General features: G+C 39.1%; 36 protein-coding genes and 3 pseudogenes (1 of these 39 only partly in view). 24 read left to right on the top strand and 15 right to left on the bottom strand.

All coding sequences use genetic code 11. The features are described from left to right. The first annotated feature begins 241 nt into the window (after positions 1 to 241). Complete coding sequence (locus EWZ81_RS08505) at positions 242 to 382, top strand: hypothetical protein (RefSeq protein ID WP_165549328.1); 141 nt, start codon at positions 242 to 244, stop codon at positions 380 to 382. A 42-nt stretch (positions 383 to 424) separates the two neighbouring features. Here EWZ81_RS08505 and EWZ81_RS06290 read toward each other — a convergent pair whose 3' ends face one another. After that, positions 425 to 1,705 (bottom strand): citrate synthase, encoded by a 1,281-nt coding sequence (locus tag EWZ81_RS06290; RefSeq protein WP_120849134.1) that lies wholly within the window; start codon positions 1,703 to 1,705, stop codon positions 425 to 427. 201 nt (positions 1,706 to 1,906) lie between these two features. On the opposite strand from EWZ81_RS06290, the gene icd reads away from it, so the two are divergent. Together icd and EWZ81_RS06280 are read left to right on the top strand one after the other, a co-directional pair. Continuing rightward, complete coding sequence (icd, locus tag EWZ81_RS06285) at positions 1,907 to 3,184, top strand: isocitrate dehydrogenase (NADP(+)) (RefSeq protein WP_165549384.1); 1,278 nt, start codon at positions 1,907 to 1,909, stop codon at positions 3,182 to 3,184. A 67-nt stretch (positions 3,185 to 3,251) separates the two neighbouring features. Beyond that, the gene (locus tag EWZ81_RS06280; RefSeq protein WP_165549383.1) at positions 3,252 to 3,779 is read left to right on the top strand and encodes a DUF1523 family protein; all 528 of its coding nucleotides are present in this window, start codon (positions 3,252 to 3,254) and stop codon (positions 3,777 to 3,779) included. Here the strand turns inward: EWZ81_RS06280 and bioD are convergent. After that, the gene (gene bioD, locus EWZ81_RS06275) at positions 3,756 to 4,412 is read right to left on the bottom strand and encodes a dethiobiotin synthase (protein ID WP_165549382.1); all 657 of its coding nucleotides are present in this window, start codon (positions 4,410 to 4,412) and stop codon (positions 3,756 to 3,758) included. The two genes, EWZ81_RS06280 and bioD, sit on opposite strands and share 24 nt — an antisense overlap. Before the next feature lie 3 nt (positions 4,413 to 4,415). After that, a complete protein-coding gene (locus EWZ81_RS06270; protein ID WP_165549381.1) occupies positions 4,416 to 6,224 on the bottom strand; it encodes a hypothetical protein in 1,809 nt (602 codons plus the stop codon). A gap of 109 nt (positions 6,225 to 6,333) precedes the next feature. Here EWZ81_RS06270 and EWZ81_RS06265 point away from each other — a divergent pair, with 109 nt between their 5' ends. The 14 genes from EWZ81_RS06265 to EWZ81_RS06200 all read left to right on the top strand — a co-directional run bounded on the left by EWZ81_RS06265 (position 6,334) and on the right by EWZ81_RS06200 (position 18,562). After that, positions 6,334 to 6,747 (top strand): universal stress protein, encoded by a 414-nt coding sequence (locus EWZ81_RS06265; RefSeq protein WP_001023008.1) that lies wholly within the window; start codon positions 6,334 to 6,336, stop codon positions 6,745 to 6,747. Between the two features lie 20 nt (positions 6,748 to 6,767). Further along, on the top strand, positions 6,768 to 7,043 hold the full coding sequence (locus tag EWZ81_RS06260; RefSeq protein ID WP_000784903.1) for an ATP-dependent Clp protease adaptor ClpS: 276 nt from the start codon (positions 6,768 to 6,770) through the stop codon (positions 7,041 to 7,043). Continuing rightward, the gene (locus EWZ81_RS06255; RefSeq protein ID WP_165549380.1) at positions 7,043 to 9,268 is read left to right on the top strand and encodes an AAA family ATPase; all 2,226 of its coding nucleotides are present in this window, start codon (positions 7,043 to 7,045) and stop codon (positions 9,266 to 9,268) included. The genes EWZ81_RS06260 and EWZ81_RS06255 overlap by 1 nt, the downstream gene beginning before the upstream one ends. After that, positions 9,258 to 9,611 carry an aspartate 1-decarboxylase gene (gene panD / locus EWZ81_RS06250; RefSeq protein WP_000142261.1) on the top strand — a complete coding sequence of 118 codons (354 nt, stop codon included), beginning with the start codon at positions 9,258 to 9,260 and terminating at the stop codon, positions 9,609 to 9,611. The genes EWZ81_RS06255 and panD overlap by 11 nt, the downstream gene beginning before the upstream one ends. A gap of 2 nt (positions 9,612 to 9,613) precedes the next feature. Next, positions 9,614 to 9,916, top strand: a complete 303-nt coding sequence (locus tag EWZ81_RS06245; protein WP_000347926.1) for a YbaB/EbfC family nucleoid-associated protein — start codon at positions 9,614 to 9,616, stop codon at positions 9,914 to 9,916. Beyond that, positions 9,916 to 10,920, top strand: coding sequence for a PDZ domain-containing protein (locus tag EWZ81_RS06240; RefSeq protein ID WP_165549379.1), 1,005 nt, complete (start codon positions 9,916 to 9,918; stop codon positions 10,918 to 10,920). The genes EWZ81_RS06245 and EWZ81_RS06240 overlap by 1 nt, the downstream gene beginning before the upstream one ends. Positions 10,921 to 10,927: 7 nt before the next feature. Beyond that, positions 10,928 to 11,983 carry a type IV secretion system protein gene (locus tag EWZ81_RS06235; protein WP_165549388.1) on the top strand — a complete coding sequence of 352 codons (1,056 nt, stop codon included), beginning with the start codon at positions 10,928 to 10,930 and terminating at the stop codon, positions 11,981 to 11,983. 15 nt (positions 11,984 to 11,998) lie between these two features. Further along, positions 11,999 to 12,112, top strand: coding sequence for a hypothetical protein (locus EWZ81_RS06230; protein ID WP_001217870.1), 114 nt, complete (start codon positions 11,999 to 12,001; stop codon positions 12,110 to 12,112). Further along, on the top strand, positions 12,109 to 12,852 hold the full coding sequence (locus tag EWZ81_RS06225; RefSeq protein WP_000660536.1) for a VirB8 family type IV secretion system protein: 744 nt from the start codon (positions 12,109 to 12,111) through the stop codon (positions 12,850 to 12,852). The genes EWZ81_RS06230 and EWZ81_RS06225 overlap by 4 nt, the downstream gene beginning before the upstream one ends. Further along, the gene (locus EWZ81_RS06220; RefSeq protein ID WP_165549378.1) at positions 12,852 to 13,844 is read left to right on the top strand and encodes a TrbG/VirB9 family P-type conjugative transfer protein; all 993 of its coding nucleotides are present in this window, start codon (positions 12,852 to 12,854) and stop codon (positions 13,842 to 13,844) included. Before EWZ81_RS06225 ends, EWZ81_RS06220 begins: the two co-directional genes overlap by 1 nt. After that, the gene (locus tag EWZ81_RS06215) at positions 13,837 to 14,967 is read left to right on the top strand and encodes a DNA type IV secretion system protein ComB10 (RefSeq protein ID WP_165549377.1); all 1,131 of its coding nucleotides are present in this window, start codon (positions 13,837 to 13,839) and stop codon (positions 14,965 to 14,967) included. The genes EWZ81_RS06220 and EWZ81_RS06215 overlap by 8 nt, the downstream gene beginning before the upstream one ends. A 70-nt stretch (positions 14,968 to 15,037) precedes the next feature. Continuing rightward, on the top strand, positions 15,038 to 16,450 hold the full coding sequence (locus tag EWZ81_RS06210) for a mannose-1-phosphate guanylyltransferase/mannose-6-phosphate isomerase (protein ID WP_165549376.1): 1,413 nt from the start codon (positions 15,038 to 15,040) through the stop codon (positions 16,448 to 16,450). Between the two features lie 41 nt (positions 16,451 to 16,491). Next, positions 16,492 to 17,637 (top strand): GDP-mannose 4,6-dehydratase, encoded by a 1,146-nt coding sequence (gene gmd / locus EWZ81_RS06205; RefSeq protein WP_165549375.1) that lies wholly within the window; start codon positions 16,492 to 16,494, stop codon positions 17,635 to 17,637. Beyond that, complete coding sequence (locus tag EWZ81_RS06200) at positions 17,630 to 18,562, top strand: GDP-L-fucose synthase family protein (protein ID WP_165549374.1); 933 nt, start codon at positions 17,630 to 17,632, stop codon at positions 18,560 to 18,562. Before gmd ends, EWZ81_RS06200 begins: the two co-directional genes overlap by 8 nt. A gap of 351 nt (positions 18,563 to 18,913) precedes the next feature. Here the strand turns inward: EWZ81_RS06200 and EWZ81_RS06195 are convergent, their stop codons facing one another. From EWZ81_RS06195 to EWZ81_RS06140, 12 genes and pseudogenes are all read right to left on the bottom strand, one after another. Continuing rightward, on the bottom strand, positions 18,914 to 19,255 hold the full coding sequence (locus EWZ81_RS06195; protein ID WP_341846698.1) for a hypothetical protein: 342 nt from the start codon (positions 19,253 to 19,255) through the stop codon (positions 18,914 to 18,916). Between the two features lie 123 nt (positions 19,256 to 19,378). Beyond that, the gene (gene hypE / locus EWZ81_RS06190) at positions 19,379 to 20,377 is read right to left on the bottom strand and encodes a hydrogenase expression/formation protein HypE (RefSeq protein WP_165549373.1); all 999 of its coding nucleotides are present in this window, start codon (positions 20,375 to 20,377) and stop codon (positions 19,379 to 19,381) included. Between the two features lie 2 nt (positions 20,378 to 20,379). Beyond that, positions 20,380 to 22,632, bottom strand: coding sequence for a carbamoyltransferase HypF (hypF, locus tag EWZ81_RS06185; RefSeq protein ID WP_165549387.1), 2,253 nt, complete (start codon positions 22,630 to 22,632; stop codon positions 20,380 to 20,382). Further along, positions 22,629 to 23,621 (bottom strand): agmatine deiminase family protein, encoded by a 993-nt coding sequence (locus EWZ81_RS06180; RefSeq protein ID WP_147741792.1) that lies wholly within the window; start codon positions 23,619 to 23,621, stop codon positions 22,629 to 22,631. Before EWZ81_RS06180 ends, hypF begins: the two co-directional genes overlap by 4 nt. A 51-nt stretch (positions 23,622 to 23,672) precedes the next feature. Then, positions 23,673 to 24,371, bottom strand: a complete 699-nt coding sequence (locus EWZ81_RS06175; RefSeq protein WP_165549372.1) for a DNA-methyltransferase — start codon at positions 24,369 to 24,371, stop codon at positions 23,673 to 23,675. Next, positions 24,349 to 25,434, bottom strand: a complete 1,086-nt coding sequence (locus EWZ81_RS06170) for a DNA cytosine methyltransferase (RefSeq protein WP_165549371.1) — start codon at positions 25,432 to 25,434, stop codon at positions 24,349 to 24,351. Before EWZ81_RS06170 ends, EWZ81_RS06175 begins: the two co-directional genes overlap by 23 nt. Continuing rightward, entirely contained in the window at positions 25,431 to 26,666 is a 1,236-nt protein-coding gene (locus EWZ81_RS06165; RefSeq protein WP_165549370.1) for an HNH endonuclease signature motif containing protein, read from the bottom strand. Before EWZ81_RS06165 ends, EWZ81_RS06170 begins: the two co-directional genes overlap by 4 nt. 368 nt (positions 26,667 to 27,034) lie before the next feature. Continuing rightward, positions 27,035 to 28,066, bottom strand: a complete 1,032-nt coding sequence (locus EWZ81_RS06160; RefSeq protein WP_001879721.1) for a site-specific DNA-methyltransferase — start codon at positions 28,064 to 28,066, stop codon at positions 27,035 to 27,037. 9 nt (positions 28,067 to 28,075) lie between these two features. Beyond that, positions 28,076 to 28,857 (bottom strand): annotated as a pseudogene (locus tag EWZ81_RS06155) (restriction endonuclease). A 134-nt stretch (positions 28,858 to 28,991) separates the two neighbouring features. Further along, positions 28,992 to 29,081: pseudogene (locus EWZ81_RS08690) on the bottom strand (DNA cytosine methyltransferase); the annotation flags it as partial. A 201-nt stretch (positions 29,082 to 29,282) separates the two neighbouring features. Then, entirely contained in the window at positions 29,283 to 30,773 is a 1,491-nt protein-coding gene (putP, locus tag EWZ81_RS06145) for a sodium/proline symporter PutP (protein ID WP_165549368.1), read from the bottom strand. Between the two features lie 26 nt (positions 30,774 to 30,799). Beyond that, a complete protein-coding gene (locus tag EWZ81_RS06140) occupies positions 30,800 to 34,357 on the bottom strand; it encodes a bifunctional proline dehydrogenase/L-glutamate gamma-semialdehyde dehydrogenase (protein WP_165549367.1) in 3,558 nt (1,185 codons plus the stop codon). 327 nt (positions 34,358 to 34,684) lie between these two features. On the opposite strand from EWZ81_RS06140, the gene EWZ81_RS06135 reads away from it, so the two are divergent. From EWZ81_RS06135 to EWZ81_RS06100, 7 genes and pseudogenes are all read left to right on the top strand, one after another. Further along, on the top strand, positions 34,685 to 34,894 hold the full coding sequence (locus EWZ81_RS06135) for a hypothetical protein (RefSeq protein WP_000848998.1): 210 nt from the start codon (positions 34,685 to 34,687) through the stop codon (positions 34,892 to 34,894). Between the two features lie 506 nt (positions 34,895 to 35,400). Continuing rightward, the gene (locus EWZ81_RS06130; RefSeq protein ID WP_341846697.1) at positions 35,401 to 35,688 is read left to right on the top strand and encodes a hypothetical protein; all 288 of its coding nucleotides are present in this window, start codon (positions 35,401 to 35,403) and stop codon (positions 35,686 to 35,688) included. 34 nt (positions 35,689 to 35,722) lie between these two features. Continuing rightward, positions 35,723 to 38,144: pseudogene (locus tag EWZ81_RS06120) on the top strand (hypothetical protein). Beyond that, positions 38,141 to 38,710 carry a hypothetical protein gene (locus EWZ81_RS06115; RefSeq protein WP_165549365.1) on the top strand — a complete coding sequence of 190 codons (570 nt, stop codon included), beginning with the start codon at positions 38,141 to 38,143 and terminating at the stop codon, positions 38,708 to 38,710. The pseudogene EWZ81_RS06120 and the gene EWZ81_RS06115 overlap by 4 nt, the downstream one beginning before the upstream one ends. A 15-nt stretch (positions 38,711 to 38,725) precedes the next feature. Then, positions 38,726 to 38,986, top strand: a complete 261-nt coding sequence (locus tag EWZ81_RS06110) for a type VII secretion protein (protein ID WP_165549364.1) — start codon at positions 38,726 to 38,728, stop codon at positions 38,984 to 38,986. A 10-nt stretch (positions 38,987 to 38,996) separates the two neighbouring features. Then, complete coding sequence (locus EWZ81_RS06105; RefSeq protein ID WP_165549363.1) at positions 38,997 to 40,352, top strand: HNH endonuclease; 1,356 nt, start codon at positions 38,997 to 38,999, stop codon at positions 40,350 to 40,352. Then, positions 40,322 to 40,598 carry the 5' portion of an SMI1/KNR4 family protein gene (locus EWZ81_RS06100; RefSeq protein WP_165549362.1) on the top strand. It continues 143 nt past the right edge of the window, so only the first 277 of its 420 coding nucleotides appear in the window; it begins with the start codon at positions 40,322 to 40,324; its stop codon lies off the right edge, out of view. Before EWZ81_RS06105 ends, EWZ81_RS06100 begins: the two co-directional genes overlap by 31 nt.

Genomic DNA, 40,598 nt, shown 5'->3' with positions numbered 1-40,598 from the left:
AAAAAAAAAAAAAAAAAAAAAAAAAGGTTTTTGTAGCGTTTCTAAACAAATATTAAACCAGTAAAGGTCATTTTAAAAGAAATGAGGTTGTTTGAATGGGGGTAACTATAAAAAAAAGGGGTTTTTTTAACTTTGATCGTTTGGTTTGGTTGTTTGAGATTTGTTGTAAAAAGGATTTTTTCTTTGGATTTATTTGTAAATTTTGTTGTAATAATGATTTTCTTAAGGAGATAAAAAGGTTTTGCAATCATTTTCCCCAAACACTCAAGGGTTCTTTAAAAAAGCGGGGCTATCCTTGAGTTTTGGGGCGTTTGCATGCGGTTATTTAAAAAGCTTGGTGCGAGTTTCTCACTCTTTTAAAAAGGATTTGAGCGTTTCTTAAAACTATCACCAACGCTCTGTTAGGGCAAAATTAGGACAAAGCCTAATCCCCTACATAGACTTGTCTTGGGCGCGTGATCCTGGCTTGCGGGCTTTTGACATGCTCTAATAATTGAGCGCACCAGCCCACGGTTCTGCCAATGACAAACACCGGCGTGAAGAAACGCACCGGGATTTTTAAAGCCCTTAAGATCGTGCCGGAGTAAAAATCCACATTAGGGTAGAGATTCCTTTCAATGAAATACTCGTCTTTTAGTGCGATTTCTTCCACTTTCGCGGCGATTTCGCTCAAGCGTTCATCCATTTTAACGCCTTTTTGGTGCAGTTCGTCTTTTAGACCTTTTAAGATTTTGGCGCGCGGATCGTAGCTTTTATACACCCTATGCCCAAAGCCCATGAGTTTGAAATTATCGTTTTTGTCTTTTACGCGCACGATGTATTTATCCACATTTTTCACATCGCCGATTTCTTCTAATTGTAAAAGGACTTTTTCATTCGCTCCGCCATGCAAATGCCCCCATAAAGCGCTAATGCCCGCGCTAATGGCGGCATAAGGATGCACGCCGGTGCTAGCGACATTCCTTACCGTGGTAGAAGAGGCGTTTTGCCCATGATCAGCGTGCAAAGTTAGGATTTTATCAAAGGCTTCCACTTCTAGGGGCGTGATTTCTACTTCGCCTTGAGTGGTGTGTTTTAAGCGGCTATAAGGGTAACCTCTCAGCATGAAAAGGATATTTTCCACATAAGAGCGTGCGATATCCGGATAAATAATGGGTGCTCCCACTTCGTTACGATAGCAAATAGCCGCAAGCGTGGGGATTTTAGCGACAATCCTTCTGGCCATAGTCTGGTAATCTTCTTCAGTGTGCATGTTTTGGTGCGTGGAATAAAGGGTGGATAAGATAGACACCCCGCTAGAGAGTTTCGCCATAGGGTGGGCGTTGCTAGGGAAAGCTGAAAACATGTTGAGTAAGCTCTCATGCACAAAGCTTCTGTGGCGTAGTTCCAATTCAAACTCTAGGCTTTCATCTTGATTTTTGGGTAATTCCCCTGTGAGTAATAGTCTACACACATCTACATATTTGTATTTGGCGACTAAATCTTCTATCCTATGCCCTCTGTAATACAATTCGCCTTTTTTGCCATTGATATAGCTGATCTTAGATTGGCACCCGGCGGTAGAAGAATACCCTGGATCGTAAGAAAAAAACCCGGTCGTTTCAAAAAGCTTGGAAAAATCCACCGCTTTAGGCCCACGAGTGCATTCAATCATCTCAAATTCGTAGCGTTCATTATTCTCATTATTGATTAAAGTAACAGACATTGTGATTTCCTTAAGTTTTGATAATATTCAACTCCTAATTATAAGCCAAAAAATTAAATGATTTCTTTTAAAAACATTTCGTTTTATTTCAAGTTATTCCTAACCGCTACTTTTAAACACGCATTCAAAAAAAGATTTTTAAGGGTTATATAGTATTTTTGCGCTAGTATAGTTACTCAAACTTTAGAAAAAGGATAGACAATGGCTTACAACCCTAAAATTTTACAAAAACCTAAAGAGGGCGAAGAAATTACGATTAAAGACAACAGATTGCATGTGCCAAATTACCCCATTATCCCTTTCATTGAGGGCGATGGCATTGGATCGGATATTACCCCAGCGATGATTAAAGTCGTGGATAGTGCGGTTCAAAAGGCTTATAAGGGCGAGAAAAAAATCGCATGGTATGAGGTGTTTGTGGGCGAAAAATGCTATCAAAAATTTAAAGATCACAAGGAATTAAGCCCCGAAGAGCAATGGCTCTTACCGGACACTATTGAAGCGATTAATCATTATAAAGTCTCTATTAAAGGGCCTTTGACCACGCCTATTGGTGAGGGGTTTAGATCTTTGAATGTAGCGTTACGCCAAAAAATGGATTTGTATGTGTGCTTGAGACCGGTTCGGTGGTATGGGAGTCCTAGCCCGGTTAAAGAACCACAAAAAGTGGATATGGTGATTTTTAGAGAAAATTCTGAAGACATTTATGCGGGCATTGAATGGCAAGAAGGTAGCGCGGAAGCGAAAAAACTCATCCATTTTTTACAAAATGAACTAAAGGTTAAAAAAATCCGCTTCCCTGAAAGCAGTGGCATAGGGGTAAAACCCATTAGTAAGGAAGGCACAGAGAGGCTGGTTAGGAAAGCGATTGAATACGCTATTGATAACGACAAGCCAAGCGTAACTTTTGTGCATAAAGGTAACATCATGAAATACACCGAAGGGGCGTTCATGAAATGGGGCTATGCGCTCGCTCAAAAAGAATTTAACGCTCAAGTCATTGATAAAGGCCCATGGTGTTCTTTGAAAAACCCTAAAACCGGTAAAGAAATCATCATTAAAGACATGATCGCTGACGCGTTTTTGCAACAAATCTTATTGCGCCCTAGCGAATACAGCGTCATTGCGACCATGAATTTGAATGGGGATTATATCTCTGATGCGTTAGCGGCGATGGTGGGGGGTATTGGTATCGCTCCTGGGGCTAACCTCAATGACACGGTGGGCATGTTTGAAGCTACCCATGGCACCGCTCCTAAATACGCCGGGCTGGATAAAGTCAATCCGGGGTCTATTATTTTGAGCGCGGAAATGATGTTAAGGCATATGGGCTGGGTGGAAGCGGCTGATTTGATCGTCTCTGCGATGGAAAAAGCGATTAAGAGCAAGAAAGTAACTTATGATTTCGCTCGTTTAATGGATGGGGCTAAAGAAGTCAAATGCTCTGAATTTGCTAGCGTGATGATTGAAAACATGTGAAAGAGCGTTTTTTAAGCTCTGGTGTTTGAATGCGATTGTTAGGCTAATACTATCATAAGGAATGAAATTGATAAAATTTGTGCGTAATGTGGTTTTATTCATTTTAACAGCGATCTTTTTAGCGCTCATGCTTATAGTGAGCTATTGCATGCCCCATTATAGCGCGGCTGTCATTAGCGGAGTGGAAGTCAAAAGAATGAATGAAAATGAAAACACGCCCAATAATAAGGAAGTAAAAACCCTTGCTAGAGATGTCTATTTTGTGCAAACTTACGACCCTAAGGATCAAAAAAGCGTAACCGTCTATCGTAACGAAGACACGCGCTTTGGCTTCCCTTTTTATTTTAAGTTTAATTCGGCTGATATTTCAGCTCTCGCTCAAAGTTTAGTCAACCAGCAAGTGGAAGTGCAATACTATGGTTGGCGGATCAATTTGTTTAACATGTTCCCTAATGTGATTTTTTTAAAGCCCTTAAAAGAGAGCACTGACATTTCAAAACCCATTTTTAGCTGGATTTTATACGCCTTGCTGTTAGGGGGCTTTTTTATTAGCGTGCGTTCTGTTTGCACTTTATTTAAGGGCAAAGCTCATTAATTCTTTCAGGCTTTGTTGGAAAATCACAATGGGGTTATTGGAGCGTGTATTAAAAAGCTCAATATAGGGCAAGCTGATGCTGTGAAAAGCGGTGTTGTTTTCCCTCAAATTGATAGCGATTTGATAGTCTAATTGGTGGGATTTCAATAAAAAGTCATTCAGCAAACAATCATTAATCAAGCCCAAATTGTCATGGCTGATCAAAAGCATTTTGGCTTTTAATTTTAGGGCCAAATCCAGCATGTTTTCTTCTAAAGTGATAGGCACGCATAGCCCCCCAGCCCCTTCAACGATGACTAAATCATAAGTTTTGGTGAAATTTTGGAGGCGTTGGGTTAAATTGTTCGTGTCAATGGGGGCGTTTGGATCTTCTTCTTGTTGGGCGATGAGGGGGGCTGAAGCTTTATGATAACGATAGAATGAAATGTCTTTTAAGGTTAAAGAGCGATCCAAAAGGCGGTTATCTTGCAAGAATAGATGCGCGTCGCTAAAGCGGTTGGTTGCATCATTGATGCCGGTTTCAATGGGCTTTAATAGAATCGTTCTAACGCCACAAGCGTTGCAATACTGGGCTAATAGCCTAGCGCATGTGGTTTTTCCGGCATTGGTGTTAGTCGCACTGATAAAGAGCATGGTTTAACCTTTAAATTTATAGTCGTTACCTCTAAAGTGATAAGCGCCATCAAAGATTTGAGAAGTCAATACATTTTTGATTTGTGGTAACTTCACATTTTTAAGTGCTTCTCTTGGGACTTCAATGACTAGTCTCTCAAACGCTTGGTCATTTAAAGGGTTATCAATATCAAAAATGAAACTTAAGATATTGTGGAGTGAGTTGTAGGTGATTTTATCAATTAACGCATAAGTTAGTCTAACGCCCTCTGCTTGCTCTATGGCGGTAACGATGCTTTTAGATAGTCTAGGGCTGATGCTATCAAGCTGTGTCGCTAAATCTGTCGGTGAGATGAAGCAATACCCTGCATCGGTGTCAATAGTGTTAGCAAGCACTTTAGCTAATAATGTCCTACTCACTTTTTTGCCTTGTCGCATAGCATTGACAAGGTTATTGACTTGAATGTTTCGCTTCATACCTTGTCGGTAGTCATCGCTTACCGCACATTTTCGTGCTTCTATGCGTTTAATCGCATTTTCCTGTCTTTTTATCATTTCGTCTAAAAAGAACTCTTTAGGGTGTCCATACCCACGAGTGATTTTCTGTAATGCCTTAATATTACCTCTAATGTCCTCGCCAACACTCTCTATACCCAATTTAGAGTAATCAAAAGGCATACAAGTCGCTTTTAATTCTGTCTTAACGATTTTATTAAGAGCGAGTTTATTAAGACCGATACCCTCTTTATACCTAGAGAGAAAAGTATAAACGCTGTCATTTATGCGTGTGAGAGCTTGTGGTAAGTCGCTAGGGACTGAAAATTTAATCCCTGTGAATTTAGCCCATACCTTACCAAAACTATTAGGGCTAGAGCTTATCAAATCTATCCTATAAGTCTTATTCTTATTAGCCATTAATTGTCCGCCATAGCAAATCGCTGCTTGTCTGAATTGTTTGCCCCATATCAATAAGTGGTTTTTCAAATCAAATGTGCTACTAGGTTCGTTTTGGAATACGAAAAAGCTAACCTCTTTGTCTGGTAAAATATTGTCTTTAGGGTTGTCTTTCCAATATCCTAACACTTCAATATAACCAATGAAATCTCTGTCAATATTCAATATGTCTTTTAGCTGTTGTGTCCTTGCCATATTTTCTTTTCTAGTGTAGCGATACCTCTCAACAAATTTATCACTAGACATAAGGTCTCTCATTGTGGCGTTTTTCTTAAAGAATTTGTCTGCATAAAAATTGCCTAATTTGTTATAGAGTGTCGCATAAATGTTCTCAATCATATCTTTGTAATTTTTAAATTTTGTGGTTTCTTTACCATTTTCAGGTTGTGGGTGAAAGAAATCTACAACTTTAATAGGGTCGTATGGGTCTAAATCCACAGATTGACTTAACCAATATTGAGCTATTATGTCCGCATTTTTAGGGTCTGCTCCGCTCTTATAAGCATAGATTAGAGCGTTTTGTTCTTTTTCGGTAAAGTCTTTATAAAAAGCGTCTTTAAAAGGTCTAAACGCCGAGATAGTCCCAAAAGGTAGTCCGCTCGCAATCTTTTTATAAATGCTGATAAGATTAGAACTCTCAATTGTAGAGCCTTTAATCGTTTTGTGGCTCATATCATATTTAAGTCGTGAGATTTCATCGCCAACAGCATCTAAAAACTTGCTTAAGGGCATTGCCTTACCAAGCACCCTAACGCTAGGTTTATTTTGTCTAGCTAATTTCTTGTCCGCTAACGCCTTATCAATAGATGCTGTCAAAGATAAAGAAGTGTTTCTTTGTGGCTCATCAACAAATTCTAAAAAGTCGTAATTCAATAGCATTTTGTGTCCTTTTCTTTAAGCGAGATTGTAGCGCTTTATCTTTGAGCTTTCAGCGGGTCATTAGGGTTTATTTGGTATAATACCAAAACTTCATTTAAGGTTGGTTCTTATGAATATTTTATTTGGGATTAGCGACACGCAAGAATGTTATAACGCTATTAAATTCGCTGTCAAATTAGCCCATTCGCTTAAAGAGGTCCGTTTCACTCTATTGCATGTGAGCATGGAAGTGTTTATTTATAGCGAAAGCGGGATGATGGATTATGGCCAGACAGAAGCCTTAGAAGAAGAAAAGGCTAAGGCTTTGTTAAAGCAATTTGAAGACGCTTTCAAAAAAGAAAATATAGAGTGCGAGAGCGTTTTAAAAAGCGGTGATTTGATTGATGTGGTTTTAGAAATGGCTAAGGATTATGATTTGTTATTGATCGGAGCGAGCGAATCTAATTTGTTGTATCGTTTGTTCATTTCGCACCAAAATAGCTTGGTTGAACAATCCAGTATCCCTGTTGTGATCGCCAAGTAGCATGGATAAGCGGCATGAACATGAAAATGTATAACATACCCACCCCCACCATGGCGCAAGTGATCATGGTTGATGACCCCATTACGACAGCGGAATTTGTCATCTCTGCTTTGAGGGATTTTTTTGACAAGTCTTTAGAAGAGGCCAAAGCCCTCACATCAAGCATCCATCGTGATGGCTGTGGGGTTTGTGGCGTCTATCCTTATGATATTGCCAGGCATAGGGCAGCATGGGTTAGGGATAAGGCCAGAGAGCTAGATCTCCCCTTAAAATTATTGGTAGAAGAGATAAAATAATGGCTAAATTCAATCAAGATCTCAATGAAGTTCTAAACCAAGCTTTAAATTTAGCCCTAGATCTTAACCACGCCCTTTGCACCACAGAGCATGTGCTACTAGTCATTTTAGAACATGAGAGCGGGGAAAAGATTATTGGCGCTTTAGAAAGAGATGACTATGATAAATTAAAACAAATCCTTAAAGACTATTTGTTGCAATATGTGCCTTTAAAGAGCGATCCAGCCAAAATGCCTGCTAGGAGTTTTGTGCTATTAAGAATGCTTAAAAGAATGTATGCGAGTTGTTTTGAGAGCGTGGGCGTGGAAGAATTGCTTATTTTAATGCTGGATCACCCCGATTGTTACGCTTCAAAACTCATGGATAGTTTTGGCATCGCTCGTTTGTATTCTAATCCTGCTTTATTGGATTTGGACAACCATGGTATTCCTAATGACATTAATGATAATGAAGAAGCGCCCAAAAACACTCCCCTAAAAAAATACGCTAAAAACTTAAGCGCTTTAGCCCAAGACAACGCTTTAGATCCAGTCATTGGCAGAGAAGAAGAGATTTTAAGAGTGATAGAAATTTTAGGGCGCAGGAAAAAGAATAACCCGCTTTTAATTGGCGAAGCGGGCGTAGGAAAAACCTCCATCGCTGAAGCTTTGGCTTTAAAAATCGCTCAAAAAGAAGTGCCGGAGTTTTTGCAAGAATATGAAGTTTATTCTTTGGATTTGGCTTTAATGGTGGCTGGGGCAAAATACAGAGGGGATTTTGAAAAACGCTTGAAAAAAACGCTCAAAGAAATCCAACAAAACGGCCGTATCATTTTATTCATTGATGAAATCCACACCCTTTTAGGCGCAGGGAGCAGTAACGCTGGGAGCTTGGATGCAGCGAATATATTAAAGCCGGTTTTAACGGATGGGGGTTTGAAATGTTTAGGAGCGACCACTTTTGAAGAATACCGCAGCGTGTTTGAAAAAGACAAGGCTTTTAATAGGCGTTTTTCAGTCATAAAAGTTGAAGAGCCTTCTAAAGAGGCGTGTTACTTGATTTTAAAAAAGATCGCTCCTCTTTATGAAGAACACCACCAGGTGCGTTATGATGAGAGCGTGTTTAAGGCATGCGTGGATTTAACGAGTGATTACATGCATGATAAATTCTTGCCGGATAAAGCGATTGAATTATTAGATGAGGTGGGATCGAGGAAAAAAATCAACCCCAAAAAGGGCAAAAAAATCGGTGTTGATGACGTGAAAGAAACGCTCGCTCTAAAGCTTAAAATCCCTAAAATGCGTTTGAGCAACGATAAAAAAGCTCTTTTAAGGAATTTAGAAAAATCGCTTAAAAATAAGATTTTTGCCCAAGCAGACGCGATCAGTCTTGTCAGCAATGCGATCAAAATCCAGCATTGCGGGCTTTCTGCAAAAAATAAGCCTGTGGGGAGCTTTTTATTCGTGGGGCCTAGTGGGGTGGGGAAAACAGAATTGGCTAAAGAATTGGCCTTGAATTTGAATTTGCATTTTGAACGCTTTGACATGAGCGAATACAAAGAAGCCCATAGCGTGGCAAAGCTCATTGGGAGTCCTAGCGGTTATGTGGGGTTTGAGCAAGGGGGGTTATTGGTGAATGCGATTAAAAAGCACCCGCATTGTTTGCTGCTTTTAGATGAGATAGAAAAGGCCCACCCTAATGTGTATGATTTGTTGTTGCAGGTGATGGATAAAGCCACTTTGAGCGATAATTTAGGCAACAAGGCGAGTTTTAAGCATGTGATACTGATTATGACTTCAAATGTGGGGAGTAAGGATAAGGACACGCTGGGGTTTTTTAGCGCTAAAAACGCCAAGTATGATAAAGCCGTTAAAGAGCTTTTGACCCCTGAATTACGATCCAGGATTGATGCGATCGTGCCGTTTAATGCGCTCAGTTTGGAGGATTTTGAACGCATTGTCTCTGTGGAATTAGACAAATTAAAAACCCTAGCGCTAGAGCAAGATATAGCCTTAAAATTCCATAAAGAAGTTGTGAAATTCATCGCGCAAAAAAGCTACCAAACGACTTTAGGAGCGAGAGAGATTAAAAAAATCATTCACAATGAGATCAAAACCCCATTAAGCGATCTACTGCTCTTGCAATCGCTTAAAAAACCTTGTAAGATCGCTTGCTTGCTAGAAAAAAACCAATTGGTTCTAAAAGAAATCAAGCGCGCACAAAAGGTGAAAGAAAATGACTTTTGAAATGCTTTATAGTAAAATCCATAGGGCTACTATCACAGACGCTAACCTCAATTACATAGGCTCGATCACCATAGATGAGAATTTAGCCAAGCTGGCTAAGCTCAGAGAGGGCATGAAAGTGGAAATCGTGGATGTCAATAACGGCGAACGCTTCAGCACCTATGTGATTTTAGGGAAAAAAAAGGGCGAAATTTGCGTCAATGGCGCAGCGGCCAGAAAGGTGGCCATAGGCGATGTGGTGATCATTTTAGCTTATGCGAGCATGAATGAAGATGAAATCAACGCACACAAGCCGAGCATCGTGCTAGTGGATGAAAAAAACGAAATTTTAGAAAAGGGTTAGAGATGGATTTCAGTCAATTGGGCGGGTTAAGCGGGTTATTAGACGGCATGAAAAAAGAGTTTTCCCAACTAGAAGAAAAGAATAAAGACACGATCCACACTTCCAAAAGCGGTGGGGGAATGGTGAGCGTGAGTTTTAATGGGTTGGGGGAATTAGTGGATTTGCAAATTGATGACAGCCTGTTAGAAGATAAAGAAGCGATGCAAATCTATTTGATGAGCGCTTTGAATGACGGGTATAAAGCCGTAGAAGAAAACCGAAAGAATTTAGCCTTTAACATGTTGGGGAATTTCGCCAAGTTGTGATGCTTTATAAGACCCTTATCGTTTTTATCGCTCTGTTGGGTTTTTTGAATGGTTTAGGGGCTTATGATTTCAAGCATTGTCAGGCGTTTTTTAAAAAAGCGAGCCTTCAAAAAGGGGGCGTGGCTTTAAAAGAACTGCCTAAAGGCGTGTATTTGTATTATTCCAAAACCTACCCCAAACACGCTAAAGTCATCAAATCCGATCCTTTTATAGGGCTGTATTTGTTGCAAAGCGCACCAAGCGAGTATGTTTATACATTAAGGGATTTGGACAAAGACGCCCTTATAAGACCCATGGCTAGCATAGGGGATAATCAAGCCACAGAAGCGCGATTATTAGTGGGGCAAAAAGGCTATGACCGCTACGCTCAAATTTCACAAAAGATTCAAAAAAATGGCGTTATCAGCAATATTTGCTATCAAATGCTAGGGCTAGGGGTAGGGGGGAATGGCTTTATGGAAACGAAATTTATCAAGCGCTTTTTAAACCAAAAAGAGCCTTATTATGGGGATATTGGGGTGCGTTTAAAAGAACATCATAAGCGTTTAGTGGTAGTGCAATTTGATCCCTTTTTCCCTAAAAACCCTTTTTTAAAAAACGATGAAATCCTAGCGATCAATGATTACAAGATCCATTCGTTAGCGGAGTTTGAATGGGTGGTGAGCAATCTTAAATACCAAAGCCTTGCCAAAGTGAAAATCAAACGGAACCGCCAAATCAAAGAAGTAACGCTCAAAGTCAATAAGCGTTACGGAGGGTTTTTACTCAAAGACACTTTTTTAGAACGCTATGGCATCGCTTTAGACGAGCGTTTTACTATCACTAAAATAGGCAATCATTTGCCCAAAGGCCTAGATTTTTTAAAGCTTGGGGATAGGATTTTATGGGTGAATTATAAAAGCGTTTCGTTCAACCCGAAGGCTTTAAGAGAAGCGTTAAGCGCGCCTAAAATTGAATTACTAGTTTGGCGTAAAGGCTTTGAATTTTACATTAAAGTCCGTTGAAACATTGATGAAAAATGACGCTTATGAGATTATCCTTTCTTGGTTTATCACGCCTCTCACGGCGATTTTAGGGCGTTTCGCTGAATTTTTCCTCTACACCTTGCATGCACAATTGGTGTTTAATAGCGTGGTCGCTTTGGCGTTCATGCTCTTTGCTTACAGGAGTTTGAAAGAACAGAATTTCTTCAGCGCTAGCGCGCTTTTAGAAGCGTTATTATTTGTGGGGTTTTTTGCGCTGTTTAATTACGCTTTGAAAAACCCTTCGCGCTTTTATGAATTGTTTCAAAACGCTATTTTTATTGCGCCTAACATGATCACGCAAAGCCTTTCTCAAAGCTTGAGTAACTTTTCTAACCACGCGCTTTCTTTAGATTTTATCTTCAATCATGGTTTTTATGCCCTTAGTTTCATTAGCGATTTGAGCCATAATGAAATGTCCGTGTGGCTTTTTTTAAGCATTTTGCAAGCGCTTTTTTTGAGTGTGCTGTTTGCGATCATCATTTTAGTGTATTTGGAAGCGCATGTGTGGTGCTCTTTAGGGGCGCTGTTTTTAGCGTTTGGGTTTTTTAAAAACTGGAGGAGCGTTGTGATTATATGCCTTAAAAAATGCTTCGCTCTTGGGTTTTACAAGCCTTTTTTGTTGTTGGTGGGGTTTTTGAACGTGTCGGTTACTAAGGCGTTAATGGACGCTAGCATGCAAGAAAAACAAGACTTAAGCTTTTTATTGGTGGTGGCGTTATTTTTGTGTTGCGTTTTTATCATCGGCGTACCTTTTTTCATCAACGCTTTGTTTAGGGTGCAAAACAGTCTCAAAGAAACTTACAAACTCGCCACCAATTTGAGCGCTAACCTCACTCAAAGCGCTTTGCAATCTTTACAATATATCACGACCTCGCCCGCTCCCTCTAGCGTTTCTTCTTCTATGAACGAAAGCGTCTCTAAAGAAAAAGAAACGCATTCCCCCACATTTAAGGTAGAAACCACTCAATTAGATGTAAAAATCCCAAATTTCAAGCAAAAAAAGGTTAAAAAGGATACAATAAATACAAAAAATGAATTTTAAATAAATGGGAATTTAATGAGAATTTTTTTTGTTATCATGGGACTTTTGTTATTTGGTTGCACCAGTAAGGTGCATGAGATGAAAAAAAGCCCTTGCACCTTGTATGAAAACAGGTTAAATCTCGCATGAAAGAAAAGCCTTTCAATAGCGAGCAGTTGATCTATTTAGAAGAGCTTTTAAGCCACCAAGAAAAGCATTTAGAAAACAAGCTTTCTGGTTTTTCGGTGAACGATTTGGACATGCAAAGCGTGTTTCGGCTAGAAAGGAACCGCTTGAAAATCGCTTACAGGCTTTTAGGTTTGATGAGCTTTATCGCGCTTATCTTAGCGATCGTTTTAATCAGTATCCTGCCCTTACAAAAAACCGAACACCATTTCGTGGATTTTTTAAACCAGGACAAGCATTACGCCATTATCCAAAGAGCGGATAAAAGCATTTCCAGTAATGAAGCGTTGGCTCGTTCGCTCATTGGGGCGTATGTGTTAAACCGAGAGAGTATTAATCGCATTGACGATAAATCGCGCTATGAATTGGTGCGCTTGCAAAGCAGTTCTAAAGTGTGGCAACGCTTTGAAGATTTGATTAAAACGCAAAACAGCATTTATGCGCAAAGCCATTTAGAAAGAGAAGTCCATATCGTCAATATTGCGATCTATCAGCAAGACAATAACCCCATTGCGAGCGTTTCCATTGCGGCTAAACTTTTGAATGAAAACAAGCTAGTGTATGAAAAGCGTTATAAGATCGTATTGAGTTATCTGTTTGACACCCCGGATTTTGATTACGCTTCCATGCCTAAAAACCCTACCGGCTTTAAAATCACTCGCTACAGCATCACTGAAATCGCGCCGACTAATAGGGGCGATTGATGCGTAAGGTTTTATATGCCCTCATGGGCTTTTTGTTGGCTTTTAGCGCTTTAAAAGCCGATGACTTTTTAGAAGAAGCGAACGAAACAGCCCCGGCGCATTTAAACCACCCCATGCAGGATTTAAACGCCATTCAAGGGAGCTTTTTTGATAAAAACCGCTCAAAAATGTCCAACACTTTGAACATTGATTACTTTCAAGGGCAAACCTATAAAATCCGCTTGCGTTATGCGATGGCGACCTTATTGTTTTTTTCAAAACCCATTAGCGATTTTGTTTTAGGGGATAAGGTGGGCTTTGACGCAAAAATCTTAGAAAGTAACGATCGCATTTTGCTCATCAAACCCCTACAAATTGGCGTGGATTCTAATATCAGCGTGATTGATAATGAGGGTAAGATTTTTTCTTTCTATGTGTTTTCTACCACTTTCACTAGCTCCAAACACCCTAATTTACAGGTTTTCATAGAAGATAAAAATTATTATTCTAACGCTTTTTTGAAGCCCCAAAAAGAAAATAAAGAAAATGCCCTTGAAAACGCCCCCACAAACGACAACAAGCCCTTAAAAGAAGAACCCTTAAAAGAAGAAAAAGAAGAAACCAAAGAAAAAGAAGAAGAGACTATAACTATTGGCGACAACACCAATGCGATGAAAATCGTTAAAAAAGACATCCAAAAAGGCTATAAGGCTTTAAAAAGCTCTCAAAGGAAATGGTATTGTTTAGGGATTTGTTCTAAAAAATCCAAACTCTCCTTAATGCCTGAAGAAATCTTTAACGACAAGCAATTCACTTATTTCAAATTTGACAAAAGATTAGCGCTCTCTAAATTCCCGGTGATTTATAAGGTCGTTGATGGCTATGATAACCCGGTGAATACAAGGATTGTGGGCGATTACATTATCGCTGAAGACGTTTCGGCTAAATGGACTTTAAGGCTGGGTAAGGACTATTTGTGTGTCCGTTTTGTCAAAAGGGGTAAAGATGAATAAGTGGCTTAAGGGGGCGGTTGTTTTTGTAGGGGGTTTTGCAACGATTACAACCTTTTCTTTAATCTACCACCAAAAGCCAAAAGCCCCCCTAAATAGCCAACCCAATCTTTTGAATGACGATGAGGTGAAATACCCCTTACAAGACTACACCTTCACTCAAAACCCACAGCCAACTAACACAGAAAGCTCTAAAGACGCCACCATTAAAGCCTTACAAGAACAGCTCAAAGCCGCTTTAAAAGCCCTAAACTCCAAAGAAATGAACCATTCCAAAGAAGAAACTTTTACTAGCCCTCCCATGGATCCAAAAACAACCCCCCCTAAAAAAGATTTTTCTCTAAAGCAATTAGATTTATTAGCCGCTCGCATCACCCCTTTCAAGCAAAGCCCTAAAAATTACGAAGAAAACCTGATTTTCCCCATGGATAACCCTAATGGCATTGATGGTTTCACTAACCTTAAAGAAAAAGACATTGCCACTAATGAAAACAAGCTTTTACGCACCATTACAGCGGATAAAATGATACCCGCTTTTTTGATCACGCCCATTTCTAGCCAGATCGCTGGTAAAGTGATTGCGCAAGTGGAAAGCGATATTTTTGCAAGCATGGGAAAGGCTGTTTTAATCCCCAAAGGCTCTAAAGTCATAGGCTATTACAGCAACAATAACAAAATGGGCGAATACCGCTTGGATATTGTATGGAGCCGCATCATCACTCCCCATGGCATCAATATCATGCTCACTAACGCTAAAGGGGCGGACATTAAAGGCTATAACGGCTTAGTGGGGGAATTGATTGAAAGGAATTTCCAACGCTATGGCGTGCCGTTACTGCTTTCTACGCTCACTAACGGCTTATTGATTGGGATCACTTCAGCTTTAAACAATAGAGGCAATAAAGAAGAGGTGACTAATTTCTTTGGGGATTATCTTTTATTGCAATTGATGAGGCAAAGCGGTATGGGGATCAATCAAGTCGTGAATCAAATTTTAAGAGACAAGAGCAAGATCGCCCCCATTGTGGTGATTAGAGAGGGGAGTAGGGTCTTCATTTCGCCCAATACTGACATCTTCTTCCCTATACCCAGAGAGAATGAAGTCATCGCTGAGTTTTTGAAGTGACTTAAAAAATGCCCAATTAAAAACGCTATAATAACCCTAAAAAACAAAAGAGAGCCTGACAAGAAAACGCATGAAAATTAAAAATATCTTACTGAGTGGGGGGAGCGGCAAGCGCTTATGGCCTTTAAGCCGTAGCCTATACCCTAAGCAATTTTTAAAGCTTTTTGACCATAAAAGCTTGTTTGAATTGAGTTTTAAAAGAAACGCTTCCTTAGTGGATGAAACGCTCATTGTGTGCAATGAAAAGCATTATTTTTTAGCCCTAGAAGAAATAGAGAATGAAATCAAAAACAAAAGCGTGGGTTTTTTATTAGAGAGCTTGAGTAAAAACACCGCTAACGCCATTAGTTTGAGCGCTTTAATGAGCGATAAAGAAGATTTACTCATCGTTACGCCAAGCGATCATTTGATTAAAGACCTTCAAGCGTATAAAAATGCGATGAAAAAAGCGATTAATTTAGCCCAAAAAGGCTTTTTAGTCACTTTTGGGGTGAGTATTGAAAAGCCCAACACGGAGTTTGGGTATATTGAAAGCCCTAATGGTTTAGATGTGAAGCGATTCATTGAAAAGCCAAGTTTAGAAAAAGCGATAGAATTCCAAAAAAGCGGGGGTTTTTATTTCAATAGCGGCATGTTTGTTTTCCAAGCGGGCGTTTTTTTAGACGAACTAAAAAAGCATGCCCCCACTATTTTAAAGGGGTGCGAAAGAGCGTTTGAATCGTTAGAAAACGCGTATTTTTTTGAACAAAAGATCGCTCGTTTGAGCGAAAAGAGCATGCAAGATTTAGAAGACATGAGTATTGATATAGCCTTAATGCAGCAAAGCCACAAAATCAAAATGGTAGGATTAAACGCCAAATGGAGCGATTTAGGGAATTTTAACGCTCTTTTTGAAGAAGTGGCTAACGAGCCTAAAGAAAATGTCAGCTTGAATCAAACGCCTGTTTTTGCCAAAGAAAGCACAAATAATTTAGTGTTTTCTCATAAAGTGAGCGCTCTTTTAGGCGTTGAGAACTTAGCCATCATTGACACTAAAGACGCTCTTTTAATCGCTCATAAAGACAAGGCTAAGGATTTAAAAGCTTTAGTGAGCGAGATAGAAACAAACAACCAAGAATTGTTGCAAACGCACACTAAAGTGTATCGCCCTTGGGGGAGCTATGAAGTCTTGCATGAGAGTGGGTGTTACAAGGTTAAGATTTTAGAAGTCAAACCAAACGCTAGGCTTTCTTTACAGAAACATTTCCACAGGAGCGAACACTGGGTGGTGATTAGCGGGATGGCGAGCGTGGAGTTGGATCACCAATCGTTTGAATTGCAAGCTAATGAGTCCACTTATATCCCTAAAAACACCCTACACCGCCTGGCTAATTACGGCAAAATCCCTTTGATTATCATAGAGGTCCAAGTGGGCGAGTATGTCGGTGAAGACGATATTGTAAGGGTTGATGACGATTTTAACAGACAGAATCAAAACGCCTAATAAAGGAAATTTAATAAATAAAATTCAATAAAGGAAAAATAATGAAAGAAAAAATCGCTTTAATCACCGGGGTTACCGGGCAAGATGGGAGCTATCTGGCTGAATACTTGCTCAATTTAGGTTATGAAGTGCATGGGTTAAAAAGGCGCTCTTCTAGCATCAACACTTCTAGGATCGATCATCTGTATGAGGATTTGCACAGCGAACACAAAAGGCGTTTTTTCTTGCACTATGGGGATATGACCGATAGCTCTAACCTCATCCATTTAATCGCTACCACTAAGCCCACAGAGATTTATAATTTAGCCGCTCAAAGCCATGTGAAAGTCTCTTTTGAAACCCCCGAATACACCGCTAACGCTGATGGTATTGGCACGCTAAGGATTTTAGAGGCCATGCGGATTTTAGGGCTAGAAAATAAAACACGATTCTATCAAGCCAGCACGAGCGAATTGTATGGCGAAGTCTTAGAAACCCCGCAAAATGAAAACACCCCCTTTAACCCACGAAGCCCCTATGCGGTCGCTAAAATGTATGCCTTTTACATCACCAAAAATTACAGAGAGGCCTATAACTTGTTTGCGGTTAATGGCATTCTTTTTAACCATGAGAGTAGGGTAAGGGGCGAAACTTTTGTAACCCGTAAAATCACACGAGCCGCTAGCGCGATAGCGTATAACTTAACAGATTGCTTGTATTTAGGGAATTTGGACGCTAAAAGAGACTGGGGGCATGCCAAAGATTACGTGAAAATGATGCATTTAATGCTCCAAGCGCCCATTCCACAAGATTATGTGATCGCCACAGGGAAGACCACGAGCGTGCGCGATTTTGTGAAAATGAGCTTTGAATTTATCGGCATTGATCTAGAATTTCAAAATACAGGGATTAAAGAAATCGGTTTGATTAAAAGCGTTGATGAAAACAGAGCGAACGCTTTACAATTAAACTTAAGCCATTTAAAAACAGGCAAAGTCGTGGTGCGTATAGACGAGCGCTATTTCAGGCCTACTGAAGTGGATTTGCTCTTAGGCGATCCCACTAAGGCTGAAAAAGAGCTAGGCTGGGTTAGGGAATACGATTTAAAAGAGTTGGTTAAGGACATGTTAGAATACGATTTAAAAGAATGCCAGAAAAACCTTTACTTGCAAGAGGGGGGCTATACTTTAAGGAATTTTTATGAATGAGATTATTTTAATCACCGGCGCTTATGGCATGGTGGGGCAGAACACGGCGTTGTATTTTAAAAAAAATAAGCCTGATGTTACTTTACTCACCCCTAAAAAGAGCGAATTGTATTTATTGGATAAAGACAATGTTCAAGCTTATTTGAAAGAATACAAACCTACAGGCATTATCCATTGCGCCGGGAGAGTGGGGGGCATTGTGGCGAACATGAACGATCTTTCAACTTACATGGTTGAGAATTTACTGATGGGCTTGTATCTTTTTTCTAGCGCTTTAGATTTGGGCGTGAAAAAAGCCATTAATTTGGCGAGCTCTTGCACTTACCCTAAATTCGCCCCCAACCCTTTAAAAGAAAGCGATTTATTGAACGGCTCTTTAGAGCCAACGAATGAAGGCTACGCTTTAGCCAAACTCTCTGTGATGAAGTATTGCGAGTATGTGAGCACTGAAAAAGGCGTTTTTTATAAAACCCTAGTGCCTTGCAACCTTTATGGCGAGTTTGACAAGTTTGAAGAAAAAATAGCGCACATGATACCAGGGCTTATCGCTAGGATGCACACCGCTAAATTAAAAAATGAAAAAGAGTTTGCGATGTGGGGCGATGGCACGGCTAGAAGAGAATATCTAAACGCTAAAGATTTAGCCAGATTCATCGCTCTCGCTTATGAGAATATCGCTCAAATGCCTAGCGTGATGAATGTCGGCTCTGGAGTGGATTACAGCATTGAAGAGTATTACGAAAAAGTCGCTCAGGTTTTAGATTATAAGGGCGTGTTTGTGAAAGATTTATCCAAACCAGTGGGCATGCAGCAAAAGCTTATGGATATTTCCAAACAAAAGGCTTTAAAATGGGAATTAGAAATCCCTTTAGAGCAGGGCATCAAAGAAGCTTATGAGTATTATTTGAAGCTTTTAGAGGTTTGAAATAAAATCAAGGCTCTTATGGAGCTATAAAAACGCTCCGCTATTAGGCGTTAGGCTAGCGGTAGTTGCGATATTGTAATCGTTTTAGCTTCAAACAAACTTTGAGTCATTAATGGGGGTTTGGTCGCTTCGCTCTCAATCTCAAACGCTTTCAAAAAGCGAGGTATGTTGCTATTCTGATTTTTCATAAAGAGCTAGGGAGTGGGGGAAGTGGGGGGGCTTTTTCTATGAGTCTCATTATCGCTTGCTTTGCATGAAAAATAAACCCCCAAAGGGCTATGACAATAATTTCTAAATTGTATTGTCTGTTTCAGATTGTTAGTTTGTTTTTATTTTGTAGAAATCATGACATCATTTTCTAGCAAATGTAAAATCCCAAGTCCCTTTATCAGTCTTAACGCTAATTTCTTTGACATACCGACAAAACGATGGAATAATGCGAAACTCATAACTATTGCCAAATCCTAGTTTTCTATCAATCCTACTGATCCCACCACAATCCCCACGATTGATTTTTGTGCTCAATATAGTGATACTATCAACATTTGAAATGATGCTTATCCAATAAAGATGACTCCTAGGAACTATTTCAATCTTTATTGGTGGTTTTTCACTAGCACTACACTCTACAAAAAACACAGCAAACCCAAAAATGACTACTAATACCAAGCCCGCTTTTTTATAACCCGCCACTAACACCCTCTTATTGTAAGTTTTCTCAAATGGATTGAGTATAGTAGACTTAGACTTAGCTTAGGCGATCTCTAAAAAAATTTAGAGATCAAAGGCGGTAGGGTTTTAAAAAGCGTCTTAGTGTTAACAAATCCTAGGCAATAATTCGCCCTCTGGCATCTCTAAAATCCTTTCAAAACCCCATGCGTTCTTTAAAACCACGCTAGGATAGGGGTTTTCAAACACTTTGCCAATCACGCAAGCGTTTTTGGCTTTCTCGTTACTTTTTAAAATTTCTAAGGCTTTAGGGGCGTCTTTTTGATTGAGCGCTAAAACAAACACCCCCTCATTGGCTAGCGTGTAGGGTTCTAGCCCTAAAATCTCGCAAATCCCTTTAGTTTCTTCTTTTAAAGGGATTTTTTCTTCTTCTATAACAATTTTCACTCTGGAGCTGTTCGCCCATTCATTCAATACGCTCGCTAAACCGCCCCTAGTCGCATCTCTTAAAGCATCAATTTTGAGATCGCTTAAAAATAGGGGTTTTAATAAGGGATAGAGCAGTTGGCAATCGCTTTCTAGATTGGTTTTGAGCTTGATTTCATGACGCATTGCAAACAGGCTTGCCCCATGATTGGCGATAGTGTCGCTTAGGATAATGGCTTGCCCTTGTTGTAAATGGCGCGAAGAAATCCCTGGCTTGATGATTTTGCCAATACAGGTTGTGTTGATGAAAAGCTTATCCACGCTCCCCTTTGGCACGACTTTAGTGTCTAGGGAGAGGAGTTTTAAGTTGGCTTTAAACAATTCTTTTTGTATGGATTGTAAAATTTGTTTTAAAAGAGGGATTTCTAAGCCTTCTTCTAAAATAAAACCCATATTCAAATACAAAGGTTCGCCCCCTTGCACGCTCACGTCATTCGCGCTCCCGCAAACGCAAAGCTTGCCTATATCGCCTCCATTAAAAATTAAGGGCGTGATGACAAAACTATCCGTGCTCACGCAATATTCCCCACTAGCTTCAAATTTAGGGGCGTCTTCACCAAACGCAACAATAAATTCTTTTAAATAGGGCATAAAGATCTGCTCAATTAAAGCGTTTGTTTCTTTCCCTCCGTTCCCACATGCTAGAGTTACGCTGTCCATTTTTATCCTTTTTTGATGATTGTAGGGTTGAAATACGCCATTAAGGCTTGACCGATAGGGATACTGCTGTCATTAGGGGGGAAATGCTTGTGGAAAAAATACTGCCTTTTTAGCCCCCTCAATCGTTTGGCTAATTGTTCGCACAATAATTGATTACAAAACACGCCCCCACTGCACACCACCACATGCCCTTTAAAAGGCGCAATCAAAGCGGCAATGATTTCTACTAAGCTGTTAAAAAATTTCTTAGCGATGCGTTTGGGTTCTAAAACGCCCAAATCCTTTTCAAACGCTTGATAAAATTCCTTCAAACCCACCACGCTGTTTTTGATTTCAAAAGGGTAAAAAGCGATCTCATCGCTTTGTAGGGCTAGATTTTCTAAAACCTGTCCGCTCTCGGCTTCAAAACTAATCGTCCCCACTAAATCCAAACTAAACGCTACTATATCAAACAAACGCCCTATGGAATTGGTGGCGACGCTTTGAATTTTTTTGTCATGCATTTGTTGGAAAATTTCTAATTCGTCTTTTTTAAAATGCTTTTGAACACGCCTTAAAAGCTTGTTGAGTTGGTGCTTTAAAGCGATTTCTAAAACCAGGCGTTTAGGCTCTTTGATCGCTTTTTCCCCCCCTAAAAGCAGAAATTCTTCAAACCTGGCTATCTCTTCAATGCGTTCAAAATCCCCCACAAAACACTCCGCCCCATAAATCTTATTTTCATAAGCCCCACTCCCATCCCAGATGATGCCTATAAAAGGGTTGTTTAAATGCGGGTCTTGCAATAATGCGTCTAAAACGCTCGCTAAAAAGTGGGCATGGTGGTGCTGGACTTGCAACAAGGGCGCATTAAAACCATAAGCCATTTGAGTGGTGGTGTAGTTTTGATGCTTATCGCAAGCTAAGATGGTGGGTTTAAAATCATAGGTTTTTAAGAAAAAATTCAAAGTTTCTTTAAAGTGCTTTTCATTTTCTAAAACGCTCAAATCCCCACAAAAAGGCGAGAGTAACAAGGTAGAAGTTCCACTATCCAATAAGCTAAAATGCCCTTTTTGCTCCGCTCCAAGCGCTAAAATCTTTTTTTGCGAATCATTAGAGCGTTTAGGCAAAGTGAGATAAAGGGGGGCAAACCCCCTAGCCAAACGCATGGGGCGAATGATATTATCCACGCGCTGCACAATGCTATCATCAATCCTGTGGATGATGGCGCGATTGTGCGTGAGCTTAAAATCAAAAATGAAACTCAAGGCGTCAATCTCAGTCTCATCACTCGCTAAAGGGAGGGAGCTGAAATTCGCGCTCGTGAACACAATAGGGAAATCCAATAAATCTAATAATAAAGCATGCAAAGGGGTATAGGGTAAGATGACGCCATAAAAGGGGGAGTTTTTAGCGATATTAGAGGCTAATTGCGTGTTAGGTTTTTTACGCGCTAAAAGAATGGGGGTGCTTGTGGAATTTAAGCTTTCGCATTCTAATGCACTCAAAAACGCATGCTGTTTGGCTGTGTTTAGATCTTTAAACATGAGCGCGAAAGGTTTTAGGGGGCGGTTTTTTAAAAGCCGTAATCTTTCTATGGTTTGAAAATTCCTCGCATCGCACAAGAGGGCAAAGCCTCCCAAACCTTTAAGAGCGATGATTTTACCTTTTTGAATGTCTTTAGCGCATTCTAAAAGAGCGTCATCATTCTTGAATCGCTTGTAATTGAGCGCGATACCGCACTTTTTGCAGCTGATGCCTTGAATGTGGAAGCGCTTATTGGTGGGGTCTTGATAAATAGAAGCGCAAAAATCACAGAGTTTGAAAGGTTTTAAGGCGGAATTTTCTCTGTCATAGGGCATGGCGTTTAAAAGGCTGTATCTCGCCCCGCATTTCGCGCAAGAATTGAAAGCGTAATAAAAATAGGGGGAGTTTTTATCTCTAATCTCGCGCAAGCAATCCTCACACACGCCTAAATCTTTAGGGATTTGACTGAGCAAATTTAAGGGGTGGTTCTTGCTTTCTAAAATCCTAAAATCATTGAAATGAAGCGCCTTATCATAGGGGCTAATAATGATTTTTTCCACCAACGCTAAAGGGGGTAATCCTTTTTTTAGGGCGTTTAAAAAAGACTCTGTTTTGTGAGCGGGTAAGACAATCTCTAAAGCCACTTGGGTGTTACGCACAAAGCCTACAAGCCCTAATTTTTGAGCCAGGGTATAAACAAAAGGGCGCATGCCCACGCCCTGAACCACGCCAAAAAGCGTGATTTTATTCAATAAAGCTGCATCGTTACACAATGCAAACTCCCATGCTGTTTGATTAGAGTGTTGCAATCAACCCCTATCACTTCTAAGGGCGTGTGTTGTTTTAAGGTTTCTAAAATGAGCGCGTCTTTAGGGTCGTTGTAAGTGGGGACGATTAAAGCGTTATTGCACAATAAAAAATTCACATAAGTCGCTGGCAAGCGTTGTTGGTTTGCATCATAAATGGCTTTGGGGATTTCTAGGGGGATGAGTTTATAAGGCGTGCCGTCTAGTTTTTTAAAGGTTTTTAATTCTTCTTGCATTTTTTTTAAGGCTGTGTAATGCTCATCGTTTTCATCTTCGCATGCGCTATAAACAATGGTGTCTTTATTTAAAAAACGAGCGAGCGTGTCGGTATGGCTATCCGTATCATCGCCTTTTAAATAGCCATAAGAATACCACAGCACTTGTTTAGCCCCTAATTCCTTTTTAAGCATGTTTTCTATTCCATTTTGATTCAAATGGGGGTTACGATTTTTTTCTAGCAGGCATTGGGTGTTGGTTAAAATGCTCCCAGCCCCATCGCTTTCTATGCTCCCGCCCTCTAAAACATAGGGCATCGTTTTTAAAGGGTGTTTTAAAAACCCTAAACTTTTGAGTTTGAAATTCACCTGATTGTCTAAATTGGACGGGTATTTTAACCCCCAGCCATTAAAACCAAAATCCAAGCACTCTAAAACGCCATGATTTTCAATACTGATCGCTCCAAAATCCCTAGCCCATGTGTCGTTAGTGTCAATCCTTGCGATCTCTACACCGGGTAAATCTTTAAGCGTCTCATAACCGATAGTGTCGTTAGCATGGACGCACACTAACACTTTAGCGTGTTGGGCTATGGTTTGAATGATGTTTAAAAAACTTTCCCTAGCCTCTTTGATGCAATACGCCCAGTCGCCAAACTCATGGGGGAAAGCCATTAGAATCGCTTGGATTTTTTCAAACTCCGCTAACATTCTTTTCATTCAAAATATCCTTTTAAATAACTATAACACAATCTCATTCAAATAGCGTTTTTAAAACAAATTCAAACGCTTTTTAGCGGTTTGAAAATATTCTTTTTCGGATTCTATACCGATAAAATTCCGTTCTAAATTTTTGCACGCTAAACCGGTGGTGCCGCTCCCCATGAAAGGATCCAGCACGATGTCATTAGGGTTTGTGTGGATGGAAATGATTTTTTCCATTAAAGCTAAGCTTTTTTGCGTGGGGTGTTTGACTCTTTCAAGCCCGCTCACCACAGGGCTTTTTAAGATCAAAGGCCGTAAATATTTTTCATTTTTGGGTTTATTAAACACCCACTTGGCTTTCTTTTTAACCGCCCACAGGGCAAATTCCGTGTCTTGGACATAGCGCCGGTGGATGTTTCTTGGCATGGGATTAGTTTTAACCCATTGGATGAAGTCTTTGACTACAAAGCCGTTTTCTTCTAAAAAATCAGCGATATAGCTTATAAACCTGTAAGAGCAAAAAATCACCATGCAGCCGTTTGGATTGACTAAGGGGGCGTAGCGCTTGATCCATTCTAAAAGCTTGAAATTTTTATCCCATTCCCCAAAATCTATGCCTTGCCTTTTAGCGCTCTTTAGGGTGGAAAAATTGTTTTTAACCGAAATGTTGTAAGGAGGGTCTGTGATGATCGCATCCACTTTTAAATTTTGCTGGTAAAAATCCTTGATGATTTCAAAAGCGTTAGCGTGATGGATTTGTATCATTTCTTGCGCTTTTTAAGATCGCTTTGCCTAAAGCTAGGGCTAGAAGAGGAGGCACAGCGTTACCGATTTGCTTACAAACGCTCGTTTTATTGCCATAAAAGATATAATTATCGCTAAAACTTTGTATCCTAGCGGCTTCTCTGGGCGTGATAGAGCGGTGCAATTCAGGGTGGGAGTTGGTGCCATTGCTTGGAGTGTCAAATCGTGTGTCTATGGTGGGGCTTACTTTATTCCAATTCAAACGCCCCCATGTGCTTTTGAATTGCTGTTTGCCATGCAAGTTTTTAGGCAAACATTCTTTGCCTTGCTCTTTATTAATAAGCTTTAATTTCTCTAAAGCGGCTTGCGAGTGGTTGGTGGCCTGGTGGTTGTATAATTTAGGGCTATCCTTTCGCATCAAGGCTTGATAGCTTGATTGGATAGGGTTTAAATAATCGCTTTCAAACGCCCCCTCATTAGAACAAAGATAGGCTAAATCGCTTATCGCATCTTGAACATTCACGCTTTGAGAAGGTTCTAAAAGATTAAAATCAAAACTAAAACGACTAGCCCCCACAATAAAAGCCCTCTCTCTGTTTTGAGGCACGCCATAATCTTTAGCGTTTAGGATCTGATAGCTTAATTGATACCCTAAAGCATTCAATCTTTCTTTAATTTCTTCTAAAAAATAGCCTTTAGCGCAAGAGATGAGGTTTTTCACATTTTCAATGATAAAAATTTCTGGTTTTAAGGCTTTTACTATCTCTATATATTCTAAGAATAAAAAATTCCTAGGGTCTTTTAGCCCTAAATTTTTCCCTTTATTAGAAAAGCCTTGACAGGGAGGCCCGCCAATGATCATGTTGATTTCTAATGTTTGGGCTAGTTTGATGACTTTTTCTTTAATTTCAATTTGAGTGATGTCCCCACAAATACCTATAGCGTTTTTATGGTTGTTTTCAAAAGTGGTTAGGGCTTGTTTATCGCAATCTAGTCCTATTAAAGCATCAAACTCTTTTAAACACTCCAACCCAGCGCTAAAACCCCCAGCCCCACAAAATAAATCTAAAATTTTATAATTCATTTCAAGCTTTCATAAATACAATTAATGAGCGTTGGAAAATCATCGGTTTCAAAACGCAATTGCGCAAACTCTAAGTTGTCTTTGTTGCGTTTTAAAATCTTTCCAATCAAGCGTTTTTGAAACCCTTCTGCGCTAGCCCCCTTTTTTAAAGCCCTATGACAAGTAGGGCAAAGTTTAGCGAGATTTTCTAAAACATCTAATTCTTTATTTTTGCCTAAAGAAATCACATGGTGTATTTCAGTATAGTAGGAATCAGATCTTTGAGTGATTTGATATAAAGGTAAAGAAAGAAAACTTCTTTCTTTAATGTCATAATCATCACAGCATGCACTGCAAACATTAGGCGTTGAAATACGATAAAAATTGATGATTTTGCTATCTCGTTTAAACTCCTCACTCTTTTGAATCCATCCTAACTGTTCCCTTAATCTTTCAATGCTTTTATCATCTAAATCCTGTTGATAAATATTTTTCAAATAAAAATGAGCGCGTTCTGTAAAGCCATTACCATGATACTTTGTTGTTGGCGGATAGTTTAATTTATAATAAATACCATCATAAATAAGGGTAGTTTTAAAAACATGATGAGCGATTCGCGCTTTATAGGGGTTAAACAGACCGATATGGTATAAATACCAATCCAAATAAATCCTGAATTGAGCGTTTCGTTGGTTAATGCCTTGCACATGTTCATGCTGTAATTCCCTAAAATTAAAATTCAGCGCTTCGCTAGGGATAGTGAAAAGATCGATTAAATAATGGAACTTGTTAAATTCTAAAGGGCTATGAAAGAAGTAATCTGAAGTTAAAAAATTTCGTTGCGTATCAATGCTGCCCCTGCTTTCAAAAAAACCGCTTAAAAAGCGTTTTTGATTGAGAGTCATTAAATTCATTAAATTAGAGCGGTTAAAAAAGTCGTTGTCTATGAGCGAGTTTAAAAGTTTCTTGTAAAAAGCGTTTTCGTCTAAATGCAAGTCGTTTTCTAAAATAAAAACAAAAGTTCCTTTGATTTTTGTAACGCTCTCTTGATTGGATTGCCAAATTGGATGCACGCTTAAAGTATTGAGAGCGTTTAAAACCTGCACTTTGCTTTCTTCATAGCCATGGACAAATTTTGAAGACTTGTAAGAACACACCCCATAAATACAACCATTTTTAATTTGGAAACGGCTCAACAACACCCCTAAATTAAAGGGGTCAATATTGTCATTTAAAAAGTGAGAAACAAGCAACAATAACCTTTCATTTTTTAAAGGATTATAAAATAACGCTCATTAGTTTTTGTTTAAAGGTTTTATCATACTGCTAATGCTACCAACAGAGCATGATTTAAAAAAATTTCAATCTAAACTCTCATCAAAGAGCTTTAAGTTAAAAGACTTACGATATTGAATAAGTGCATAATTGGATTTCTTGGGAGTGTCATTTAAATTTTTAAACACATCATAGGGTTTTTAGCATTCAAAAATAGGTTTGCAAAAGAATACAATCATATCAATTAACATAGTGAGTTTTTTGACTCCATTTAAAAGAACACAAATTTAGGTATAAAGAAAACTTGTATCAAGTTTTATTGGAGTTATCTTGACCTGATACAATTTTAAAAAACAAGGAAATCATAAAAATTTTGAGAAACAAACAAGTCTTTTGTTATTGTTTCAAGCTTGTTTTTGCAAGCTTGGATAGCCAAATCGGAATTATCAATGCCTATAAATTTTCGTTGCAATAAAAACGCAGATTTTAAGGTTGTTCCAGAACCACAAAAACAATCTAAAACAATACTATCTTTATTAGAAGAGGTTTTAATGATTAAGTCTAATAATTGAGCGTTTTTTTCTGTAGGGTAGCTTGGATATTGTGGGTCTTTAAATTCCCAGATGTCTTGGACTCTTTTGCCAACTTGTTCTAAGGCATAAATTTTTTTTCTAGGGTTATTATTGTTAGAATACTCAATCAAACCTTCTTTATCCCAACGCTCAAGTGTGGCAATATCAGTGCGCCAATGCCGCCCTTTTGGAGGTAGCATACCTTTAAATGCTTTAGAACATTCGCCACTTTCCACTTCTCCTGGAGCATGTATTGGAACGGTAGTGTAACGCCTTTTGTCTTTGTCAATTTTAGGGAATCGTTTTTCTAAATCTTGTGGCGTATAAGGGATCTTAGGTTCGTTAAAAATGGGATTTTTTCCTTTAGAGTAAAATAAAATCATATCTTTTATGTTGCCATAGCCCATCCTTTTAAAATTTTTAGGATTGCACTTTATGCGTGTGATTTCATTTCTAAAATTTTGTATGCCAAATATTTCATCTAACATCACCTTAACATAATGCCCTATCTTACAATCTGTATGCACATAGATAGAGCCTTGTTCTGAAAGCAATTCTTTAAGCAATACCAGGCGTTGTTTTAAAAATTCTATAAAATCCATACCCACTACTTTGTCACTATAAGCAATATCGCCATTCTTAGAATTGCTAATTGTGGTTGCTCTGCCATTTGTGATAGTAAAATGATTGTTTGTAGCAAATGGAGGGTCAATATATATCAAATCTATTTTTCCTTTTAGGTTTTTATCATTTAATAAAAAAAGTAGAGCGATTGCATTTTCTGCTTGTATCAATAAGTTTTGCATTTCTCTCATTTAAATTTGATATAAAAATTCTCGTAGCACTAACGCGCTCATAATATTATAGTTTTTATAAGTAGTATCTAGCAATTTACGCATTTTATTATTGCTTTCAATATATAATACGCCATCTAAAATAGCCACTTTAATTGCTTTGATGTTGGGCGCTTCAATTGTGCTAATAGTGTCGTTAAATTGAGCGTTTTGGTGTCCTCCAAAATCAGTTAAAAATTTGGCTTCGCCAATAATATACTTTTTGTTAAACCTTGCCACAAAGTCTAGCCCTTTATGATGGTGATAATTTAAATGAGATTTGGCAAATTCTGCCATGATATTATCGCTTGCTCTTAAAATGGCATCGTTTTCATTCGCTATAAAATCATTTAAATCTACAGGCTCAACACCTAAAGATTTATTATTGATCCAATCTTTAAACATAGGACCGATTTGGCGGTTTGTTTCTTTTGGTTCACTGCATTTTTCAAAAATTTTATTAAGCCCCATTTCATACAATCTCCCACAAATACGATTGATTGTTCTTGGATTGCGTTCTAAGGCACTTTTATCCCGTTTTAAATAAGCCATATAACTATCTTTAATAGGGAATAAATCTAAATTAAGCAGTTCAGTTATTAAGGCTAAATTGTCTTTTGTTTAAAATGATATTCAACATTAGACCAAATTTTTGAATCAATTTCTCTCAAACCTTCTGGAATTGTAGGATATACTTGAAACAAGTCATCCAAATAGGAGCGTTGATTAGCGTATTCTATGCTTAGCTTTGTCCAATAATTCACCAATTTAACCTTTTTGAAAATAGTTTCACTGCGTGGATTGTAACAAAAATATTGCTTAAATTTCTAAAAACAATTTTAGGATAAGAAGTGTTTTTGATTGAAAAATAAGTTGTTAAAGTTCGCTATTTTATCAAATAAATACAACCATTTTTAATTTGAAAACGGCTCAACAACACCCCTAAATTAAAGGGGTCAATAGCATTTAAAAAGCGAGAAACAAGCAACAATAACCTTTCATTTTTTAAAAGGATTATAAAATAACGCTCATTAGTTTTTGTTTAAAGGTTTTAGAATTGATTATCTCATCATAGAGTATCGTCACTCAAATTTTGCCCTAGCCCCAGAAAATAAAGAAATATAAGTTAAGGTTTGATTAAAGAGCATAAGGGGGATTTAAAGATTGGATCAAACTCATTTGAAGCGCCTCAACGCCTCAAGCTCTCAATTTCTTTAAGCATGGTTTCAAAAGCCTCTTTAGTGCCTGCTCGCACGCTAGAAAACAAACTAAACACCACAATAGCTACGCTCGCTGCAATAAAGCCCGGAACGATTTCATAAATATCCAAAAAGCTTTTGCCAAATTTATCGTATAAAATCACCGTGCTAGCCCCAGAGAGCATGCCAGCAATCGCGCCAATGCGTGTCATTCTTGACCAAAAAAGTGAAAACAAAATCACAGAGCCAAAACTCGCGCCAAAACCAGCCCATGCGTAACTCACGATACTGAGAATGCTAGCGTTTCTATCCGTTGAAATGAAAAAAGCGATGCAAGCCACCCCTAAAACCGAAAGCCTAGAAATAACCATCACTAATTTTTGCGGGGCGTTTTTATTGAAAATCGTCGCATAGAAATCTTCAGCAATGGTAGAAGAGCTTACAAGCAGTTGCGAACTGGCCGTGCTCATCACCGCCGCTAAAATCGCACTCAACAAAATGCCTGTGATCCAAGGGTTAAAGAGCAATTGACTCATCACAATGAAAATCTTTTCAGGATCTTGTAAGCTCAAATCAAATTTATGCACATACGCAACGCCTAAAAGCCCCATAACGCATGCCCCAATCAAAGAAATAACCATCCAAGAAATCCCAATAGTGGTCGCTTTAGGCACATCTCTAATGGAGCGGATAGACATGAAACGCACTAAAATATGGGGTTGCCCAAAATAACCCAAGCCCCAAGCGAGGCTTGAAATAATAGCGACTACGCTAGAGCCTTGCAAGAAAGAAAGGTTTTCAGGCTTGATCTCTCTAATGATTTTAATCCCCTCTCCAATCCCACCAAGATGGATTGTCATAACGATCGGCACCACGATTAAAGCGCTCATCATCAAAAGCCCTTGAATCAAATCCGTCCAGCACACCGCCTTATACCCTCCTAAAAAGGTGTAAGAAACAATGATCAGCGTGCCAATGCTTAAAGCGTAGTTGTATTGAATGCCAAAGGTCGCTTCAAAGAGTTTAGCCCCACTCACTAGCCCTGAAGAAATGTAAAAAATAAAAAAGATTAAAATCACAAAAGCTGAAATCAAGCGCAAGATGTGTTTGTCATCGCTAAAGCGCGTTTCAAAATAATCTGAAATGGTGATGGAATTAGCGATCACGCTCGTATAAATGCGTAAGCGTTTGGCCACAAAAACCCAGTTGATGAGCGCTCCTAAACTCAACCCTATGGCGATGTGCGAGTTGATTAAGCCTCCCACATATAAAGCTCCCGGTAATCCCATTAAAAGCCACCCGCTCATATCACTCGCCCCCGCGCTCAAAGCGCTAATCACAGGGCCCATAGAGCGATCGCCTAAGAAATAATCTTCAGTCGTTTCATTTTGTTTGTAAAAATAAAAACCAATATAGAGCATTAACAGCGAATAAACGACAAACATCGTAACAATAGGGGTGCTTAAAACAACATGTCCCATTTTGATCTCCTTATTTAATACAATATTTATTTGTCAGCACAACATGAATTGCGGCAAGGGTGTTGCCTTAAAACCCTTGAGCCTAAATTCCCGTAACGATGATACGAAATGCTAACCGATCGCTCCAAGTGGTAATACAGCAATTCAAAACGCCCGTTCAAGCAGGGTTTAGCCGTGGCTAAAACCATCCCTAGAACGCTCGCTTGTTCGTGCAATAAATCCAAATCGCTTTTTAAATAACGGACACGATTGAAAGCATGCAATTTTTCGCTAAATTTTTGCAAGCTTTCATAAACGATAGGGGCGTTTGCTCGGAGCGTTTTTAAGCATTCTAAAAAAAAGGTTAAATCCTTGTTCGTTCGTTCGTTTTCTATACTGAGCGTTAAAGGGATTTGAGAAATGAGACATGCCAAAGCCACGCCCAACATATCGCTTAAGGTGTCCTTTTCGGTGATGCGATAGCCCACGCTTTTAACTTTAGTATAGGAAAAAAGGTTGTCTTCGCCTCTGATTTTGACATAGTCTCTAGCTTGGCTGAATTCATGCTTGTAATGATAAGCGTAGCTCTTTGCCATAAAAATCGCGCGCTTCAACTCATGCGTGTGTTCGTCATAGCCTTTTTGAGTTAAGTTTTCTAAGGCTTCGCTTAAGGGGTTTTTTAAGGCGTGTTCATCTTCTTCTTCTTGATGGATATTCACAAATTGCGTGATATAGTTGAAAATGCCTACTTTCCTCCCAAACCCCACAGCGGATTTTTTAACCCCCCCAAAAGGCTGGCGCAAAACGATCGCTCCTGTGGTGGGTTTGTTGATATAGATATTACCGGCTTCAATGCGTTCTAAATAATATTCCCACTCCCTTTCGTCCAAAGACTCTAACGCACTAGTCAGCCCGTAACCGGTAGAATTGACTATTTCTATCGCTTCGTCTAAATCTTTTGCTTTCATCACGGATAAAATGGGCGTAAAAAGCTCAGTTTGGTGCGTGAAATCGCCTTTTTTAGTGCCGTATTTGATGCTTGGCTTCATCAAATAGGGGTTATCATCAACAAAGCTTGCTGGGATTTCGTAATTTTCATAGCTTTTCAATTCATCTATGGCTTTGATGACTTTTTCATTAGGTTTGTCCGCTAGAGCGCCAATTTTGTTTTTGAAATCAAAAGGATCGCCCACGCTAAGGCTTAGAGTCGCATCTATTAGAGTCTTTTTAAAGTTTTCATCTTCATAGACTTCTTTTTCTAACACTAAAAGCGAAGTGGCAGAACATTTTTGCCCCGAATTGCTGAAAGCTGAATGGATGACATTTTTAATCGCTTGATCCCTGTCTGCCATTTTGCTCACAATGGTGGCGTTTTTACCGCCCGTTTCAGCGCTCAAGGCTAGAGTGGGGTTAGCTTCTAGCATTTTATAAGCGGTGTCTTCGCCCCCAGTTAAAATGGCAAATTGGATGCTTTCATCTTTTAAAAGGTGTTCGCTAATATCGCTCCCTTTAGAGGGCAAGTAAATGAGCGCATCTCTAGGCACGCCCGCATCCCAAAAGCACTCACAAAGCTTATAGCCGGTTACGCTAGACAAACTTGAGGGCTTGTAAATCACCCGATTGCCAGCGGCTAGGGGGGCAGCGATAGTGCCTACAGAAATGCCCACAGGGAAATTCCATGGAGCGATAACCACGCCCACGCCTTTAGGGGTGAATTGCGTTTTTGTGTTTTGCTCTTGTAACACCCTTAAGCTATAAGGGTAAAACTCTAAAAAGTCAATGGCTTCGCTCACTTCAGCGTCCGTTTCAGCGAAAGTTTTACCCACTTCTAAAGCGGAAATCCCTACTAAATCGCCTCTCCTTTCTCTAAAAAGTTGGGCGGTTTGACTCAATAAAGCATGGATTTCTGTGAAGCTTTTTTGACTGAAATGACTCTTATCGCTTTTAGCCACTTCTAGGGCTTTTAAAATCGCTTCTTTATCCGCTAAATGCACGCTGGCGATTTTTTTATGATGGATTTTATCAAAGACTTCTAAAGGGGTTAGATTAGGATCTTCAAACCTCCCATCTATTTCTGGGTAAAGCTCTAAAATAGGGGCGTTATGCATTTTCTCGCGCACTTTTTTAGCCCATTCTCGGTTGGCTTTTAAAATAAAATCGGTATCGCTTTCGTTTTTAAAGGAGTGGTTTGGGTAAGTGGTATGCCCAGTTTGTTTGGCGTTCCTATCTTGAGTCCTGTGGGTGGCATTGTCTAAAGTAGCGATTCCTTTAAGGCTGTTTAAAAAGCGTTGCTCTTGGTCTTTCCATTCGCTCGTGCCTACTTTGAGATTGAAGAAAGCCTTCATGAAATTATCGCTTGAGGTGTTTTCATCTAACCTCCTCACCAAGTAAGCGATCGCATTGTTAAAATGCGCTTCATCGCACACCGGTGCATAAAGAATGAGTTTGTGCATCTCTTTTAATTCCTGGCTCGCTTGCAAGCTCATGCCCTCTAGCATTTCAAAGCTAAAATGCTCCAACACAACAGGGTCGTTAAGGGCATGGATGCGCGTATAAACGTAAGCGATTTCAAAAATATTATGGCTCGCTGCACCGATATGAATGTATTTATAATTATCGCCCTCTAAAACAAAATCTAACATTTTATTGTAATTAGAATCGGTGTCTTGTTTACTAGAAAATGTGGGTAACGCCCAGTCTTTCATAGAAGCGATAGTCTCTTCGCTCTCCATGTTCGCTCCCTTAACAAAGCGGATTTTAATGGGCTTTAACCCTTTTAAAACCCTTTCTTTAGAAAAAGCATGCAGTTTTTTCAAATACTCATAAGAATCAGGGATATAAGCTTGCAACACAATACCGGCGTTCAAATCAAATTTAGCGATAGACTCCATAAACGATTCCACCGTAAGCTCTAAATCCCTAAATTCCTCCATATCCAAGTTGATGAATTTAGGCATGCCTTGCTTTTTTTCTTCTTCTAAAGCTAGAGCGTAAAGAGCGTCTAAGCGTTTGACAATCTCTTTTTTAGAGTATTCAAAATCAAGGATATTGATTTGAGAAAAAATCGTCGTGATTTTAATGGAAATGTATTGGATGTAGTTGGATTTTAGGGCTTGAGAGTATTTTTCAAAACGCGCATTAGCTTCTTCTTCGCCCAAAACTTCCTCGCCGATAAAATTCACATTCAAAATGATTTTTTCATTTTTTCTTTTTAAAATCCGCTCTTTTAATTGACTCTCTTCTTGATCCAAGACCATCGCTTTCGTGTCGCTTCTGATTTTATTGACAAAGAAAGGCACGCTCATATCAGGGAGCATTTTCCCAAAGCTTAAAAACCCCATTAAAAGCAATTTTTCAAACGGAGAAAAAATCTCACGGCTTTTGTATTTGTCTAAAACATGCTCAATCATTTCAAAGCGGGCTTTATTATCCAAGCATCTAAAACTCCGATCCATAAGCTCTATGAGCATGACTTTGTTTTCAGGGTTGTTTAAAAGCTTTTGCATTTTAGAGTGGAACGCTTTTTCTTGCTCGCTCAAATGGTTGCTGATACTATCTTGCAGTTTTTTAGCTAATTCTAGTGAATCGTCAATGATTTTTTGCATGAGCTTACCTTTTATTTAAGAATTTGGCTTGATTGTAGCATGTTTTAAGCGGGTTTTTTAAGCGGTCATTTTTAATAATGCTTTTTAATTTGTGATTGTTCTCATACTAAATGAATTTAATTATTAAAATTGATTTTTTTAAAAGTGGTAATTATTTACCGCTTAAGACAAAAATTAGAGGAGTTTTTTATCGTTTAAAAAGTTCATTTACTTTTCGTTTAAAAATGAATTTTATCATTCTCGCCGTGTAATTTAAAAGCTTCAAACCAATGAAACGATTTTGAATTAAACGGATTGACAAAAATTTTACAAAACAAAGGATATAAAATGAAAACAATTAAAAATGGTATTATGATCGGCACACTCGGCGCGTTGTTATTGAGCGGTTGCTCTAGCTTTGATGCTCAGCGTTTCGCTTGTCTCCCTAAAGACCATTCTTCAAAAGACGCTTCCACCAAAAAAGAAGCGCAATACATGCCTAAGGGCTTTTTTGACCCTTATTCTTCTAACTTAAACCACTGGGATTCTACATTCTAGGGGTTTGTTAGAGGGGGCAAAAAAAAAGGGGGGGGAAAATAAAGCTCATTTTGAGTTTTCTCAAATTACAATAACAACCTTTTTAACACTGATATAATATAAAAAAGGAGATATTCTTATGAGTGGTGTTCATATTGTAGAAAATACGAATAATGAGAAAATAGAAAAACCAAATATTTCAAATCCCACTGCTTCCACCCCCCAATAATAATGAAGAGCTTTTAAAAACTATTACAGATCTTAAAGATCGCATTCAAAAATTAGAAGATCTTAAATTAGAAGACTTTGAACCCCTTAGAAAACTCTCTCATTTTATAGGCTCTTTCTTTCCGCTTGGAAAATCTTCTAACGACACCCAAGAAAACCCAAAAGACGCTTTAGAATTCACGAATTTCCACGAGAAATACACCAAGCCGACTGAAGCCACCGAGCTAGTTGAAACAAATCAAAAGCTGACAGCAGAAAAAGAAAGGCTAACCAATCAGCTTAACGCATCACAAAAGCAAGTGAAAGCGTTAGAACAATCTCAGCAAGTTTTACAAAATGAAAAAGCCGATCTGACCAACGAAAACACCAAGCTAAAAACAGAAAAAACAGAGCTGACTGAAAAAATTAAAGCGCTAGCCATAGAAAGAGATAAGCTTATCGCATCGCACCAAGAAAAAGCCGATCTTGACTTACACAACAGGCGTTTAGCGAGCGCAAACCAGGATTTAAAACGCCAAAACAGAAAATTAGAAGAAGAGAACATGGCGCTCAAAGAGAGGGTTGATGGCTTGAAAGAGCAACCCTAAAAACAACCAAAACCATAATTAAAGGAGAAATATCATGGTAACACCCTTACAGAGTTTAAGACTGCCTATTAGCCACCCGTTAGTAGAGATTTTGTGCGAGCTGTCTTTAAACAATAAAGCCGCATTCAATGAAGAAGCTCCGATTAATTTCAAAAAAGAAGTGTTAGAAGAAGAGAAAATCAAGTTCAAGCAAGCGTTAATAGCACTTCATGCGATTGTCAATAATGAGGCTTCTTTAAGGTATCTTTCTGATGAGAATCAAAAATTCATAGAGGATTTAGCGCAAGCTAAAAAGATCGCTAATGAGCAAATAGAAAAAACCTTAGAGATCGTTTCTTATAGCGATGTGGATGTGGATTTTGAATCGTTTAAAGAAATGATGCTTAATGTGGATAACATAGCGGTAGGCCTTAAGAGTTATTCTCAAAGCTAATTGCTTGATTTAAATGGAGGGCATTGGGATTTAGAGGCGCCTGGCTTGTCTAAAGAAAGCGTAACCTTTAGGTTTGATAATTTAGACTCTAGCGGCAAAGAAATGAACTTCTATGCGCGCTCAAGTTTGAAGGATTTAAACAAGGGCGTTGTCGCTATTGACTTTGGGACTAAAAGCACGACTGCAGCCTATATGGATAACAACGGAAAATATCGCTTGCTCTCTATTGGCGGGCTAGTAGATGACGCAAGCCCTACAAAGTTTGAAAACCCTACGATCGTGGAGTTCAGACACAAAGAAAAGTTTCTTAAAGATTACAACGCTTTAGATCACCGCCCTTTCACAGAAAAGAACGATATAGAAGTGGCGCAAGAAGCCCAAAAAAACGCTGCAGGCGTTAAAGGCAATGATTTGTATCGGTTTTTTTCTCAATTGAAGCAATGGGCTGGAGCGGATGAAAAACGGAATTTTAGGGATTTAGAAGAGGATTTTTCTTTAGAAAGCTTCACTAATTGCACGGGTTTTAACCCCATAGAAATCTACGCTTACTACATCGGCCACTGCATCAACAACATGGAAAATGGCGTGTTTTTGAAATACTTTTTATCCTACCCCATCAAGTATGAAAAGCATCAGGCTGAAAAAATCAGAGAGAGTTTTGAAAAAGGCTTGAAAAAATCCTTACCCAGGCATGTTTTTGACGATGAAAAAACGGCTAAAATGTTCAAAGTGGAACTAAGAGCGAGCGAGCCTTGCGCGTATGCCATTAGCGCTTTAAAAAGCTATGGGTTTTTTAAATCAGAGAAGTTAGACAAGCCGGTTTATTACGGGGTGTTTGATTTTGGGGGCGGGACGACGGATTTTGACTTTGGCAAATGGGAAAAAAGCGCTAGCCCTAAATTCTTTTTACAAAATGACGCATTTTAGCAGCGGAGGGGATAAATATTTAGGCGGTGAAAATTTATTGGAATTGTTGGCTTTTGAAGCGTATGCAAAAAATTTTCAAACGCTGAAATCAAAAGACATTGTCATCGCTAAGCCCAACTATGACAGGATCGATACGCAACGCTTTGGATCGTTTATGCAAAACTCCAGGGAAGCACACTTGAATTTGCAAGAGATCGCTTCTAAATTACGCCCTTTTTTAGAAAATCTAGACGCTGATATTATAGAAGCGATAGAAGAAAATGAAAACTTTGAGATAGAAAATTTTGAAAAGGATCTTAAAACCCAGCTGTTGGATAGGAATGGGGTAGAAACAGAATGCGATCTCCAAGTTGATTGCAAAGAGCTTTTAAGCCTTTTAAAAGGCAAGATCAATGAAAGCGTTGCCAACTTCTTTGCCGGATTTTCTAAAGTGATGGCTGAAAACATTGATGATCAGTGTCGGGCGTTTCATATTTTCTTAGGCGGGAATGCGAGCAAATCGGTGTTGGTCAAACAAGCGTTTGAAAACGCCAAAGAAAAGCAGCTCAAAGATTACCAGCAAAAGACTTCTAAAGATGATTTCACATTCATTCTTTATGAGCCGCTAGGCACAGAAGCCTCAGACAAACAGATTTTAGAGCTTACAGGAGAAGATGTCTCTAACACGCCCGCTTATTTGAAGCCCACTTGCAAAACCGGGGTGGCTTTTGGGCTTTTAGAGAGCAGGGACAAGGCTCAAGGGATTGAAAGACCCTCTATAAGCTCCAACCCTGTGTTTAAATACGATTTGGGTATTGAGATAGAGGGGAAATTCCACGCTAAAATCCATAGGGATTCTTTAAAGCCTAATGAATACCAGATTTTCCAAACTAAAGAGGAATGGGGAGGCTTTGATGAGTTAGAGATACGCTATAGCGACAAAGCCCTAGCCAATACCAACACTCTAAACATTAAAGATACGCAAATGATTTCCATAGCGTTAGAAGAGGTTGAAGAAGTGGATGTGAAAGTGTGTTGCGTGGATTCCCAAAGCATTAAAGTGGGGCTGTTTAAAGACGACCAATTGATCTATGAAAGCGAGGTAGAAAAATTATGATGACTAAGAACGCTTATGCGTTTGTCGTGATTGAAAAAAGCATTATGGTGTTTAAATGCGCCAAAGACAAGGGGCTAATCCCTATCACGGAAGGCTTTGCGCCTTTAAAAGAGGGCTTTTTGAAAAATTTTAAAGAGCGTTGCAATGTGGAATTTTTAGAAAATTTAGACCTTTTGTTTTTGTATGACTACCCGTTTTCAAGCGAGGTTTTTTCCTTGTGTAAGGAGTTGAAAAATTCCATTTGGGACAGAAAGCTTGTGGTAGCGTTAGTGGAGGCTTTGGAGAGTTTTAAGGGTTTGAATTTGTCTCTTAAAATAGAAGACAGGTATTCTAATAGCCTGGGTAATGGCGCCAAAAAATTGCTCACCAACGCTGATTTAGGGAGCAACCACAAAACGATCGTGATAGACAGCATGAAAACATACCACCAAAGCCAGCAAGAAAAATACAAAAGAGAAAGAGGCGAAACGCTAGAGGTTCGCCCCACAACACCCCCTAGCTATGGGGGTGGGAGCATTAGAATCAGCGGCGATAAAAAGCCTGATTCCAATGAAGAAAATTTTTAAAAGAAAGGATAACCGATGAGCAAAGTGCAAATGGATACCGAAGAGGTCAGGGAATTTGTAGGGCATTTAGAACGCTTTAAAGAGTTACTAAGAGAGGAAGTGAACAGCTTGAGCGGCAATTTCCATAATTTAGAATCATGGCAAGACGCTAGGAGGGATAAATTTAGCGAGGTGGTGGATAACTTGAAAGGCACTTTCAATGAATTTGATGAGGCCGCACAAGAGCAAATCGCATGGCTTAAAGAGAGGATTAGGGTTTTAGAGCAAGATTATTAAGGGGTGGTTTATGGCTGAATGGAAAACGGACACAGAAGAAGTCAAAAAGGTTGTTGAAAAATGCAGGGATTTTAAAAGATCCTTGCAAGAAGAAAAATGCAGTCCATTTATCAAAAACCTTGATAGTTACGCGCTAAAAATCATAGTAGAGTGCAGAAAAATTGAAATGCAATTGGAAAAAGCCATAGGAAAATTAAACGCAGCCAGAAAAAAGCGAAGTGGTTTTTGGGGATCTGTTTTAGATTTTTGTGGAGGTGTTTGTGATGCAGTCTCAACTATTTTCCCTCCTGCTAAATTAGGCGCTGAAGCTTGTGAAAAGGGCTTAAACCTTATGGAAGACAATATAGAAAAATGGGAACACAATGTAAGGTTATTAGAACAAGTGCTTGAAATCTACTCCACTCAAGCCAAAGCGAGCGTGGAGCTTGTGGAGGGGGCTTGGGAGAGCGTTAAAAAGAGGTTGCATTTTTATACCGATAAACACCAGGAATTTATCAGGCGTTTGAAACAAGCGAGCGATGCGATAGATAATGAATACAACTTTCCAACCCCAGGCGTTTTAATGGAATACGATTTTGAACGGCCTACTTTCTCTTATAGCCCTAAAAAAAGCGTTTTTAATGAGCGCTTGAAGGATTTGAGGGAAGATTTTAGCGCTTCTTTATACGCTGATTTGAAAAACAGAATTAACGCTTCTTCTAATCCAGATCGCGCTAAAGCGTCTAAAGAGCATGGATTGGATTTGATGAGCGTTGATTTTGAGAGCTTGACTTTAGCCAAAAATCGTTGCGTTAAAAATTGTAAGAAAGCCTTACAAGATTTTGCAGAAAAAATCAAAGAATCCCCCAACGATTTGAACGCTGTGAATGAAGCTTTTGATAATTTAGAAACAGAGTTGGAGCACGCCACAGAAAATTTGAGCCAAAAAATAGCGCCCATCTTAGAACGGAATGAAAATTATACGCAAAAAGCGTTGGAGTATAGAGAGTTTTTAGAAAAAGAAAAAGAGGGCTTTATTGTAGATGAGCAAAACCCCTACCCTGATGAGATCAGATTCAATGATTTGCGTTTAGCGGAATTTGATAGCGTTTTTAGTGCCATTGCGCCTTTAGAGAATTTAGATAAAACCGCATGCGCTCATCATGCCCTAAAGGCTTTACAAGCCGCGCTTAAAGACAACGATTTGGGCTTTGATGCGGCAGAGTTGGAACAGATCGCAAAAGGATTCATTCCTAGGGGCTATTTGTGGCATTTTGACGCGAATGTTTTAGGGAATGTGGCGTTGGTGAGAGAAGAGTTATTATTAGGCGTGAAATACACGAAAGGATATTCACTATGGACAGAATTTCTACAGAAACAGAATTGAATTGGGAATTTGTAGAGCCGCTCAATGAAAATGCGTTGAGCGATCTAGAAGAGCGGTTGAAAATAGGCTTTAGCGATGCGTTTAAGGACTTTGTCAAACGATCAAACTATGGTTTTAGCCAATGGCGATCTTTTATGGTGGGCAATAAATCTTACACATTCAAACATGTTTTGAATTTCAATTTAGAGGGCTTGTTTGTTGATTTCATGCAAAGCTTGAAAGAATGGTTAGAGCCTGAAGAAATCA

The sequence above is a fragment of the Helicobacter pylori genome (genome assembly GCF_011140715.1).
Taxonomy (GTDB): Bacteria; Campylobacterota; Campylobacteria; order Campylobacterales; family Helicobacteraceae; genus Helicobacter; species Helicobacter pylori_DA.
The sequence above is the reverse complement of the archived record's forward strand: the minus strand, read 5'-3'. Positions and strand labels throughout refer to the sequence as shown.

Excerpts from the sequence above, each read along its gene's own strand:
- EWZ81_RS06215 (WP_165549377.1), top strand. The coding sequence starts at position 13,837 with ATGAATAAGTGGCTTAAGGGGGCGGTTGTTTTTGTAGGGGGTTTTGCA.
- EWZ81_RS06270 (WP_165549381.1), bottom strand. The coding sequence starts at position 6,224 with ATGCTATTGAATTACGACTTTTTAGAATTTGTTGATGAGCCACAAAGA.
- EWZ81_RS06180 (WP_147741792.1), bottom strand. The coding sequence starts at position 23,621 with ATGAAAAGAATGTTAGCGGAGTTTGAAAAAATCCAAGCGATTCTAATG.
- gmd (WP_165549375.1), top strand. The coding sequence starts at position 16,492 with ATGAAAGAAAAAATCGCTTTAATCACCGGGGTTACCGGGCAAGATGGG.
- EWZ81_RS06240 (WP_165549379.1), top strand. The coding sequence starts at position 9,916 with ATGCTTTATAAGACCCTTATCGTTTTTATCGCTCTGTTGGGTTTTTTG.
- EWZ81_RS06135 (WP_000848998.1), top strand. The coding sequence starts at position 34,685 with ATGAAAACAATTAAAAATGGTATTATGATCGGCACACTCGGCGCGTTG.
- EWZ81_RS06175 (WP_165549372.1), bottom strand. The coding sequence starts at position 24,371 with ATGATACAAATCCATCACGCTAACGCTTTTGAAATCATCAAGGATTTT.
- EWZ81_RS06105 (WP_165549363.1), top strand. The coding sequence starts at position 38,997 with ATGGCTGAATGGAAAACGGACACAGAAGAAGTCAAAAAGGTTGTTGAA.
- EWZ81_RS06110 (WP_165549364.1), top strand. The coding sequence starts at position 38,726 with ATGAGCAAAGTGCAAATGGATACCGAAGAGGTCAGGGAATTTGTAGGG.
- hypE (WP_165549373.1), bottom strand. The coding sequence starts at position 20,377 with ATGGACAGCGTAACTCTAGCATGTGGGAACGGAGGGAAAGAAACAAAC.
- EWZ81_RS06210 (WP_165549376.1), top strand. The coding sequence starts at position 15,038 with ATGAAAATTAAAAATATCTTACTGAGTGGGGGGAGCGGCAAGCGCTTA.
- EWZ81_RS06115 (WP_165549365.1), top strand. The coding sequence starts at position 38,141 with ATGATGACTAAGAACGCTTATGCGTTTGTCGTGATTGAAAAAAGCATT.
- EWZ81_RS06220 (WP_165549378.1), top strand. The coding sequence starts at position 12,852 with ATGCGTAAGGTTTTATATGCCCTCATGGGCTTTTTGTTGGCTTTTAGC.
- EWZ81_RS06255 (WP_165549380.1), top strand. The coding sequence starts at position 7,043 with ATGGCTAAATTCAATCAAGATCTCAATGAAGTTCTAAACCAAGCTTTA.
- EWZ81_RS06160 (WP_001879721.1), bottom strand. The coding sequence starts at position 28,066 with ATGCAAAACTTATTGATACAAGCAGAAAATGCAATCGCTCTACTTTTT.
- icd (WP_165549384.1), top strand. The coding sequence starts at position 1,907 with ATGGCTTACAACCCTAAAATTTTACAAAAACCTAAAGAGGGCGAAGAA.
- EWZ81_RS06170 (WP_165549371.1), bottom strand. The coding sequence starts at position 25,434 with ATGAATTATAAAATTTTAGATTTATTTTGTGGGGCTGGGGGTTTTAGC.
- EWZ81_RS06225 (WP_000660536.1), top strand. The coding sequence starts at position 12,109 with ATGAAAGAAAAGCCTTTCAATAGCGAGCAGTTGATCTATTTAGAAGAG.
- EWZ81_RS06200 (WP_165549374.1), top strand. The coding sequence starts at position 17,630 with ATGAATGAGATTATTTTAATCACCGGCGCTTATGGCATGGTGGGGCAG.
- EWZ81_RS06260 (WP_000784903.1), top strand. The coding sequence starts at position 6,768 with ATGAAAATGTATAACATACCCACCCCCACCATGGCGCAAGTGATCATG.
- EWZ81_RS06235 (WP_165549388.1), top strand. The coding sequence starts at position 10,928 with ATGAAAAATGACGCTTATGAGATTATCCTTTCTTGGTTTATCACGCCT.
- EWZ81_RS06245 (WP_000347926.1), top strand. The coding sequence starts at position 9,614 with ATGGATTTCAGTCAATTGGGCGGGTTAAGCGGGTTATTAGACGGCATG.
- putP (WP_165549368.1), bottom strand. The coding sequence starts at position 30,773 with ATGGGACATGTTGTTTTAAGCACCCCTATTGTTACGATGTTTGTCGTT.
- EWZ81_RS06290 (WP_120849134.1), bottom strand. The coding sequence starts at position 1,705 with ATGTCTGTTACTTTAATCAATAATGAGAATAATGAACGCTACGAATTT.
- EWZ81_RS06265 (WP_001023008.1), top strand. The coding sequence starts at position 6,334 with ATGAATATTTTATTTGGGATTAGCGACACGCAAGAATGTTATAACGCT.
- panD (WP_000142261.1), top strand. The coding sequence starts at position 9,258 with ATGACTTTTGAAATGCTTTATAGTAAAATCCATAGGGCTACTATCACA.
- EWZ81_RS06230 (WP_001217870.1), top strand. The coding sequence starts at position 11,999 with ATGAGAATTTTTTTTGTTATCATGGGACTTTTGTTATTTGGTTGCACC.
- bioD (WP_165549382.1), bottom strand. The coding sequence starts at position 4,412 with ATGCTCTTTATCAGTGCGACTAACACCAATGCCGGAAAAACCACATGC.
- EWZ81_RS06140 (WP_165549367.1), bottom strand. The coding sequence starts at position 34,357 with ATGCAAAAAATCATTGACGATTCACTAGAATTAGCTAAAAAACTGCAA.